The sequence below is a fragment of the Mycobacterium interjectum genome (assembly GCF_900078675.2).
In the GTDB taxonomy this organism is placed as follows: Bacteria; Actinomycetota; Actinomycetes; order Mycobacteriales; family Mycobacteriaceae; genus Mycobacterium; species Mycobacterium interjectum.
On the sequence record NZ_LT546237.1, the window covers coordinates 2118026 to 2175696 of the forward strand.

Below are 57671 nucleotides of genomic sequence, written 5' to 3' on the forward strand. Positions count from 1 at the left end.
GGTGGCTGAGTACCCGCCGATTTCTTGGGTGTAGAGGGCGATGGCCAGCGATCCCAGCGTCAACGCGCCGTAGACGAACGCGGTGACGAGGTTGGCGGCAGCGAAATTGCGAAAGGTAAAGAGCGACAACGGAAGCATCGGGCACCTGCTGCGGTGCTGCCAACCCACGAAGCCAGCCAGTGCGGCACTCCCGATCACCAATGGTGCGATGACCATCGGGTTGGTCCAGCCGTAGCGTTGCGATTCGATCAGCGCATATACGGTCGCGGCCAGCCCGACGGCCGATAGGGCCATCCCGACAGCATCGACGCGGGCGCCTTCGACCCGGCCCGACATCGGGCACAGCCAGAACGTCAGCGCGTACCCGACCGCCATGGGGACCGCCGACAACACGAAAATCCAACGCCAGCCTAGGAAATCGACACACATTCCGCCCAGCAGGGGGCCCAACGCGAAGGCGGTTCCCGTCCACCCGGTCCAGAGGCCGATCGCCGCGGACTGGTGCGCTTTGTCGAACACCGTGTTGATCAGCGCCAGCGAGCCCGGCACGAGAAACGCCGCACCCAGACCCTGGATGAGGCGCGCCGTGATCAGCATCGCTGGTGAGGTGGCAGCCGCCGCCAGCACCGAGCCCGCCCCGAAAGCCAACAGCCCGAACCGCATCACTGGAACGCGTCCGAACACATCCGAGATGGACCCGCCGGGGAGAATCGCGGCCGCCGTCGCCAGCAGGTAGCCGTCGATGATCCATTGCTGCAGCGCCAGGCCACCGCCGAGGTCATGCTCGATGGCCGGCAACGCCAGGTTGATCACGGTGGAGTCGAGGAACGCGACCATGGAGACCATCACCGCGACCACCATCGCGCGGCTGGTCGGTGCCGCGTCGCGCAGCGTCACTGCCGGCGTCGTTCGGCGCGTGACGATATCTGGGCGCCAGAGCCGTTGCGCGCGAAGCTGGTCAGCAGTGCGTCGGTGGGCGAGTCGACGATGGGGTAATCGCTCACGACCTCTTGCGTCCTTCCCCGTGGGCAACCGGGTCGGCGGTGAGCAACGAGATCGTCCACCACAACCAGCACCGCCGGGCTTCGTCGGTGAAGTCCTCAGGCAGGGTGCCGTCTCCGCGCAGCCCGGGTGTCCCGGAGACGAAAATCTGTGTGCCGCTGCCGGGTACGACGATAGCGTCAGCGTGCTTACCGATGGGATCGGCCACTCCCGCGCGGATCCGGGTTATGGTGGTCATCCCAAGACTCCTTGGTGGTGTGAGGGTTTTGCGGGGTGTGATCGCAAACTTCGTCAGGCGCCTTTCGTGATGACCACTCCATCGGCCTCCTGGCCAGCGACGACTCGTGCGAGGGCGGACGCGGCCTGAGCCAGACCGCAGGAACGCGGAGTCGGCATGCTCAACCGACGGGAGGCGAGTAGCGCGATCAGCCGCTCGAGTTGAGCGCCGTCGGAACGGACGTAAACCGCGGTCACGCTGATGCCGCGGGCGGATGGGGGTGGATCGGGGGTGATGGTGGCCAGCCGGCTGCCGTCGGCCAGGGCGGTCATCGCCGCCACAGCACCCCCGGGGGTGGCGTTGGCAACGGCGTCGATAGACCCCCTCGCCAACGCCGTTGCGTGTTGTGGCCACATCGGATCGCGGTAGTCGATCACTTCGCGGGCGCCATACCCACGGACCCGGTCGGCGCTGCGGGGACTTGCGGTGGCCAGCACATCGACCCCGCGCAGCGCGGCCAGCTGGACGACGAGCCCACCGGTGATTCCACCCGCGCCATGAACGAGCACCGTCTCACCAGCGTGAAGGGCCAACGCATCGGCGACCACCTGCTCGGCGGTCAACGCCGGCACCGGAAAGATCGCCGCGGTCTCCCACGAAATCCCGGGCGGCTTGTGGGCGAGCGATCCGACGGGCGCGATCAGCAGCGGCGCCCACGTGCCTTGGTCGCGCAGCGGCACCGGGTGGCACACCACCGCGTCGCCCACCCCGAATCCGCTCGAGCCGGCGCCAACGGCCTTGACGACCCCGGCGGCCTCGACGCCGAGCGCCAGCGGAGGCCTGATGCCGACGTCCCAGCCACCGTAGCGAATGATGTTGTCCCAGTTTCCTATCCCTGAACCACGAACATCGATGAGGACCTCGTCGGCCGCCAGCGGTCGCGGGTCGTCCACTTCGAACGTCTCCACTTTGCCGCCGAGCGTGCGGACCCCCGCAACCAGCATGGTCACAGTGACTCGACCGGCCAGTCGTAAGTCATTGTGGTTTCGTTTTTCCGTGATGGGGCATGGTCGGACTCCTCGGCAACCAGCAGATCCCAGACCTGATTGACCGTCGGATGTGGCGCGACGGCATGGCGCAAGAGATTGACTGGAACCTTCGCGACGATGGCCAAGGTGGCCGCCTGAACCAGTTCCGAGAACTCCGGGCCGACAAATGTCGCTCCGAGCAGTGTGTTGGTCTCGGCGTTGATGACCAATTTCGCCCACCCCTGGAAGCCATCCCTGAATAGGGCCAGGAACGAAAGTGTGCCGGGGTAACAAGCAGTTCGCGTTCTTACCGCAAACCCTGCTGCGCGGGCCTGCCTTTCCGTGCGCCCCGCACTGGCTACCTGAGGCTCAGTGAAGATGACCTGCGCAAGACTGCCGGCATCGCGGGCAGTCAACTCGTTCTCGGACAGTTCTCGCCCCGCGGCCCGGGCCGCGATGATGTCGGCCACGACACGGCCGTGGTAGGTGGAGATATGCGACAGGCGGGCGCGTCCGGTGGTATCGCCCAAGGCGTAGAGCCAGTCGCCCGCGACGCCGACCGCCTGGAGATGGTCGTCCACTGAAACGGACCCGCCGCCTGGCAAGCCAAGGGTTTCGAGTCCGATGTTGTCGGTGTTGGTGCATCGTCCTGCGGCTAGGACGATCTCGTCCACCTCGATGGTCTGGCGATGAAAAGTCGCGGTGACGGGCCCGCCCGGCACCGGGCGGGCGACCGCCGACAATTCTGTCTGAAAGTGAATCGCGACGCCTTTGCTTCGCAGTGACTGCGCGACGAGCTCGCGGGCTTCGGGTTCGCAATCACGAAGCAGGGTGTTACCGCGTACCAAAAGTGTTACCGCGGAGCCCAAACCGCTGAGGATGGTCGCGAACTCGACGCTGACCGGACCGCCACCCACCACCAGGGCGCGACGTGGCACTTGTGTCATGGTCGTCAATTCCCGGTTGGTCCACGGGCGTGCTTGTGCCAACCCCGGTATCTCCGGCACGTTGGGGTGAGTGCCGGTGGCCACGACGACCGCGTAGCGTGCCTCCAAGACGTCTTCGGTGTGATCGGCGTGCGCCACGCGCACCGTTCGTTCGCCGCTCAACCGGCCGAACCCATGAAACACTGCTACACCGGCTTGCCGCAGCGAGGCGCTTCGGTCTTGGTCCGAAAGGTGCTCGATGATCGCGTCGCGTTTCGCGAAGACGGCCGCAACGTCCAGTGCCCTGTCCGAAATAGTTTCTCGCACCCCAGGAACCGACTTCGCGAGATTGAACACCTCGATCGGGCGAAGCAGCGTTTTGCTCGGGTTGCAGCCCCAGTAATGGCACTCCCCACCGACCAGACGATTCTCAACGAGCGCTACCGAAAGGCCTACGGACGCAAGCTTCCGCACCGCGGCCACACCGCCCACCCCGCCGCCTACGACGACCACATCGAAGTCTCTGCCAACCTTCATCTACCCTCGCTTCCGACGATCGGTACGCCCAGCCGCGCTTGAATCGACTCACCCGATTGACGAAGCGCTGCGGCCGCTGCTAAATGATCGGCAACGTTGGCCGGTTGGAGCGCCATCGGCCGGCTTGCGACGGTTTCGAGTGTCCGAACTGGATAGGCCGCAAGTGGTATGCGGCGGCGATGTAGTGCCAAGTAACACGTAGGCCGCGGCTGCGCTCGATGCGGAGAAAACACTGTAGTTCAGCGGTGCTTCCACGCCGAGGGATACAGCCATCGCGGTTCCAAATATTATGAGCACCACGCAAGTCGCCGCACCGACGAGCTTTGGCCGCCATCCGGTCAGGAGCAAGACGCCCAGGGCCGATTCGGTGACGGTGGCAGCCCAAACAATGACGGTCAATAACCATCCAGAAGCAAACGGAACAAGCTGGTGGGTATAGTCGGCGAAGCCACCCATGCTCCCCCAGCTACCCTGCCCAAACGGCTTCCACCAACCGAATCGGTCGGCGACAGCGGACAGAAAGGCCGCCGCGAGTGACAGGCGTAGTGCGAAACGGACAATCCGGATCGGATCAGGGGTTGGCATGGACTCCTCCCGATGTCGAACGGTGCGAACGATTTTGCATCGCTGAGGCGCGACGGCTTAATTTCTCGCGTTGTCGTCCGTGGTGAGCGGGCCGTCTCCGGTGTCCAACAGGAAGACTGCGAGTAATTCAGCGGGTTGGGTGGCGCTGGCGTTTTCACTGATCGTGTGATGAGCACCCGGGGCTTCACGCCACGTCTCACCGGCGTGATACACGCGTGCAGGCTCACCTTCGACTTGGCTGCGGATCTCACCGGAGATCACGTACGCCATGATGAACGCCGATTTCGCGTGGTGGTGAGCTCCGCTTCTGGCTCCGGGTAAGTAGCTGACAGTGACTGCTTCAAGCGATTTGCCAGGAACATTGGTGGGTTGATTGAAAACCGTTCGGACAACTGGTTTTTGATCCGAACTCTCTGGCGTGGGCTCGGCGTGGGCGGCAGGCGCGAGCATCGCCGCAATGGCCAGCGCGGCAAGCGGTATCTTTACTGCCATCTCAGCTGCGTTCCTTTTTCAGTCTTCGGCTACGCGCAGGATTGTCTTGCCGGGGACGCGCTTGCCGGGAGCGAATGCGGCGGCAGCGTCGGCGAGTGGCAGCACGGCACCCACCATCGGTTTGATGCGTCCATCCCGTACTCGCGCGGCGAGGCCTGCGAGCTGGGTGCGATCGGCTTCCACAAGGAAGAAGATCGCCCGCCCGTCGCGCGGCTGGGTCTTTGGTGGCTCGGCAACCGTGACGAGCGTTCCGCCGGCCCGCACCAGAGCGGCCGAGCGGGCCAGGATGTCTCCGCCGATCACGTCGAACACCACGTCGACTTCGCCTGCATCCTCGAGCTTTTCGGTGTCCAAGTCGAGGAAGGTGTGGACGCCGAGCTCCCCCGCCCGGTCTCGATCGGCGGTCCGGCCGGTACCGATGACGCACGCACCGACCTCGCGGGCGAGCTGCACCGCGATCGACCCAACCCCACCCGCGGCGCCGTGGATCAGAACCGTTTGTCCGGCGGCGAGGCGGCCGTGGTCGAACAGGCCCTGCCAGGCGGCCAATCCAGAGATCGGCAGCGCCGCGGCCACAGTATGGTCGATATCCATTGGCAGCGGGGCGAGATTACGGGCTTCCACGGCGGTGTATTCCGCGAGCGAGCCGTTGCGGGCCCAGTCGGCGAGCCCGAACACCCGCTGGCCGACGCTCAAAAGGGTGGTGCCGTAGCCCAACTCAACCACGACGCCCGACAGCTCATGGCCGGGCACACTCGGCGTCCGGTCACGGCCCGCACGGTCGAGCCAAGTGTGCGGCCAGTCAAGCTCCCCGCGGGTAAAGCCCGCGGCGTGCACCCGCACGACGACGTCGTTGTCGGCCGCCTGGGGGTAGGGCAGGTCTGTCAACGACAGCCCAGCGACACCGGCGTCACGATCTGAAACAGTGATGGCTTGCATTACAGGTCCTTCCTGATGCGGTTTTACGTTGCCTGGTCAGCCGCGGGCTGCGGTTGTACGCTGACGAGCTCAAGGCCTAGATCACGGACCCGGTCGAGGAGTCCGTAAAGCTGTGACTGGTCGCGGATTTCACCGGTGAACACGCTTTCGGTCGCACCGGCCTCGAGGCGCATCCCTTCTAATGCGGACCCGAGCCGCTCGGTCAGGCGGCCTCGAATGCAGATCCGGTAAATTGTCGACTGCACTTCAGCCTCCGCTCGCCAGCTTCTGAATCAGCATTCACCGACGCGGGGTGAGTCTTCATCACCCGGCGAACTAATTCACCCGGGTGAGTGCAAAAGGATCACTCGGCGGATCGAAATGCGCGCTCTGATGGCAACGCCGGAAATCCATCTTCGAACCCGCAGGGTCCCTTTGTCATCCGGTCGCTTCGCGGATATAGCGGCCGATCTGGCGCAGTGAGCGGGTGGCTTCGGGGATCATCGGCGCGGCGATTTGGAATACGTGGATTTGGCCCGGCCATACCTGCACCTCGACCGGCACACCAGCAGTGGCCAGTCGTTGGGCAGCCAGCTGCGTATCGTGAAGCAGCACCTCGCAACCGGACACATGGATCAACATCGGCGGCAGGCCGGGTTCGATGTGATCGAGCGGCTCGTAGAGCGCGTCGGAATGCCCGTAGGCGTCGCGGTGTGCTGCGGCTCGGGTGATCAAGCCGTGAAAGGCGTCGAACGCTCTGGGAGGAAAAATCGCATCCCAGCCGACGTTGGGGTGGGTCGTTCTGTAGTGTACGGCCAGTTGCAGCAGCGGTGACATGGCCACCAGCGCGGCGGGTCGCTCACCGCACTCGAGCAGGCGTTGGGCCAGCGCTAGTGCCAGATAGCCACCGGCGGAATCGCCGGCCAGCACGATCTGATCGGGCTGATAGCCCTTTCGACGCAACCACGAGTAGCCGTCGTAGCAGTCGTCGATCGCGTCGCTGATCGAATGTTTGGGAATCTTGCGGTAGTTGGGCACCAGTACGGGGCTGTCGGCGAAACTGGACAGCAGGCTCACCAGTCGGCCGTGCGAGTAGGCGCCGCAGGTGAGGAACGCCCCGCCGTGCAGATACAACACAACCCGGCGGGTGCCGTCGGCTGGCAGCACTCCGGCGGCACGGACAAACTGCGCGGTGCAATGCGTCAGCGCGATGCCGACGCGCACCGTGCCTGCTATCGGCGAGAGGGCGCGGGCGGCGAACTCGACGGCGCCCCAGGGCCACGGCGCCGAGGGCAGGTAGCTGCCCACATTTAACGCGGGCCGGATCGTCATCCGTGCGCCCAACCAGGCGATGCGCGCGGCCATGCTCGGACCGTCCTGGATGACGTCGACGACCGCGCCCGCGCGGGGCACACATCGTCGGGCCTTCCGCGCCCCGGGCGCAGCAAGACCGGGGCACGATGAACCTGACACCGTGGCGGGTGTGCTCATGTCAGCGTTGAGACCGGCGCGAGGCTCATCGCGTGGGCCCTGCGTCGAGGACCGGCGCGCACGCCTGGCATGCGAGTCCCCCCTGCCGGTCGACGAATCTGGGTGAGTCGTTTGGTAGTTGGCGCGTACCCCGGCACGACGTGCACCGCTGTTCGGCGCCGGTCGTGACCTGGTCATCACGGCGCCGCCAGACAGCCGCGCGTCCCCGCGCCACCGCAAGGCGGCGCCGATTGTCGGCATCGGCGATCAGCCCCGCTGTGACCAGCGATCCCGCGCAGATGGCAGCGGAGACGCCGAATTCGGCGAGCTGACCATAAATCAACCTGAGGACCGCGTAATCCCCGGCTACGACAGCCAGAAACAGTAAGGCACTGCGCAGTCGGGTCATAATGCCAGCCCCTCGGGCCCGATCGGGCGCACCGCGAAGACGCTGCGCAGGTAGCCAGTGGGACGTCCGCAGGTGGCGCACGCCGGGCGGCTGCCGCATCGGGACGCCATCTGGCGTTTGTCGCCCACGTAAGTCGCCATCGCCCATTGCACAGTGGCCAGGCACCCTTGACAGAGCGTCTCGACGAGGTCGCCGTCTGGGCTTAGCCCCATCTGGTCGCATCCGTCGACGGCGTGTATCTCGGCGACCGCCACCGCTGGCGCGCCGCATGCTATGCCGCTGGACATCCCCTGGGCACTACAGATGGGCTGCAGCGCGTGAAGTTGATCCTCGATTGTCGGGACGGTGTCCACCGCGGCATCTCCTTTCCGATGCGCCCAGCGCCGGGCACAGGCGGCGGCCTCGCGCATTCGATGCAGCAGCCATGCTGCTCGCGCGCCGCCAGAGGCGCATTTAGCAGGTGATCGTTGAAATTGGCGAGGCTTCATCTGGTTTTCTCCAATTCGTGGCGATGACGTTCCGCGGCGGTCAACGCAGCCAGCCCGTCCACCGTTATCGCGACTCATTGCACGCTTTTGCGTCCCGAACACAGTGCCGGTACATGGTCGGCTCCAAGTACCGTCCGCTGCCGATGTGTTAAGCCAGCATTCATTGAGGTGGGATGAGGGGTCATCACCCGGGGAAATGATTCACCCGGGCGATTTGGCGAGTATCACGAGCAGCGACGATTGGCGCGGTACGTAACTGCCGCAAGAAGCGGGGCGTGGAGAGTCGGTTCAGATCAGAGTGCCGCAACGGGCGTACGGTTTGGCTCGCGAAGCGGTCAGCCGCTCATCGGGTTGCCGCAGTGCGGCGTGAGCGAAACCCCCCGCACTTTCGGCGTGGGAGCAAATGACGAGGGATGCGCCGCTTCGCGATGATGATTGTGGGCCAATGCTTTTGGGCCGACAAGCGTAGGGCCGTTAGGCGATGCCGTAGTCGTTTATCTTGCGGTAGATGGTCGCCCGCGACATTCCCAAGGCGCGAGCCGCCTCTTGCTTGTTGCCCCCGTTGTCTTGCAGGCTGCGGACAATCGCGTCGCGTTCGAGGGCTTCCATTTGGGTCAGCTTCCGCCGCGTGATGGAGCGACACTCCGGTGGCAACTTGTCGGCGCCGACAATGCCCGATCGTTGGCGGGCAACGGTTTCGGCCAGAACCCGCCGCAGCTGCGCGACGTTGCCCGGCCACGGCAGCCTGCTGAGTTGGCGCATCGCATCGGGAGCCAGTTCCACATCAGCGCCCCGGGTGATCTCGCGCAGCAACACCGGCACCAATTCGTTGAGGTCGTCAATCCTGTGTCGCAGCGCCGGCACTGTGACGGTATGCGTAAACAGCGGCAGCAGCTGCTTGATCGGTGCTGAAGGAGGCGCGGATCCTTTTGTCGCGGCGATCCAGCCCCGGCCTGCGCGCGTGGCCAGCATCGAGGTGATCGATTCAAGTGTGTCGTTATCGACGTCATCCACGTCGGCGATCACGACTGCGAAGTCCTCGTCGCCGGACTCAGCCGCCAGCTCGGCGACGAGACGCGTCGCGCTGGGGAACGTCTCGGCGCGCAGCACCCGAACAGTTCGGCCCGGTTTCACGTACTGCCCTACCGCCTGGGCCAGCCGCGCCCGACCGGATCCTTTCTCTCCCTCGATCATCACCCAGTGGCAGTCTCTACAGCACTGTTGCACCTGCTGGCAGCAGCGCAGCCAGGCGCCGTCGCGACCGGCAAGGCCAGGGATGTGAGTGCGCGCCGAACGGGCGATTTGAGAGCGCTGCGCGCTTGTCTGGGAGGAAAGATCAACGTGGAAAACGACATTGGTCCGGCCGCCGCGTAGCGTCGAGCGGTCGGCGGCAGTGATCTTGGCGATGTTCCCGCTTGGCAGCACAACCAGCGCAGTACCCGAGAGCGTGGAGCTGAGTAGATCCGAGGCGTGTTCCAGCAGCACGGTCTGATCGTTACCGTGAAGTGTCCGACGCAGATAGGGGTTCATCAACACCACGTCGCCACCGATAGCAAGGACTCCCGTCGAAGAGCGCCGTGCCTGCTGCAGATATGTCTCCAACAGCGCGGTCTCACCCTCATGAGCCACCACGCCCATGCGATCCTCAATTTGGTGAGCGGCGCTGGTAGCAAGAGCGAGCAACAGCGGATCGGATTCGACGGACAGACAACTCAGATTGACGACGCCGATTATTCTGCGCGTTATAGGGTCACGGATCGGCGACCCCGCGCATGCGAAACCGAACCACATCGCGACGTAGTGCTCACCGCCACGGATGAAAGCGGGCCGGCCAGTCTCCAGCGCAGTGCCAATGCCGTTGGTGCCCGCCGCCTCTTCAGCCAAGCTATAGCCCGGTGCAATGCTAGTCGTGTCGAACGCGTTGAGGACGGACACTTCTGGGGCGGTCCGTTCAACCACGACGCCATCGGTCGACGTCAGGAGAACGCCCACAGTGTGCGCAGCCAGGTCATCGGCGACCCGTTGCAGGACTGGCGCGGCTGCACGCACCAACCGCGAGCCCCTATCAGGTTCGCGCACATAGGGCAGCGTGACCCGGTCGGGATCTAGGTGCAGGAGCTGCGACCGACGCCAGGACTCCAGCACGCTTGGGGGCAAGGTCTCCGCCTCCAGGGAGCCCTCGCACAAGAACCGTTCCCTCACCCGGCGAACGTCGGTTTGGACGTCGGCCCGCAAGCTCATCGACGATGGACCTCGCTCCCCGACCCAGCGGTGCTGCAGCCGCCCTCGCAATACCTGCGTCTCAGATTGAGACGCGCAGCCAGCGCAGATTGAGACGTTCAGTATACGCCCGCGGCTGTGTCATGAATCACGTCAGCTAATACATCGGACGGATCGGACGAGTGACGGTGAGGCAGGCAACGGCACACGGTGTCGAACGCAAGGGCGGCTCCGCTGTCAGGCGATCCGACGCCGGCCATCCCGGCGCCAGCCGCCCGACGCGGCGCGACAACCACAACACGATCCAGCGATAGGCATGGAGAAATGACTATTTATCAGCTGACCGATCGCCTACACGGCCGTACCGTGCGCGTCCAAGTAGATGACATCGCGGCGACGGTCGCCTCATGGCTGGAAGAGCTGGGCGCCTGCAGTCCGTTAGTCGAGTTGCTCAGCCGAGCGGTGCGCGATGGTGACTGGGCTGCAACACACGGCATAGCCGACTATCTGTCAGTGGAAGTCCAGGTGGCAGCATGACGTCGGGAGCGGCTTCTGCCACTATGTTCCCTTGGATCATCCCCGCACACCCGGGCGCGTGAATGTGCCGGGTCGCACGCAGCAAATGGTCGAACGCGATTCACCGCAGACGGCGGGGAGGAACACGCCTAGACTGGCTACCAGCGCTAGCGGTGACGAGGACTGTGGACGACACAACGGGGAGCTCTTCCGCCCGCCTACTTCACGTCGGGGGGCGGCGGTACGCGTGAGCATCGCGAGGCCGTCCGGGAAGGTGCGCATACCGCCGATTCGTGGGCGGGCGGACGAGCTGAAGGTGGTCGGCGGGCTAGTCGAGGCGGTCGCTCAGGGGCGCGGGGGCGTACTGGTCATCGAGGGACCGCCGGGCATCGGCAAGAGCCGCTTGTTAACCGAGGTCCTGGCGCTCGCCGAGAAGGCCGATGTTCGGGCACTATTCGGCGAGGCGTTCGAGTACCAGCAGACGGTGCCGTTTTTCTCACTCTTCATGGCGACCCTGCGCGCGGATCCCCCCGTCGGCGATGCGGAGGCGTTGCGCCGGCTGGGCGGCTCGGCGGATCTCCGCTACTGGGTCGTGCACGATTTGGCCGACGCGATTTTCGCCGCGGCCGCGGAAACTCCGCTGATGATTGTGTTGGAGGACGTCCACTGGGCCGATAACGGCACGGCGCTGGCGCTGCGGTCGCTCGCCACAGTGCGCGCGGACGTTCCGGTGTTGTGGGTTTTGACCGTCCGCACCGGGGCTGGCGGGCCGGCGGTGCAGGAAACCTTGTCGGTGCTGCGCCGCGCGGACGCCACGTTCGTGCGATTGGCTGCCATGACGCCGGACGCCGTCGCCGACATGGTCTGCGACATGGTGCAGGTGAGGGCGGATGCGTCGCTGTTGGATCTTGCGGCCAAGACGCACGGAAATCCGTTTTTGGTCACCGAGCTGCTCGGGGGGCTGGGCGAGGAGGACCGGCTCAGTCTCTCCGGTGGCCGCGCGGTGGTCACCGGAGACGGGCTCCCACGGCGTTTGGGCAAAACGATGCACCATCGGCTGGACCTGCTGTCCAGCGACGCGTCAGAGGTGGTGCGGGTGGCCGCGGTATTGCCCGACCGGTTTTCGGCTGGCTTGTTGGCCGCGATGCTGGAACGATCGCCCGCGTCGTTGCTGTTCGCGCTCGAGGAGGCGGTGCGCGCGGATCTGCTTGTGGAAGATGGTGAGCAGCTGAGGTTTCGGCATGACTTGCTGCGTGAGGCCACCCGGGAGTCGTTGCCGCAGTCGCTGCGGCGGGCGATGGAGCGCCAATCGGCGTCGGTCATGCTGGGGTTGGGCGCGGCCCCGGCCGAGGTGGCCACCCAGCTCGCGCGGAGCGCAGAGCGCGGAGACAGGGAGGCGATCGACGCACTGCGCCAGGCCGCCCAATCGGTTGGCCACAACGACGCGAGCGCAGCCGCGGACTTGTGCAAGCGGGCATTAGAGCTATTGCCTGGCGATGGCGCTGAGCACGGGCCACTGGTCGCTGAAACGGTGGAGTTGCTCAACCGGGCCAGCCGCTACGGCGAAGCTGAAGAATTGGCCGTTGCGGCACTTTCGGAGGCGGCCTCGCCCGAAGAAGAGGCCGAGATCCGCCTCCGGCTCCCGACGCTCACTCAACACAGTGCCCAGCGGCGCGTGGAGGAGAATCGCCGAGCGCTTGAGTTGAGCGGCATCAGCGAGGTCACCCGGGCACGGCATTTGGCCCTATTGGCCTACAACCTGCTGTACGACCAACGCGGGAAGCACCGCGCCGCGGCCGACGAGGCTGCCGCGGCCGCGGCAGCGACCGGTGATCTCGAGGCGAGGATCGTGGCCGATGTCACCCTCGCATGTCTCGACTGTGCGGACGGGTATGCGGGTCGCGCCCTACTCCGCGTCGAAAAGGCTTGCGCGCTCGCCCGCGCGAGTGATCCGACGGCAGCCCATGGCTTGGTCGCAGCGCACCGCGCGAACCTACTAGCGGTGGTCGGCAGGTTGGACGACGCTGCGGCCCACATCGCCGACGGAACAGAGCAAGCCCGCCGGGAACGCAATGAGATGGCCCTTGATATCTGGGCCGATATCGACGCGTGGGTCCATCTCGCCGCGGGCCGGTTGTCCGCGGCTCGCGCCGTTGAATCCTCACCGCGCTCGCAGCGAACAGGTGCGACCGACCTGGATATGATCCGCATGGCGCTTCTGGCCGAAGTGGCGGTGCACACCGACGACCGAAACTTGCTGCTGCAGATGGTCGATGACGCGCGTAACGCATACCCCACCGGCGGATCGACGGTACGTCGGGCGGCGGCGCACACCCTCGCGCTGGCGGCGTGGCAGCGCGACGACGTCCATGACGCGATGCGCTGGCTCGGTGACATCACCCTGCTCGCGACACCACTCACGCCTGAGGTCTTAGATCTGGTGATCTTGGGTGCGCAGGTGGCCTCGTCCGCCGGTGATGCCGGCTTGCGCGCGCGTGTCCTGCAGGCCACCGAGGCGCTGGAGCGTGAGCTGCCACCGGTGCCGCTGTTCGCGGGAGTGGCCGGATACGCGCGCGGGATCCTCGAGCGTGACGCCCCGGCATTGGTGGCTGCCGCGGAGTTGCTTCGTTCGTCGTCGCGGCCGCTTCTTTACGCAAGTGCCGCCGAGGATGCCGGCGGCGAGCTGAGTCGCACACGGCGTGGCGCCGAGGCGCTCGACCAGCTGAACGCGGCATTCGATACCTACATCGAATGCGAAGCGATCGCCGATGCCCGCCGCGTCGGCCGTGTGCTGCGCCGGTTAGGTGTGGAGCGCCGCATCGTCACCCAGCCGCGGGCAAAAACGGGCTGGGACAGCCTCACCGACTCCGAACTCACCGTCATCAACCTCATCGCGCAAGGCGCAACCAACCGCGACGTCGCCGCCGAGTTGCATCTCTCCCCGCACACGGTGAAGACGCACGTCCACAACGCATTTGCCAAACTGGGCATTTCCTCCCGCACCCAGTTGGCGCAGCTGATGCGCGGCGCTGACTGACCGACACGTCAAGTACGCGGCGGCCCACCACTGCAATCACGCTCTAACCCCGGCTGCGCGCAATCCAATCCTGGGGTTGCTGCTGTTGCTCACTGAGCGAGAACAATCCATGCCGCCGGTTTCATGGCTGCGTTCGGCTCGGTCGTCGAATATGTTGCGGTGTTCGATTCTGCGGTCTCAGGCGATGACTCCGAAGCGTCGGCTGCTCCGGCCCCCCGCGTCGGCCTAGCGCTAAGCCCATCCGGCCCTAAACATCACTCCTCGGGCGATGGTCTTGGGCCGCCAGCACGACGACCGTGGTAGTCGACAACCAATCACGTTCTCACCAAAGCGACGGCAGAGGACCACACACCGCGCCGGTGAGCACGCAAAGGGAATGAGCGAGCAATGTTGAACGCGGCCTATGGAATTCTGGCGATGGTGCCTGTGACGTTCGGTGTCGCTGGGTACGCGATGGTGTCAAGATGACCGCCGGTCACGCCAGCCCTTTCGCCGGACCAGCAACTCCGCAAAGCCAGGTCGGCCGGAATCCTGTCCCCCGAAATGTTGTCTGGTAACAAGGCAATGACGCCACGGCCGCCATCACCGCGACGGAGACGTCGGCGAACGTCCGGCGCACGTCGACCGGTGGCCGGTAGCCGCATTGTTGCCACGACCGATGGCGTCTCACTGACTCCGTTGAAGCCGAGCGTCGTCGGCTATCTGACCGTTCGGCGGGCTGGGGCTGCGGTGATCGCGTCTCAGCCCACCGAATTCCAAGCAAGAACTCAACGTGACGGCCCCGCCGCAGCCGGCCGACCACATCAGCGCACTCGCTGACCCCATGGATCCCTCTGGATTCGCGCCGTTCCTTTCGCCGGCGACGTTCTTCTTAAACGAGAATCCTTGGCCAGCATTGACTTTGATCATGTCACTCACCGCAATCTTGCTGGCGACCTTCGCGGTCGGCCGGTGGCGGGATTCACGATCGGTCAACGACCGCGTTCGCCAAGCTCGACATCACGTCTGGCGCTCAACTGACCCAACTCATGCGCCGCGCTCGGATTAACCAGTCCGTCAAATATCAAGGCCACTAGGTATACACCGGTCCGGTCCTAAAGATCACCCGTTGGGCGATGGTGTCGGCGGTGCCGCGCTGCCAACGTAGTCATTGAGTTCTGGATCGGTGCGACCGCCGCCCCTCAACAACCGGCGCCGGAGAGCAACGGCACAGAGGAATCGAGAGAACAATGATGAGCACAGTGTTTGGAATGTTGATGATGACGCCGGTGGTGTTCGGCGTCAGTGGGTACGTCTTGGTGTCCCGACGACCATGAGAACGCCGGAGACGACGACGGGCCGCCCGGCCGGCGCCCCCCGGCGTCTCACTTTGAGACGCTCACTCACCTCATGTTGAGACGCTCGCTACGCGCGCGCCGCGGTGTGATGAGTCGCAGCAGCCAATACGTCGATGCAAAAAGAGGAGAATGCGGTGAGCGGGCACAGCGTGAGCGCGGATCATGAGAAAGCAATTGGGCTGATGGCGCTGGGACCCGCCAGCCGAAACGGGCAAGGACGGCGCGCACCTGAGGTCATTACGCAGAACGGATCTGATTCAATAGGGTCACCGCGATTGCCGGGCAGAACGAGCCCGGCCGACCCTGCAGAGAACGACTGGGATGCCAAGACGCCAGCGCCCACCCCCGAGTCGTCGACGCCGAGTTTTCCCGCTCTGCCGCTGGGTCCAACGGATTCGCGGAGGCCGGACATGACCGGCTCAGCCGGACGCAGCAACAGCGGCGTCGGAGAAGCCGCCGCGCGAGCAGTTCTGCTCGCCACCAAGCTGCACGTCCCGGCCATCGGGGCCCAACTCGTTCAGCGGACCGCCTTGCTCGACGCACTGTCGGCGGGCAGCCACTGCAAGCTGACCCTATTGAGTGCGCCGGCAGGCTGGGGCAAGACGACATTGCTGGCGCAGTGGGCCCGGGGTGCGGCCGAGGACCAGCGATTCGGCTGGCTGTCGCTTGATCCCTCCGACAACGACCCGGTGTGGTTTTGGATGTACGTGGTCGCCGCGCTGCAGAAGACCAATCCTGGGGCGGGGATTCGCGCGGTCGAACTCCTAACGATTGGCGCAGACCCACTGCAGGTCGTTCTACCGACCCTGCTCAATGAGCTGGACACGATCGTTAGCCCCACGGTGCTCATCCTCGATGACTATCACCTGGTGGTAAGTCGAGCGGTCCATGAGCAGCTTGCATTCTTTATCGGCCGGATGCCGTCGAGTCTTCACTTGGTATTGGCCACCCGATCGGATCCTTTGCTGCCGTTGGCTCGGCTACGGGCCAGCGGCGAGCTTGCCGAGATGCGCACCGACGATCTACGTTTCGGGGCTACTGAGGCGGACCACTTGCTGAATGATGTGCTCGGGCTGGACTTGGACCCCGCAGATATCCAACTGTTGCACCAACGCACCGAGGGGTGGGCTGCCGGCCTTTACCTTGCCGCACTCTCGCTTGCCGGGCGTGCTGATGCCGCCGGGTTCATCAGGACGTTCGCGGGCGATAACCGCCACATCGTCGACTACTTGATGGCCGAAGTGCTCGACGGTCAGCCACCGCACCTCCGCAGGTTCCTGCTACGTACCGCGATCTTGGGACGGCTCAGCGGTGCGCTGTGCGACGCGATGCTGCAAACGTCTGGTTCGGCGTCGGTCTTGGAGGAGATCGAACGCGAAAACCTTTTTGTGGCACCACTGGACATGTCGCGTCAGTGGTATCGGTATCACCAGCTGTTCGCAGAGTTGCTGCGCGCCGAGCTGCGTCGCACCGAGCCCGATCTGATGGCCGACCTGCACCGACGAGCCGCGGCCTGGTTCGAGACCGAGGGTCTCATCGATGAGGCGGTCCGCCACCTCGTCGCCGGCGGTGACATCGGGCGCAGTGCCAATCTGATCGCCGCGGACTGGGCCGACGAAATCAACGGGGGCGGCGTGTCGACCGTTTCCAGCTTGCTTGATCTGCTTCCCGAGGAGACCGTTCTACAGGATCCGCGGCTGAGCATGGCCCGCGCCTGGATCGCCCTGAGCGTCGGTCAACTCGACGACGCCGCCGAGTGGATCGAGGCAGTCGAGACCCGATCCGCGGGCGACGCCGCAGAGGGTGGCACCATCGGCGCTCAAGTCGTCGTGTTGCGCGCGGTTCACTCGTTCAAGACGGCTGAAGTCGCCGCGGCGCTCGAGACGGCTCGCCGGGCGATCACCCTCGATCTCGCCGAAGCGCCGCTGGGTCAATCCACCGCCTACTGCATCTACGGATCCGCGCTGTACTTTTCGGGCAGCACCCGCGAGGCGCAAGCCGCCTTCCGGCAGGCCGTAAAGCTGGCCGAGAAGGAGGGCGATCGTCGCGCCCGCAACTACGCGTTGGGCCACCTGGCGCTGATTTCAGCCGAACATGGCCAGCTCGCGGACGCCGAACGTCAGATCCGCCGGGCGTCCGGCAGCTCCCGGGACCTGGCTGATCCGGAACACCTCGTGGACGTGATGCTTGCGCTTGCCACGGCCGAACTCCTCCGTCAGCGCGGTGACGCGGCGGCGGCGGTGGCCGCCGCCGACATGGCCGTCGTGGCCGCGCGCCAAGGTGGAGCGATCCTCGAGGTGGCCAAGGCGCTGTCGGTCCGGGCGAAGATCGTCGAGCGTCTCGGCGACCACGAGACCGCCAAGGCCCTCCTCGAGGAGGTCGGCACCCTGCTGCGCGACTGCGCGGACGCCGGCCTCGCCGCGGCGCTGCTCCCTTCGGCCGAGCGGAACACAGTTGTAGCGACTTCGCGCCCGCAGGGGAGCGCGATCGGTGAGGACCTGACCCCCAAGGAGCTTGAGGTTCTTCGCCTGCTCGCCACCCGGTTATCGCGACGTGAAATCGGTCAGCGGTTATACGTTTCGCTCAATACCGTGAAGACTCACCAGCGCGCCGTGTACCGCAAGCTGGGCGTTGAGCACCGTGGGGCGGCAGTCAGCCGGGCGCGAGAACTCGGCTTGTTGTAATGCGCCTTCGCGCGCCACGCCGGTTGTGGCCGGTCACGAATCGTCGCATCTGAGAATGCTTCCCGTTAATCACCCGGGTGAGTCGCTGACCCGGGTGATGACAACTCACCCCGAGCATGGCCAGGATGTGCCTATGGCAACAACAGTTGACCACCCAGCAGACAGCGTCTCAACTCTGGCTTCGGCCGTCACAATCCTGCTGCGTGCAGTTGTGCTTCTGGCATCGTGGGCGATCGGACTATTGGTTGCGGCTTGGATCGTCCCCAGAGTTTCGCTGTCGGTACCGGGATTCATCGTCGCCGTCGCGATCTTCGCGGTAACGCAGGCGATCATGTCCTTATCCATCTTGAAGCTGCCCCATGGGTGTGCGTCGCTGCTCCTTGGGGGTACCGGCTTGGCACTGACGATCGTCGCGTTGATCATCGCGTCGGTATTGACGCACGGACTCAACATTGTCGGCATGGCATCCTGGCTGGCCACGACGCTTGTGGTGTGGCTTGTGACAACGATTGGGGCAATTGCGCTGCCCGAGCTGCGCATCCACGGCGGTGCCGGCGCGACCTGACCAGACCACATACACGCCTGTGCTGACGGATGTGCGTCGGTCGTTCGTGTCGACATTCTGCATCTCGCCCGGATCTGCGCACCGAGCGAAAGTTTTGACATCTCGTCCAACGACGGAAGGAGCGGTAATGGGAGACACGCACGACGATCCGACGGATCACTCCCGGACCACGCAACCGCACGCGGGTATCGCGATGAAGGACAACTTCTTCTGGCCGGGGTTGATCCTGCTGGTCGTTGCGACGGTCGCGCTGATCAGCGTGGCGGCAACCGCCGCCTACCGCCACTATGAATGGCTTTCCACCACGGTGCTCATCGCCCTTCTCGGCGCGGTCGCCGGAGCGCTGTGGCTCGTCACTGAGAATCGCCGCGTGACCCGCATCGATGCGCAGTGGGACGAAGCGCATCCAGGTAGTCGAACGCTTCCGCGCACTCGGTAATCACGGCCGAGCACGCCGTCGACGGTGATCTTCGGGAATGATTCTTGCGGGTGTGGGGCGTCCCTTGGGTCACAGGCGATTTCGCGCTCCTCGCCGACAGCCTCTTGCCGAGTTGAGGCTGCCGTAGTGGTGCGCCTGCGCCGACCCGATCTGTGTGCAAGATCCGTTTCGTCGTGGGCGTCTATCACCCGGGTGAATTCGGTGCGCGGATGAGGACAACTCACCCCTTGCGCACAGATGGTGGTCCTTGATCAGAGCCGCGACCGCAAACCGCCAGGGTCGGCGCCTCGAACAACTACGCCGCCAACGACGGCGAGGCGCAGCGGCCATGCGGTGAAACGACACACGCAGAACGGAGACCGCATGTCACAGAATGAGGCCACCATGTTGACCGATGGTCCAGGAAAGTCTCCAACGACCAGCATCGCGCCGCTGATCGCACGCTATGGTCTGGTCATCGTTCTGGCATGGTTCGGCGCCATGAAGTTCACTTCCTATGAATCCCATGGCATTTCACATTGGGTGGCCAATAGCCCATTGTTGAGTTGGTTCTACAACCTCATATCCATCGACGCCTTCGGTCGATTGAATGGATCAATAGAATTGATTACTGCAGCACTGCTGGCCGTCAAGCCGTGGTTCCCGAAGGCTTCCGTGGTGGGCGGCATATTCGCCTCGCTCTTCTTCGTGACCACGCTGAGTTTCATGGTCACGACCCCCGGCGTCGGCGAGGCGTCTGCTGGTGGATTTCCCGTTTTGTCCGCCGACGGGGAATTCTTGATGAAGGACATTGCGCTCATCGGCTTGGCGCTGTGGCTGCTGGCAGACGCGATCGACGCAACGCGCAGACCAGCGATGCTCGCCAAGATGGAGTTTCGGATGCAGCAGTCCGACGCGGTTTAGGTGGTCGGCGATGACTGAGGCTTATGTTTTGGGGGGTGTGCGAACCCCGTTCACCCGCTATGGCGGCACGCTGTCGGGTATTCGGGCCGATGACTTGCTGGGTATGACGATGAAGGGCGCCTGCGACCGGCTCGGTGTGCCGCTCGATGCCGTGGAAGACATCGTGGCGGGTTGCGTGAACCCTGCTCACGAAGGCATGGGCGACGTCGCCCGGTGGGCAGCGTTGGCTGCCGGATTTCCTGACACGGCGGCCGGATCCACGGTGAACAGATTCTGCGGATCGTCACTAAGCGCGGCGGTGACCATTAGCCACGCGATCAAGGCCGGCGACCTCGGACTGGGTATCGCCTGTGGAGTCGAGTCGATGTCTCGATCTGGGTGGGCACTGATGAAGGGCGACGGCGCCTTTAGTCCCCGCGGTCCGGTTCTCATGCTCGACACCATGTGGAGCGGCGCTGGAGGTCCGCCCAACCCGGTGTTGCTGGCCCGCAACGCTTACATCAGCATGATCGAGACCGCGCAGAATGTCGCGGACCGCTACGCACTGAATCGCGAGGAGATCGATGCCTTCGCGCTGCGGTCCCAGCAACACGCCAGGGCTGCCCGTGATCGAGGCCGGTTAGCCAAAGAGATTATGCCGGTGACGATCCCCGCGACGAAGAAGGTACCCGCCCGGGTGGCAGAACATGACGAGTTCATCCGCGATGACACCACCGCCGAGGCGCTGGCGGCCTTACCGGCCCAGCCCGGGACAACCCAGATGACGGCGGCCAACTCCTCACCTTTGAGTGATGGTGCCAGTGCGGTGGTCATCGCTTCCGGCGAGCGCGCCAGGGAACTCGAGGTCGAGCCGTTGGCCCGAGTGGTATCGAGCGCGGTCTATGGCATCGACCCTCTCATTATGGGCGTGGCTCCTGCATGGGCGATGCCGGCCGCGATCCGCCGGGCAGGACTTGCCCCCGAGCAGATCGACGTGTGGGAGGTGCACGAGGCGTTCAGCGCTCAGGCGCTTGGCGTGCTGCGGGAATTGCCAAACCAGCTGGGCGGTTTCGTGGTGCCCGATGACAAGCTGACGCCCAACGGTGGCGCGGTCGCGATCGGGCATCCCTTCGGGGCCACGGGAACTCGCTATTTGTTGACACTGGCGACCGAATTGCATGAACGAGGCGCCCGTTATGGCCTGATTGGGGTCTGCATCGGCTCGGGGCAGGCAGTGGCAGTAGTTTTGGAAAACGTTGGGACAGAATAGAAAAACGCCGTGTACACCGCGCGAACCGACGCCCCTCGGCGGTCTTCACCCGGGTGAATCGGTATCGGGGTGATGACATCTCACCCGGCTCGGAAGCACGCTGATAGTCGACACAACGTTGCAGGCCCTTGGCACGCGAGCGGCCGGCCCACGGGCAAGGCTGCCGTGGGCCGCCGATGGGGTGGCCGGGCACCGTGGAGAACCACAATCATGTCGAACGACCAAAGGGGCACTGACCGGTGAACCCGAGCACCGCACTGCTGCTTTGCGATAGACAGTTGCCGCGCCAGCGGCTCACAAGCCGCGTACCCGTTCGCGTCGATGCCGGGGCTCAAGCTCGATCGTTGCTCGAATTCGATCAGGCACCGATCTCGCTTGGCTTCTACCCGTTAGTCCGCGATCACCAGCGGCACGTCATCCTCACTGGTACGGGCGCATCGCACTTTGCGGCCCTACCGAGCTGGCGGCGGCTCGTTGCGGCCGGCAAGGCCGCGTCGTGGGTCGATACGGAAAATCTGTTAGAGAATCCGCAACTGGTCACCTCCGATTCGTTGCTGGTCGTCACGTCGCGGTCGGGCTCGGGCGGGCAGGTACGCGCTTTGGCCGATGGGCTCCGGACCATGAGACCAGCAGCGGTGCTGGCGATCACCGACGACCCGGCCAGTCCCCTCGCCGCGGTTGCTGACTGTGAAGTTCTGCTGCGTAGCCGGACATCGGGCAGCCCGAAGGGATTTCTGAACGCTCTGATAGTCCACGACTACGTCGCCTCGATGATTCTCAACGAAGACAATGACGATGTCTCTAGTACCGCGCCAATTGTCGCTACCACGACGTTGCCCGAGAAACTTCGCGAAGTAGCGACCCGTGTTGTGGCCCAGGAGGACTCGCGGCTAGCGTACGTCGGGCACGGCGAGCACGCTGCCGTCGCTTTATACGCGGCGCTGCTGACAAACGAGGCGACAGAGATCGCCGCCGAGGGCCTTGTCGTAGGAGAACGCCGAAGCGACCTCGTGCGGCGCGCAAACGCGAAGCTAACCGCTGTCTTTTTTGGTTCCCACCGCGGTCCTCACGCGGCTGTGGGCTCGCTGGCTGGTGACCTGTTGGCGGCGGGATCAAACGTGGTTGTCGGCGGTGGCGCCGATGTGCCCGGTTCGACCTATATCCGCTGTCACACCGGGCGCGTCGGTGCTGAAGTTGCTCGCAATGTCGTAGTCGTCGAGCACTTCGTGTCGGGTTTGGCCAAGACCAACGAGGAGGCACCGAGCGATGAGCACACCAGTCCCCCGCCACTATGACCTGGTGGTCGTGGGCGCCGGTTCGGGCGGATACGTCGCCGGCATCCGCGCGGCCCAGCTCGGCATGACCGTCGCCATCGTCGAAGAACGCTACTGGGGCGGAGTCTGCCTCAACACCGGATGCGTTCCGTCAAAAGCCTTGCTGCGCAACGCCGAGATCGCCTCCGTCCTCACCCATCAGGCAGACGAGTTCGGTATCTGCGGTGACATCAAGCTCGACTACGCGCGCGCCGTTTCACGCAGCCGTGAAGTCGCCGACGCGCGGGTCCGAGGTGTGCATTTCCTGATGCGCAAGAACAAGATCACCGAAATCGACGGCCGCGGCCGCTTCAGCGGCTCCCACACACTCGACGTACAGCTATGTGACGGCGGTATCACCAGCCTCCGCTTCGACAACGCCATCATCGCCACCGGGTCACGGGTGCGGATGCTGCCCGGCGTCACCCTCGGCGAAAACATCGTGACCTATGAGCAGCAGATCCTCGACGCAACAACACCCGAGTCCATCGTCATCATCGGCGCCGGCGGAATCGGCATGGAATTCGCGTACATCCTCAACAGCTACGGCGTCGACGTCCAAATTCTCGAATACGCCGATCGCGCACTCCCCAACGAAGACGTTGACGTCTCAAAGGAACTGACCCGTCAATACCGACGCCGCGGCATCCCAATCCAGACCAACACCCGGGTGGACTCGGTGACCGACCACGGCGACCACATCACCGTTACCCACGCTGATCGCGACGGCCACACCACCACAGTCGACGCCGCCCGTGCGTTCATCTGCATCGGATTTTGCCCCAACGTCGAAAATCTGGGCCTCGACATGGTGGGCGTGCACCTCACTGCAGGCGGGGCAATCGACATCGACGACTACATGCGCACTTCGGCTAGCCACATCTACGCGATCGGCGACGTGACCGCCAAAGTGCAACTCGCCCATGTCGCCTCGGCCCAGGGAGTCATCGCCGCCGAAACTATCGCCGGCTCCCCGACCATGCCCTTGGACTACCGCATGATGCCACGCGTTACCTTCTGCCAACCCCAAGTCGCCAGCTTCGGTTACACCGAAGACCAGGCGCGCGCCAGCGGCCGCGATATTCGTGTGGCCACGTTTCCCATGCAGGCCAGCGCCAAAGCGCACGGCCTGGGCGAACGGGCCGGCTTCATCAAAATCATCGCCGACGCTGCGCACGGCGAGCTGCTCGGAGCTCACCTCGTCGGGGCCGAAGTCAGCGAGCTACTCCCCGAACTGACCGCCGCCCAACTCTGGGACCTGACCGCCACGGAGCTCGCGCGCAACGTTCACACCCACCCCACGCTCGGCGAGGGACTACAAGAATGCTTCCACGCTCTGACCGGCCATGCCATCAACCTGTGACGCCGACAGCGAGCCGGGTTCGTGACGTCATCATCGTCGGGTCAGGACCCGCCGGCTACGCGGCGGCGATCTACGCGGCGCGAGCCGGGCTGGACACCCTTGTCATTGAAGGCAATCAGCCCGGCGGCGCCCTCTCGGCCGCCGGGCCGGTGGACAACTACCCCGGTGTCGGCCCGTTCGTTTCGGGTCCCGCGCTGGCCGACGCGATGCGGCGGCAAGCACGGCACTTCGGCGCCCAATTACGCCCCGGCTACGTCGACAGATTCGGTCTCGGGGGTCTGCTGCACGGATAGGTGACAGTTTCGGTGACGCGGCCTGATGGGCCGGTGTGGCCATGATTGCTTCGAATTCGATGGGCGTCAACCGGCCAAGACTCACTTGCCGGCGTCGGCGGTGGTAGGTGCGTTCGATCCAGGTGACAATCGCGATGCGCAGCTGCTCGCGGGTGTCCCAGCGGCGGCGGTCCAAGACATTCTTCTGCAGCAGGCTAAAGAACGACTCCATGGCCGCGTTGTCGCCGGCAGCCCCGACGCGGCCCATGGAGCCGACCATGTCATGGCGGCCCAGGGCGTGAACGAATTTCCGGCTTCGAAATTGACTGCCGCGGTCGCTGTGAACCACACAGCCGGCGACATCACCGCGGCGCGCCACCGCACTACTGAGGGCCTGGGTGGCTAGTCGGGACTTCATCCGCGAGTCGATGGAGTAGCCGACGATGCGGTTGGAGAACACGTCTTTGATCGCACAGACGTAGAGCTTGCCCTCGCCGGTGCGGTGTTCAGTAATATCGGCCAACCACAACCGATTCGGCGCATCAGCGGTGAAATCCCGGCCCACCAGATCGTCATGGACCGGTGGGCCAACCTTGCCGTTCTTGCCGCGCTTGCGTTTGCCGAACGCACTCCACCAACCGTTGTGCGAGCAGATCCGCCACGCGGTCCGCTCGGCCATCGGCAGGCCGGCGTCGCCGGCCTCGGCCACCAGGAACCGGTAGCCGAACTCCGGATCGTCGCGATGGGCATCGAACAAGGCGTTGGCCCGATGCGCCTCGACGTACTCGGCGTCGGTGACCGGATTGGCCAGCCATCGGTAGTAGGGCTGGCGGGCGAGCTTGAGGACCCGGCACGTCACCGCGACAGGGATCCCCTCGGCGGCGAGCTCTTTCACGAGCGGGTAAAGCCTTTTCCCGGCAGATTGGACTGCGACAGATAGGCCGCGGCTCGGCGCAGGACTTCGTTCTCCTGCTCCAACAGCTTGATTCGGCGGCGGGCATCCCGCAGCTCCGCCGATTCGCTGGTACTGGTGCCCGGCCTGACACCGTCATCGACGTCGGCTTGACGCATCCACTTCGACAGGGTCATCGGGTGCACCCCGAAGTCAGCGGCGATCTGCTCAAGGGTGATGCCGTCGTCACGGTTGCGGGCGACCCGAACGACGTCGTCACGAAACTCACGGGGATACGGCCTGGGCACAATGACATCCTTCCAGCCCACCCCACAGGGGCAAGCCATCTCAGGTGTCACCTACTCGTGCAGCAGACCCCGGCGACAAGCCCATAACGGTCAGCATGAGCGACACTCAGCACCACGGCCGGGCCCTGATCCTTGCCATGGGCTCGGCCCCCCGGACCCTCCACCTACCCGGCGAACGCGCGCTCCACGGCGTGAGCACCAGCGCGAAGCGCGACGGCGCACGGTTCACCGGACGTGACGTCGCCGTCATCGGCGGCGGCGACGGCGCCGTTGAAGAGGCGCTCTATCTTGCGCCGCTGGCCCGCCACGTCACCCTCATCCACCAACGCCCCCGACTGCGCGCATCGGCCATCGCCGTTGCGCGCCTGCGGGATCGTCCCAACGTCACGATCCTGACATCCACCGAGGTGCTGGCCTTACGCGGTAACCAATGTGTCAGCGGGGTCCGCATGCGCAACACGAGCCACCCCGGCGATTTCACCATCGCGGTCGCGGCCGTCTTCGTCGCTGTCGGCCAGACGCCGTGCTCAGAGCGCTTGGTCGGGCTCGTCGACCTCGATGCCGGTGGCCACATCCTGACCAAAGGCGACACGACACGTACCTCCGCGGAGGGCGTCTTCGCTGCCGGCGACCTGATCGACCGCCGCTACCGACAAGCAGTCACCGCCGCGGCCAGCGGCTGCGCGGCCGCACTCGATGCGCAGCGTTGGCTGAGCCAACCACACTGTGCTCTAACAGATCCCATTGCCACGAAAGGAAAGATGCCCTCATGACCCAGCCGCGGCCCATCACTGTGAGCGATGCCTCGTTCAGCACCGATGTCCTCTCAAGTCTCACACCGGTATTGGTTGATTTCTGGGCCCCGTGGTGCGGTCCGTGTCGCGCCGTCGCACCCATCCTTGAACGGCTCGCCAATGACCACGGAGATAGATTGACCGTGGCGAAGCTTGACGTGGACGCAAACCCGCTGACTGCTCGACGATTTCAGGTGGTGTCGGTCCCCACCATGATTGTCTTCAAGGACGGCATGCCAACCACCCGCCTGGTGGGTGCGCGTGCAAAGTCGACCCTGCTCAACGAGCTTCGCGAGTACCTCTAGACGAGCCGGTGTGTGTAACGGGTCGGGCGTTGACGCCTCATCCGAGGGGCTCAGCGTTCAGCGTTGCCCGACGACGTGGATGGCGTTTCGTTTCGGATCGTCGCGATCGATTCCGCGTCCTCCATGGTGACCTGGCAGGCGCCGTGAAGGACGGCTCGCACGTCGTTGGCGGGTATGGCGACGGCGCCCGAGTGGTCGGCGAAGATGTAGTCGCCGGCATGGATCCCCACCCCCGCCAGGACCACCGAGCGGTTGGCCTCGAAGGGGGTGACAACGTCACCACCCCAGCGCGTTGCTTCCCCTCGGCAATAGATGGCTAGGTCGGATTGCCCGAGTTCAGCGAAGTCACGAAGTCGACCGTCCGTGAGGATGCCTGCAAGCCGGTGGTTTTGGGCACGCGACAACTTCGTTCCGCCGCCAAGCGAGGTGTCGGTGTATCCGTTACTGGCCAAGACGAGGACACATCCTTCAGCGCCGTCGGCGATGGCCTCATAGAAGAGCCGCTTGAAGTTGTAGCGTTCGGGCGGCAGCGCGGTTCGGCAGGTCGGGAAGTAGGAGATGGTCACGGCCGGCCCAAAAAGCAGGCGGCCGGGCGTGGGACTCACCAGATCGAGCAGATCGCTGCGATGTCGATGCAGTCGTCCCATCGCGTCCACGACGTCCGCGGTACGGACCCGACGAGCGAGCTCAACGAGTGAATTCCTTGCCGGCCCCGGATCGCGGCCACCGTCGTGGGGCGGCATTTGCCCACCGGTGAATGGCTTACCTCCGGCCCCGTGTGTCACTGGCACTTCCTTCCCACCAGCGCATCCGGGGCGGCGGCGGTGGGACCCGCGACCCTCCCATCCTCTAACAGGATGGAGATCGCGCCTTTGGCTTCGAGGATCGCGACGTGGATACGATCGGCGCTTTCGTGTCCGTGCTGTCGTAGCACAGCCTCGAGATCGGCAGTGGTTAGTCCGCATCGACGAAGGTTGCGTCGGTCGACGTGTCCGTTGCGGATCAGCACTATCAGAGGCGGATCGATAAAACGTCGAATCCCCGGAACAAAGCGCAATCTCGCTAGTACCGCGTGGGCGGTGAGGAGGCAAATGAGCGCCGCGGTCGCGTTGAGCCACGACGTATCGCTGGCGGTAGCAGCCCGGCCGACGATGGCTCCGGCGGCGACCGCAGCGATCCAATCGAACGGCGCGAATTCGGCGAGGGTGCGGCGCTCCATGAAACGAAACAGGATCGCGGCCGTGAGGAACAGCGCCGAGGTTTTGATGGCAGCATCGACGGCACCGGGCGGATTACCGATCAGGACATCAAAGATTCGGTCCATGCGTGCCTGTCCTTAACGGTCGATGTGCTTTCTGAGCGGAGATTTCGATCGCGCGGCGCGCGGCGTCGAACGAGGCTGGACGGCCACCAGCTGTGCAGTGATCGGTTGCCGGTGGCGGTGGTCGGCCATGACGCCGTTGGCGAAGACATCACTGAGCCGGGATCGGGACACGCCAGGACTGGGCGCCGCGGAGGTCGAGCCACACGTCGGTGGGCGTTTGGACCAGCCGGGCCAGGACGTCCCCGCAGCCAGCGCACCGCACGACGATGCCGGGCCCGCGAAGATAGACATGACTCTCGGCGAAGGCTTCGGCACGACCACATCCGGCGCAGGTCAGCATCGCGGTGGTGACATCGAATCCCAGCACCTCCGAGAAGGCACCGCCGGCGGCGTTGCCGTCGACGTGCGTTGGTTCGGTCATCATTCCCCGCTTCTTAGTAACTGGCTCGGTCCGAACCGCTCGGTCCGGATGGCTGAGGCCTGATAGCCCTGCTCGACCAGCGTGCTGGTCACCGATTCCACAAATCCTGTTGGGCCGCAAACGTAGACGCGCGAACCGTCGGTGGGCACCCACTCCGTCGGCGCGAGGTCAGCGGCGCGGACCCGGCCGGGCGGCCGGGTGGTCTGCGGCGCGGCCACGCGGGTGTAGACCAGCGCGACCTGCAGCCAGTCACATGCACGCTCGAGCCAAGCCAGCTCTTGGGCGTAGTACACGTCAGCGGGACTGCGAACCGAGTAGACAAGCCGAAAGTGCGCAGAGCCGCCTCTGGCCCGCTGACGCAACATGGCCATCAAAGGGACGATGCCCGACNGCCAAGCCAGCTCTTGGGCGTAGTACACGTCAGCGGGACTGCGAACCGAGTAGACAAGCCGAAAGTGCGCAGAGCCGCCTCTGGCCCGCTGACGCAACATGGCCATCAAAGGGACGATGCCCGACCCGCCGCCGACGAGCAGAACCCGGGCCTCCTCGTCCGGCCGCCAGACAAACCAGCCGCCGATAGGTCCGCGGAGTTCGATCTCGTCCCCGGCAGCAAGTCCGGTGAGGTAGGGCGAGACTTCCCCGTCGACAATCTGCTGCACCGTGAGCTCAATGCGCTCGCCGTCGGCCGGTCTGCTCAGTGAATAGCTGCGTTGCGCGCTGTACCCGTCCTCAGCGGTCAGCTTGAGATCAATGTGCTGGCCCGCCTTGTGGCCGCCCCAGCCCGGTACGGTCAGCCCGATCGTCTGCGCAGTCTCGGTTTCGGGTTCCGAGTGCACCACGCGCGCGACCGTCCAGCGCAACACCGCGTTCATATGGACTCCCTCGCCGTCGTCAATCTCCGGCGTAGCGTTGTTCTCGCCACGGATCCCCGTAATTGTGGTAGCCCAATCGTTCCCAAAAACCCGGTGAGTCGCTGCCTCGCAGCTCGATCGATCTCACCCACTTCGCGGACTTCCAGAAATACAGGTGCGGCACCAGCAGCCGTGCCGGCCCGCCGTGCACCGGGCTAAGCGGGGCGCCCTGGTAGCCGTGGACGATCCATGCCCTTCCTCCGCGAAGATCGCGCAGCGGGAGGTTGGTGCTGTAACCGCCGTAGGAACGGATCAGTGCGAATTCGGCGGCGGTGTCGGTTGATTCGAAAAGTGAATCCAGGGAGACGCCTTCCCACTCGGTATCCAGCTTGGACCACGTGGTGACGCAGTGGATGTCCACGGTGAGCCGCTCACTGGGCAGGAGCTTGAACTGGGCCCAGCTCCACGAGTGTTCGGCGCCCAGCTCGTCGCGAATGGTGAATCGCCAGTCATCAAGATCGATCCGCGGAGTCGGTCCCGCTTGCAGGACAGGGAAGTCCGCGGTCAGGTGTTGTCCGGGCGGCAGCTCGCGGGCCGACTCACCGCTTCGTCTGCGAAAGCCTTTGTTGACGATACTCATCGGTGTTCACCACGCTGTTCGTAAAATATCATTCTGCCCCTGCCGCCTTCGTTAGCTGGACGACTTCGCCGGCCGCTAATTGGGCGTCGGCACCGCGAACGAATCCCATTGACAACACGGTGCGTGGGAAGAAGACGTCGGTGAGATACGCGAGTGCGACGGCCCAGCGATTGACGAGCCGGGGAATCGCGTAGAGGTGGTAGCCGCGGGCGACAAGTTTGGCGGGATAGCCCGATAGGTGCACGCCTAGGGGGTTGGCGACGGCGTAGCGCGGACCCAAGTCGACGACCATACCCTTGTCGCTGTGGCGGTAGTCCTTCCGCTCGCCGTAGCCGAGACTCGCGGCGACGTTGCGGGCCAACGTCTTACCCTGTCGGGTCGCGTGCTGGGCGGTGGGTGGGGCGATTTTGCCGGGCTGGGTTAGGTCCGGGATGGCGGCGGCGTCGCCCGCGGCAAATACGTCGGGGTGACCTGGCACCTGCAAATCGGTCTGCACCTTCAGTCGGCCCCGCTCGGTTTCCAAGCCCAGCGTGGCGATCAGCGGTGACGGGGCCACGCCAGCCACCCACGCTACCGTGTAAGCGTCGACGCGCGAACCATCGTTAAGCACAACATGATCGGCGTGGACCTCCGCCACGGTCGTGCGCAACCGCACGTCGATTCCGCGGGAGCGCAGCACGCGCATCGCCGCGTCGCCGAGCTTCTGGCCGAGCTCGGGCATGACGCGGTCGGCCAAGTCCAGCAGAACGAACCGCACCGAAGCCCGATCGAAGCCGATCTGTTTCGCCGCTGCGTCGGCGAGAGCGCGCAGTTGCGCCGTCAATTCGGAACCGGAATACGACGCACCGACAACCACAATCGTGCGCCGCGCGGCCGCGCGCGCCTCGTTTTCGTCGACGTGAGCCAGTTCCAACTGCTCGATGACATGATCACGCAGATACAGCGCTTCGGCCGTCGACTTCATCCCGTGCGCGTAGGTGGCCAAACCGGGCGTATCGAACAGCCGCGTCACCGAGCCTGGCGTCAAGACCAGCCGATCCCACGACAGCGTCCGCACTCGGCCCTCCGGATCGGTGAAGGAGAGCAAATGCCGATCGAAGTCAACGGTATCGACGCAGCCGCGTACCGCCCGCACGCCCTTGAGCGTGCCGGCCAGCGGAATACAGACAAACCGCGGGTCGACCAGCCCGCCGGCCACGTCAGCCAGCAACGGAGTGTACTGCATGTAATCGACCGGCGAAACAATGGTCACCCTCACATCCGAGGCGTCCGCCCTGGTTAACCGTCGGGCCAGGCCGCGTGCGCACTCGAAAGCGGCGAACCCGCTGCCGACGATCACAACCGAGGTGACCGGCGCCGGCTTCTCCGCTGGACGGTGAAGTGGGACCGCGTTCATATCGCTTCTCCTGTTTGGTATTTGGTGACCACGACGTATTGGACCGCGGCGTCGTAGACAGCTGTGGAGATCTCCCGCACGAGCATCGCCCGACCCTGATCCATCTGTCACCACCCGTGAGCACGATTCACCCGGGTGATAACGCTCGCGCTGCGACCGGCTGCATCGCATGGGCTGCCCGGGCGCACTGAATGACGCACGCTTCGGGGAACCTTCGGCGAAAGCGACTCATTGGATCACGGGTCGCAGTTGCGCCGCACCGAAGGACACACTGAAGCGCTCGCGCCACAGGATTACGCTGCTGAGTGCGTCGCTGTCGGCGCCATTGGGCACGGCGCAGACAGCGTTACCCCGGTTGGCGCGTAGGCGGCCGAGGTCTATGTGGTTGCTGCGGCCCACCTTTCGCCATGGGAACTTGGCATGGTCGACCGGTGTATCGCTGAGCCATACGCGCAGTCGGGGTCCGAAAGTGGTATGTCGATTTTCCAGCCGCAGAATCTGTGCCCCGTCAACTTGGGTTGCCAGGCGCGCAGCACCGCTGGTTCGGTGGATGTGGCCGGTGAATTCTCCACACCTGGTGGTCTGCGCTCCAGGCGGCAGCCTTTCATCGGCGATGGTCCTGATCAACAACTTCCACGGCTGCAGCCACCACAGGGCCGCAGGCAGTCCGACGATGGCAATCGCTTGTCGAGCGACACGATGCGGCATCAACCACCACCGTGCATCAGTTCAGATCATCGCGGGCTATCAGCCGGCGGGCCGCCTCGGTGATCGAGCCGGACAGCGACGGATAGATCGCAAGCGTCTGCGCCAAATCGTCGACGGTGATCCGGTTTTGAACAGCCATCGCGATCGGAAGTATCAATTCCGAAGCGATCGGCGCGACCACCACGCCACCGATTACGACGCCGCTGTCCTGCCGGCAAAATAGTTTGATGAAGCCCTGCCGCAGTTCGGACATTTTCGCCCGCGCATTGGTTTTCAAAGGCAACATGACAACGCGGGCCTGAATCGAGCCGTCCTCGATCGCGGTCTGCGGGACGCCGACCGCCGCGACCTCGGGGTGGGTGAACACCGTCGCCGCGACGGTGCGCAACCGCAGCGGATTAACGGCTTCACCGAGCGCGTGATACATCGCGATGCGGCCCTGCATCGCGGCAACCGAGGCTAAGGGCAGAAGACCAGTACAGTCCCCCGCGGCGTAAATGCCCGCGACGGGTGTCCGCGATACCCGGTCGACGACAACGTAGTTGCCCGGCCCGGGTTCGATACCCACCCGCTGTAGACCTAGCCGATCGGTGTTGGGCACTGACCCAAGTGTCATCAACGCGTGGCTGCCCTCGACGGTGCGGCCGTCGGCCATTGTCACTAGCACCCCGTCGTCGGTGCGCCTGACGGATTGTGCCCGGGCCTGTTTGATCAGTTTGACGCCGCGTTGGGCGAACGATTCCTCGAGCACCCGCGCGGCGTCGGCGTCCTCGTGCGGCAATACTCGGTCGCGGCTGGCTACCAGCGTCACCGCCACACCCAGTTCTGTGTAGGCGTTGGCGAATTCGGTGCCGGTCACCCCGCAACCCACCACGATGAGGTGGTCGGGCAGCGAGTCCAGGTCATAGAGCTGGCGCCAGGTCAGGATGCGCCGGCCGTCGGGGCGCGCCGACGGCAGGATCCTGGCGCTGGCGCCGGTGGCGATCAATACCACATCGGCATCGCGGATCGTGGTGCTGCCGTCGCGCGCGGTCACCTCGACGCGGTGACGCGCCAGACCGGGAGACGCGTCGACGAGCTCACCGCGTCCCGCGATCAACTCGACACCCAGGCTCAGCAGCTGGGCGGTGATATCCACCGATTGCTCGGCAGCGAGCGTCTTGATCCGCTGGTGGATTTCTGCCAAACAGATCTCGGCGTCGTCGATGTGGATGTCGAAACCCAGGCGGGTTGCCCGCCGCAGTTCAGTGCGCAGCCCTGTGGAGGCGATAAAGGTCTTCGATGGCACGCAGTCGCACAGCACCGCGGCGCCGCCGACCCCGTCGGAATCGACGACGGTCACGCGGGCGACGGCGGGACCTCGTGCAGCCGCAACCAATGCTGCCTCGTACCCGGCGGGCCCGCCGCCGAGGATCACAATGCGGGTCACCACAGCACAAATTCACCGAGTGGACGGACGGTAGGTCATGCTAGACGCCATCCCTCGGCATCGCCGGTGTCTTCATCGACGACGATATGCATGGCGGCTTCCTCGGCCGAGGCCGCGCCGCCGTCGATACCGACGTCGCGGGCTCGGTAATCCGTACTCAGGTCCGTCGCGTCCAAGGCGAAGGCGACGAGCCGACCCGCGCGCATGTCGCCGACCTGATTGTCGATTAGCTCACCGTCGCTGTCGGGGGTGTCACCGATTCCATCGCCGTCCCAGCGATCGGTCACGTCGGGCACCTCGCGGGCCAGCCGCCGCGCCAGACTTTCATGGGTCCGCGCTTCCCTCGCGGTGAGACCCCACGCCCGCAGTTCACGCGGGCGTTCCGGGGGCGAATAGCCCTCGTCGAGGTCGATGCCGGTCTGTTCTGAGTCCAGGCTTTCTTCGGGTTCAAGAAGATGGGCCTGCACGTCATCGAATTCAGAAATCCCCATCAGCGTGGTCTCCATTCCGCATTTTCAGGGGTCACGCCGGCGCGGCGAAGTCTCGAAAGAGGTTGACATCATGCAGCCTTGGGCGGCCCACACCGGGTGCTTGGTTGTCTCAACCCAGCGCCTCGACGAGGTCGCGGCAGGCGCGTTCACAGCGACGGCATACCTCGGCGCACACGCGGCAATGCTCGTGTTTCGGCGCGTGCTTGTCGCACTCGTCTGCGCTTGTCTTACAGGCGGTGGCGCACGTTTGGAGCACCGTCCTGGTCAAGTTGGCGTCGTAGTCCGTGTGCCGGGACAAGACGCGGCCGGTTGTCGCGCAGACATCCGCGCAGTCAAGGCAAGTGCGTATGCATTTGACTAGGTGATCGACGTCGTCTTCACTGAGGCAGGCGTCCGCACACGCTGTGCAGGCTTGGTCGCATTCGAAACAGGCGTCGATACATTCGACCAGCTTGGCTCTATCGATCCGGCCTAAATCTCGTGGATAGGTCTCCAGCATTCTCTTGGCGGCGCTCACCATTTCCTCCTTGCTCAGGGCAATGTTGTCTCTTCTGAACTAGCCTTGTCCGCGCATGGTTCCGCTGGGGTGCGTGAGTCTCCTGCTGCGCTTCTACGCAACAGAACACGGCTGTGCGGGTGTCGACGTCAAGAGCATGCCGCGGCGGGGGGTGAACTGTCGTCGCCCACCTTCGTCATTCACCCGGGTGACAGTTCGACCTGTGGACGGCGGTCGATCGCGGGGGCCGAGGCGAAACGAGCCCACCGGCGCACCACTACAGCGGTAGCCACAGCACCTGACTTGCCGACTTGATCTAGTAGGCGGCAGGCACTCATCCGGATGAATTGCCTCGGCGGGTGATGACCACTCACCCCGCGGCGGTGGATGCTGGCACCAGATTAGCGAGCGGAGGAGCTGTGGAGGCGAAGAAATACCGTACCAGCGGTAATGACTGCATCGGGCCGGGATCGGCCCCGGAAGAAACGCCGGGCTGGACTCCGCTCTCGCATGAGATGCGCGTGACTTCCGCGAGCGGTACCCAGACTCGGTGCGCGCCTGCGCTTTTCGCGACGGCAGGAACATAGCGTGAGTCGCGTGCGCACAGAATGTACAAGGGCGCCAGAGGGCATGTCGAGCGCCCAATTCGAAGGCGCCGTCATACCGCTCCTTGAGCCTCTCTATCGGCAAGCTCTCCGGATGACGTCGAATCGAGCGGACGCGGAGGATCTATTACAAGAAACCGTGCTCAACGCTTATGCCGGTCTCCGGGCATTCGAGCCGGGAACCAACCTGAACGCATGGCTGCGGCGGATCATGATCAACACTTATATCAACACTTATCGCAGGCAAAAGCGCCGTCCCGCACAACACCCGAGTGGTGAGATCACCGATCGACAGCTGGTGACCAGTGCCGCACGAACCGCCGGTGGCCTCCGGTCAGCCGAGGACCAGGCGCTCGAAGTGCTGCCCAACCCCTACCTCAAGGCGGCAATGATGGCCTTGCCCAAGCAGTTTCGCATCGTCGTATATTTTGCCGACATTGCTGGATACTCGTACAAGGAGATCGCCGCCATGACGGACACTCGGCAGGGAACCGTCGGTTCGAGGCTCAACCGCGGGCGAAAACAATTGCGCGATTTACTGTTCGACTCGCCAGTTGGCCATGCGGCCAGGAGGCGTGATGAATAAAGCGAGAATTCGGCGCACGCGCAAGGTTTCCCCGTCATCGCCCAGGAGCGTCACCCTGACCGTACCGCCACCGGAACAACTTGCTTTCTACGCCGGCGTCGGTGCATTGGCCGTAGTTGGGATCATGGAATGGCCAGTCGTCGCCGTGTTGGTCGTGGGTCACGCGCTTGCCAACGCGCAGCACAACAAGGTTCTTCAATCACTCGGTGAGGCATTGGAAGAGGCTTAGCAGCTTATGCACGAGCCCGTTCTGGACCCCGCCAGCACAGCCGCAATGTTATGACGACAATCTCATGGTCGCTGGATTAAGAAGGCGACCGCGCCGGCAATCAACCCGAATAGCAGGTGCAGCCCGAGCGCGATCGGGACAGGGTTCAACTTCGCGACCTCACGGGCGGCCGGATGAATCGAGCCGATGCCAACATAATTGATGAGCCAGAGCCCCGCCCCGACCACCAGACCAGTTGCCAGGTACGCGTGGGTGAAATCCTGCGCGAGAAGAACGATGACGATGCCGAATGCGGCGGAGAGCACGACGTGCAGGGCCACGCCGACCAGGGTGGCCACTCCAAACGACCTTGCGTCTGCGTGCCTTTGGCCAAGAATGAGCCCGCCGATACTGTTGGGCAGCCTCCACAGACCCCGCCCACTCACCGCGCCGTAGGCCATGCCAAGCGCGGCTATGGCGAGTCCGCCGGTAATGCCGCCAATGACGCCAGCAACGTACCCGTTCATAGTCCCTCCCATTTGTTAAATCGAGTCTCCGCCTCAATCGTGAACATTCCAGCCGCAGTCATCGCGTGTTCGCTCGTGCGCGCACGACGTGCGCCTCGGCGCGCATCCGTTTAATCATGTGCGGATAGTGCAGTTCGAAGGCGGGCCGCTCGGAGCGGATGCGGGGCAGCTCGGTGAAGTTATGCCGCGGGGGTGGGCTGCTAGTGGCCCACTCCAGGGAGTTGCCATGGCCCCATGGATCGTCGACGGTGACTGGTTCGCCGTAGCGCCAGCTACGGAACACGTTCCACACGAACGGCAGGATCGAAACCCCGAGGACGAACGCCCCGACCGTCGAGATGACGTTGAGCGCGGTGAATCCGTCGGTGGGCAAGTAGTCGGCGTACCGGCGTGGCATCCCCTTGTCGCCGAGCCAGTGTTGCACCAAAAATGTTGTGTGAAACCCGATCAGCGTCAGCCAGAAGTGCAACTTGCCCAGCCGTTCGTCGAGTAACCGCCCGGTCATCTTGGGAAACCAGAAATACACGCCGGCGTAAGTAGCGAACACGATGGTGCCAAACAGCACGTAGTGGAAGTGAGCGACCACAAAGTAGGTGTCGGTGACGTGGAAGTCGATCGGCGGGCTGGCGAGCAGCACGCCCGATAGGCCACCAAGCAGAAAAGTCACCAAAAAGCCCACGACGAAAAGCATGGGGGTCTCGAAGGTCAACTGGCCCTTCCACATGGTGCCGATCCAATTGATGAATTTGATGCCGGTAGGGACAGCGATCAAATAGGTCGCGAACGAGAAAAACGGCAGCAGCACCGCGCCGGTGGCATAGAGATGATGAGCCCACACCGCGATCGACAGCGCCCCGATGCTGATGGTGGCGTAGATCATGGTGAGGTAGCCAAACAACGGTTTGCGGGCAAACACGGGGATGACTTCGGTGATAATGCCGAAGAACGGCAGCGAGATGATGTAGACCTCGGGATGCCCGAAGAACCAGAACATGTGCTGCCACAGCAGGACTCCCCCGCTTGCGGGATCAAACGCGTGCGCGCCCAGGTGGCGGTCGGCGGCCAGACCGAACAACGCCGAAGTCAGCAGCGGAAACGCGACGAGCACCATGATGCTGGTCACCAGGATGTTCCAGGTGAAGATCGGCATCCGAAACATCGTCATGCCCGGGGCCCGCAGGCACACCACGGTGGTGATCATGTTGACCCCGCCGAGAATGGTGCCCAGGCCGCCAACGATGAGCCCTAGGATCCAGAGGTCTCCCCCAGGGCCCGGGGAATGGATGGCTTTGGACAGCGGGGTGTAGGCGGTCCACCCGAAGCCCGCCGGGCCGCCGGGGGTGACGAAGCCCGCTAGGGCGATCAGCGCACCAAAGACAAACAGCCAGAATGACAATGCGTTGAGCCGAGGGAAGGCAACATCGGGGGCGCCGATCTGCAGGGGCAGCACCAGGTTCGCGAAGCCGAACACGATCGGGGTCGCATAAAGCAGCAGCATGACCGTACCGTGCATGGTGAACAGTTGGTTGTATTGCTCGTTGGATAGAAACTGCAGCCCGGGTGCGGCCAACTCGGCACGCATCAGCAGCGCCATGAGCCCGCCGACGAGAAAGAACGCAAAGCACGCGACAACATACATCACCCCGATCACCTTGTGATCGGTCGTGGTGATCAGCCGGTAGATCAGGCTGCCCTTGGGACCGGTACGCTCCGGGAATGGCCGGGCGGCCCGAAGCCCTCCCAACGGCGGCGCCGAAGTGGACATGAGATGGGTCTCCTAGATCGGCGACAGTTCAAGCGCCACAGAGTCTCTAGTGTTGGAGTGCCCGCGACCAGGACGCCGCGAACTTGGACACCCCGTCATGTTCGAGCACAGCGAACACGTTGGGCAGATCGATACCGACCGCGGTCAGCCGATCGAACACTTCCTGTGCGTGCGCCGCCTTGCCGATCACGGTTTCGCCGGCGATGACGCCGTGGTCGGCCAGGGCCTCCAGTGTCGACTCAGGAATGGTGCTGACGGCGTTCGGTGCGACGAGTTCGGTGACGTACATCGTGTCGGGGTAGGCGGTGTTCTTCACTCCGGTAGAGGCCCAGAGCGGGCGTTGCACGCGAGCACCCGCGGCGCGCAGTGCCGTGTAGCGTGGTTCGGCTTCGAAGACCTGCTGGTAGGCCGCGTAGGCCAACCGGGCGTTGGCAACTCCCGCCTGCCCCCGCAAGCAGAGCGCCCGGTCGGTGCCGATCGACTCGAGCCGCTTGTCGACTTCGGTGTCTACGCGAGACACGAACAGCGATGCCACCGAATGGATTTGAGATATATCAGCGCCCGCGTGCTGGGCGGCTTCGATACCGGCCAGGTAGGCGTTCATCACCTCTCGGTGCCGCTGTACGGAGAAGATCAGCGTCACATTGACCGAGACACCTTTGGCCAGCGTCGCGGTGATCGCGGGCAGCCCAGCGGCTGTCGCCGGTATTTTGATCAACACATTGGGCCGGTCGACGACCTTGGCCAACTCGACGGCCTGCGTGACTGTCGCGTCGGTGTTGTGCGCCAACGACGGATCGACCTCGATGGACACTCTTCCGTCGACGCCGCCGGAGGCCTCCCACTGCGGGCGTAGCACATCGCACGCCGCCCGAACGTCGTCGGTGATCGCCGTGCGGACGGCGGTGTCGATGTCCGTACCGCGGGCCGTCAGCTCGGCGATCTGGCCATCGTAGGCGCGGCCGTGTGAAAGCGCGCGCTCAAAGGTGGACGGGTTAGTGGTAACGCCGACAACGCTTCTCGTGTCGATCAATTGCCGCAGCTTGCCGGAATGCAGCAGGGTGCGCGACAAGTCATCCAGCCAGACCGACACCCCCGCCGCCGCTAGCGCTGCCAGATTCGGGTTCTGAGTCATCCCGTCACCGCCTCTCGCGCCGGTTTCCGGGCCGCGGCAAGACCCAAGCTGCAGCGCATGCGGCGCCATAGAGCACCAACGGCGCGTAGGCGCTCAACAGCACCTGGCAATCGGGCGGAGTCATCGGATTCTCGACGTGTGTTGCCGAGCCGATGTAGCTATTGAGTGGGCTCGGCATGTTCCGCCGTCGCTGCCTCCGCGCCGGCCCCATCAGCGCGATTGGGTAACGTCCATTCGGGGCGGATGTAGTGGCAGGTGTAGCCGGATGGGTAGCGTTGCAGGTAGTTCTGGTGCTCAGGTTCCGCTTCCCAAAACTCGTCGGCCTGGTTGACCTCGGTGACGACCGTCCCGGGCCATCGCCCTGAATTCTCGATGTCGGCGATGGTCTGCATGGCGATTTGCTTTTGCTCGTTGTCGAGATAGAAGATCGCCGACCGGTAACTTGTTCCGACATCGTTGCCCTGGCGGTTCTTGGTGGTCGGGTCGTGGATCTGGAAGAAGAATTCCAGCAGCGCCCGGTAATTGGTCTCGCCTGGGTCGTAGGTGATTTCGATTGCCTCGGCGTGGCCGGGGTGATTGTGGTAGGTGGGATGCGTGTTGCTGCCGCCGGTGTAGCCGACCCGGGTGGACACCACACCGGGCTGCCGGCGGAACAGGTCCTCCATGCCCCAAAAGCACCCGCCGGCGAGAACGGCGATCTTGTGGTCGGTCATGATTTCTGCCCGCTCACGCTCTGGCCTTGCTCGGAGACGTCTTTCGTGAACAAGCGCAGGTATTGCCCGTAACCCTGGGCTTCCAGGTCATCGCGGTGGATGAAGCGCAGCGACGCCGAGTTGATGCAGTAGCGCAACCCGCCGGCTTCTCTGGGGCCGTCCGGGAACACGTGCCCCAGATGGCTATCGGCATGGGCTGATCGCACCTCCACCCGCTCCATGAAGTGGCTGCGGTCACGCCGCTCAACAAGGTTGTCCGCGTTGATGGGCTGGGTGAAGCTTGGCCAGCCACTTCCGCTGTCGAATTTGTCCACCGATGCGAAAAGTGGTTCGCCAGAAACGATGTCGACGTAGATGCCGGGTTCATGGTTGTCGCAATATTCGCCGGTGAACGGAAGCTCCGTGCCGCTCTCCTGGGTGACGTGGTATTGCTCGGGACTGAGCGCCTCGACCGCGGCGGGGTCCTTGCTGTATTGGTGTGACACCTGGTCTCCTTTGTTCGCGCAGGCTTTATGGTGATGCGCTTGGGGTTTCGGTAGGTCTTGCGTCGCTCTTGAGTTAGTTGCGGCCGGCCATGATGCCGCCGTCGACGTTGAGAATCGCGCCGGTGACCCAACTTGCCTGATCCGACAGCAGGTACGTCACGGCGTTGGCGATGTCGGCAGGGGTGCCGACTCGTCCCAGCGGATGAAGCGGGGCGAAAGTGGCCAGCGTGGCGTCGATCTCGTCCTTCGGAATGAAGCCCTCGTACAGCGGGGTCTTGACGACGGCCGGCGCCACCGCGTTGACGCGGATCTTGTGTCCGGCAAGCTCGATGGCCAGGTTATGGGTGAGCGCATGCAGGCCGGCCTTTTGCATCGAATACACAGACGAGGGGGTCAGACCGATCGCCTGGTGTGCCCACATGCTGCCGATATTGACAATGGAGCCGCCCTCCCCACGGGCGATCATGCCCGCGACGACGGTCTGCGTCAGGAAGAACAACGCATAGTTGAGCTCCATGTACGAGTCGTAGGTCAGCGCGTCGTACTCGAGAAATGGCTTGGGGACGAAGAATCCGGCCGCGTTGACCAACAGCGTCGCGTCGCTGTGGTCCTCGGAAAGCGTGCGCTGCACATCGTCGACCGCGGCGCGATCGGTCAACTCCGCAGCGATCCCCCAGGCTTGGCCACCTCCGGCGGTCAATTCGTTGACGGTGTCATCGACACGGTCTTTCGACCGGCCGACGATCACCGCGCTACCGCCGTGGCGCACGACATCAACGGCGACCTGCCGGCCCATACCGGCGCTGCCTCCGACGACGACGACCTTCTTGGAATCGAAGTGCATGGTGGGACCCTTCTGTTAGTCATTCTGGACGGCTCCTGCTGGGCGATTACCGCCGTTGCCCGGCACGAAGAGTTGTAGCGTTGGCGACGACATCCGGCACCCGGTATGTCGACGTTGAACTGGCCTCGAGTCTGCTGCCCGGCCGGGTGAGCCGTCATCACCCCAGCGTTGTTTCACCCGGGTGAGTTCTAGCCGGGGCGGGCGCCGGCTTCGCGACGTCAACCCCAGGCAGGGGCATTCAGCAAAGATAAGAGCCCCGCCCCTCGCTGAGTTATGAACGCGCACTCAGAAATTCGGCGCAGTGGCAACTTTCGAGCGTGTATGCTTGGCATGGCTGTGGGTTGCAATACCCAGTACGCGCCTAGGAAGGCGACCGCGATTGTCGTTTACCTGGCTGGCGGCCATCAGTTACTCGATACCGCGATTGCGTACAGCCTTGCCGCGACGGTGAAGGAGCGTCAACCATGTACGGCCCAGATGAAGAAGTAGTGCTGATCACCGAGGCCACGGCTTTGCCGGGCAGAGGAGACGACCTGCGACGTGCCTTTGTTAAATTAATCCCTCAGTCGCTGGCCGAAGGAGCCATCAGCACCTTTCGGCTTCACGAAGACCGCGATCGGCCTGGACATTTCACGCTTTACCAGCGGTTCCGCAACCAGCACGGTGTCGACCTTCACGTCCAAACCGATCATTTCGCGCTGAGCATGGAAGCCTTGGCCCAGTTCGCCGAGGACGGAAAGTCACAGACCACCTTCTACCGCGTGCTGAGTCGCTAGGCCCTTGCGACTCGAGCAGACGTTCCCGAAGTGATCGCGGGGGCTAGGGCGATTCGGGCGCCGGTGCACAGGCCGGCTCGGGCAGATCCAAATCTGCTTTGCTAAGTCGGTAGATCTCAAGGGTCAGGTTGTAGTACTTGTCGGTCTCCCCGACCCATTCCATGCCCACCCGCCGCGCCGTAGCCACTCCGCGACGATTGCCTGGCCGCACCACGGCGAACACCTCGCTGACACCGATGTTCGTGAATGCTTGGTGCGCCACCGCATGACCGGCTTCCGCGCCGTAGCCGTGACCCCACATCGTCGGTGCGACCTGCCATCCGATCTCGAGGTCAGTGCAGCCGGGCGGAAGTGGAAGCAGTGCCACTCCCCCGATCAGGTCGCCAGAGTTTCTATCGGTGATCGCCCATCGGCCCAGGGGTAATCCGGTTGGGTCGCTCTGGGCGATCCATTCGCCTAGGAGTTGGCGCATGTGCGCGTGGTCGGTGATCAAGGGCAGCGCCGGACACAGCCAACGCGAAACCTCCGGCGCTCCGTATATCCCGTAGGCGGCGCGGTCGTCGTCGAGTTGCCATGGGCGCAACAGGAGCCGGGTCGTCAGGATGCGTCGCGTGTCAGGATCCCATTCGACGTGGCGATGCTCGACCATGTCGCCTCCCAGGGGCTGGTGATGCGCGTACTGGGCCAAGTTGCCCAATTGTAGACGACCTGGAGAAGTAAGGGGTGCCGGCATTATGGTCTGGGGCCGCACACCCCTGTGTGTGGCGACATCGCGGCGTCCCTGCAGCTTCAAGGCCGTTGGCCCATCGATCCAGGATGGTAAGCCCCTCTCATCATTCAGGTTTGACGATGCACGGGCCCGGAACGCCAATGCGCCAGCGCTATCTAACGGCGTGAAAATTGTTGTCACAGAACTTGATTCAGTTGCGCCGTTTACATGCGAACCGCGTGCGCACGGTGGCTACCAAGACTAACGCTCAGCAGGGCTCAACTGGCCGGCCGCATCGGTAGAGTGTCAAGAAACCGCCAGGAGATGGAGCATGCGATCAGTTGCGTTGGCCGCCGCCATTGCAGTGGCCTTCGGCTTCCTCGCGCCGTCAGATCCGCCGGGGCCGCCCACCAGGCTTGCCGATCACACCATCCCTTTGGATCCCGCTGCCGACCCCGGCGACGGCTCCCTGCCAACCGGAGGGCAACTCACGCCGTTCGACGTCCAATACTCCGCAATCGCGCGCCTCGACCCGGCGTTGTTGAAAGCGATTCAGGGCGCCGCCACCGCGGCCGCCTTGGACGGCATAACCATGACCATCACCTCGGGCTGGCGGTCGCCGGAGTTTCAGCAGCGGCTGCTGGACAACGCCGTGTGAACCTACGGCAGCCTCGCCGCGGCGCGGCGATACGTGCAAACCCCGGAGATGTCCAAGCACGTCACCGGCGAGGCGGTCGACGTCGGGGGTGCGGGCGCCGACGAATGGCTCATCTCCCACGGGTCCCGCTTCGGGCTGTGTCGGATTTACGCCAACGAGCTGTGGCACTTCGAGTTGGCGACGGACTCGACGGGCAACTGCCCGCCACTTCTTCCCAACGCGGCCGGCTAACGGGCGGTTCGGGCGACGCTGCAGGCAAGAGGGCACTGCCGACGCTGGCGAGGATCAGGCTTTCGACCGGCACTACGGTTTCCTAACAGGTTGATTGCGATTGATGCACAGCGGTTTTGGGCCCACACATTGAGGCAGTATGTGCCCAGGACAAAGTGCCGGCATCAAGAGGCGGGGAACAGCCCCGCACGTCCGTGCGCAAAAGTGGGAGAACCATGAAATCCATGAAATCCATTGCCGTCAGCGCGGCTGCACTGGCCGTCGTTGGCGGTGGCGCCGCCGGGCTGGCATCCAGCGCATCGGGCATTGCGCCCGCGGGCCTGCCCCGTGTGCAACTGGCCTCGGTCGGCGCTCCGCTGCCACAGGACCCGCCGCAACCCGCGTCGACACTGCCCCTGCCAACCCCTGACCAGCTAACCGACATCCTCAACAACCTCTCCAATCCGGGCGTGTCATACAGGACCAAAGATGGTCTCGTCGAAGGCGGCATCGGTTCGGGCGAGGGCCATGAGATGGATCACGAGCTGAGAGTGGCCTACCGGAACGGTCAGCTCCCGTTGTCGTTTGGCGTCTCCAACATCCAACAGAACGGTCCCACTACGGTCATGTCCGACGTGGCGGTCTCTGGGCCCAAGCTGACGGCGCCGGTGACGAAACCCCTCATGTTCGTCAATCAAAACGGAAACTGGTTGTTGTCAAGCCCTTCCGCGACCATGCTGGTGCAGGCCGTCGCCGGGCACTGACTCCGGCGTTCCGCGCGAGCAGCCGAACGGGCGGCCAGTGCAGTGATTGCCGATTGTCCCGAATCGCTCTCGGCGAGCCCTCGCTACACCGTGGATGTGATCAAGGCCGATGTTAAGTAGTTGCGCCGCGATTGGTTACGGGCATCGGGTCGGACGGCGTGTTCATGCTAGGACGGCTGGCAGAGTTTCCCAGCCGCGGACTGTCGATGTCGTGGTCATGCGGGCCCCAGCCATATCGATGTTCCACTCCGGAAAGCGGTTGAGCACCTCGTCGAGCGCCACGCGTCCCTCCATCCGGGCCAATGATGCTCCCAGGCAGTAGTGCACGCCCACACCAAAGCCAACATGGGCTCCGGCTTTGCGGTGAATGTCGAAGACGTCGCCATCGGGTGGGAATTGCCGATGGTCACGGTTCGCAGCACCGGCGAGCAACATCATGATGCTGCCGGCCGGCACCGGTTGTCCGTAGTACTGCAGATCGCGTGTGACGGTGCGCGCGATGTGTGGCGCGGGAGGTTCGAAACGCAGCAGCTCCTCGATTGTGCCGGCAATCAGGCTGCGATCGGCGACCAGATCCCGCCGCTGCGCGGGATGCTCGGCTAAAACCTTGCCCGCCCATCCGATTAGCCGGGTCGTCGTCTCGGCGCCGCCCGCAGCCACCAGCGTGATGCAAATCAGTATTTCCTCACGGGTCAATCCCCGTATCGTGCCATCGAGGTCGGTGAATTCGACGCTGAGCAAGTCGGTGACGATGTCGTCGGAGGGATGTTCAGCGCGCCAATCGAGGTACTCGGCGAATAACTGTCCTGTTTCCAGCCCCGAGGACGCGGCTTTCATTTCCCCGCCGGCCTCGGTGTTGACGTGACCTTCGGCGAGGTCGATGACCTCCTGCCGCATCTCATCGGGAATTCCCAGCAGCCTGCACACGACTCTCACCGGCATCTCGGCACCCAAATTGGCGATGAAGTCGAATCCCCCGGCACCAATAAACGGATCTAGACTCTCGGCGCAGAATTGCCGTGCGGTGGCCTCGACCTCGCGCATCTTGCGTGGCGTGAACATGCGAGAAAGGCTCCGGCGATAGATGTCGTGAAGGGGCGGGTCCTCCATGAGGAACAGTCCGGGCGGAATCGGCATGTCAGCCTTGATCAACTCGAGGATGTTGCCCCGGGCAGAGCTGAACGTCTCATGGTCATTCAGCGCCGCATGCACGTCGTCGAATCGGCTCAGCGCGTAAAAGTTGTGTTGTTCGTTGTAGGACAGCGGCGCTTCCTCGCGGAGCCGTCGAAACAGCGGATACGGGTCGGCGTTGAGTTCGACGTCGTAGGGGTCGTAGAACAACTCACTCGCAGTCTTGACACCCATGAATCTGCAACTCCCTCCATCGGGTAGCTCAGGACAGCACGCCCGACAGCGACGTCATCCGTTGATAGAGGATCGCTGGACCGAGCCATCGCGCAACAAAGCGGCGTAGTGCGATTTGGTCGCGCTGCCGCTGCCCGGGATCGGTGAGGAAAGACTGCACAGTGCGCAGGGTCATTTCGGCAAGCTCACCGAGGGCGGCGTCGTCGAAGCCGTGCAGCTGCCAATCGACATCGAGGCGGTGAAAAGCCGACAAACAAAATGCAATCGCTGTGTCGGAAGTCAGCGACGTGACCGCTTGGCCCTCCCGCCGTTCCGTCAGCAAACTCTCCAGCTGCGGGTCACCGCTGAGGTTTTCGAGTCCGAAGGAAACGCATTCGACGACGGCGGTGACAGGGTCGTTGAGTCCTCGGACATGTTCTGCGAGCTGGTCGAGGAATCCGTCGACCGCACGCATCCCACTGGCGATCAGCAACGCGTCGGCATTAGGAAAGTACCGGTACACCGTCTGGCGAGTGACCCCGAGTTTCCGGGCGACGTCGGCCAGGCGTATCGCCGGTCCGTTTTCGGCGACCACCTCGTCGACCGCATCCAGAATGCGGGCGATCGCCTCTTCGTCCGAGGCGGGCGTCGCTCCCGCCCAACCGCGACTACGCATCCGCTCCCACAAGCCTTTCGGCGTCGAACTCGATCGTCAGTGTCGTCGGGCCGGACATTCCCAGCAAGGACTTCCACGGGGCCGGACCGACGCGATGGGGTGCAGCGAGACGCCGGGTGAGGATGGCCAGGGCATCTGCCAGTTCCCGGCGTGCCAGGTTCGCTCCCAGGCAGTAGTGCGCGCCGCCGCCGAAGGTCAGTATGACGGGCAGGTCCTGGCGCGCGATGTCGAAGCGGTCAGCATCGTCGTAGATCGCTGGATCACGATTGGCCGCAAAGGTATTCACGAGTACGAAGGTTCCTGCCGGGAACATGTAACCGGCGAATTCGACATCCTCCATGGCAGCGCGCGGTGCGAGACAGACCGCCGGTGAATGGCGCATGCTCTCCTCAACCGTCTGCATCGCAAGCTCTGGTTGGTCGCCCAGCTTCGCCCACTGATCCGGATGGTCGCAGAGCACCTGCACCGACGCGGCCAGCTGATTCCGTGTCGTGTCCGTTCCCGCCATCAAGAAGCCGGCCACCAGCATGCGGAGTTCGTCGAGATTGAGCCGGTCGCCGTCGCTCTCCGCGCGGATGAGATCCGAGAGCAGGTCATCGGTCAGGTGGTTTCGGCGGGCGTCGACCATGTCATCGACATACGCATCGAGTTCGCTCCACGCGCTCAAGATCGCGGCCTCATCGAAATTGGCGTCAGTCTGAAAACTGAAGGCTTTGAACACTTCGTCGGTCCATTGGGAGAACAGCTGCCAGTCCGCGCGAGGCGCACCGATCAGCGCGCACATGATGGGAGTCGGATACGGCCGCGCGATGTCGGCCACGATGTCACAACGTCCGGCGTCGATCACTTGGTCGATCAGGCCATTCACCACCTCGTTGATGGTGTCCTGAAGACGCGCCGTCGCACGGGGCGTGAACGTTCGTGAAACCAGTTTGCGTAAGCGGGTATGCGGCGGTCCGTCGAGTCCGAGGAGGCTGCTCATCAGTTTGTCGTACAACGGGCCTGAGGTGATGCCCTGTGCTGCCAGCGTGATGCCCGGTGGCATCCTGAACCTGTTGTCGCGCAAAATTTCTCGAGCCAGCTCGTAGGACAGGATTTCCGGGCCGACGGGCCCGATGGCGATGGGCGCGCGCGATTGCGCCTCCCGGACGTCCTCGAGGATGTCCTGCGGAGCGGCGTCGAGGCTGTAGTTGAACGTCGGGAGTCCGGCGTCGAAGACGTTCGGGGCGGTGCTGTTCACGTTCATCGATGTCTCAACTTCCGCTGGGCCTAGATATGCGTCGGTATACGGACATTTATACCAAGAGTGTATGACCAGCGTCTTAAGTCGGTCAATGCGACGGGATAAATTCCCTGTTCAAGAGCCAAATGGCCTGCCATGATCATACGTTCTAGTGTCTCAACGTCCGCTCGATGTTTGGCAGGACCCAGCCTCATGCAGTGGTCATACTCGCCGAATAAGCGCGGACCGAAACATGTTTGCCTGCGCCATCCGCACGTGGAGCGTCGGCCCGCCCGTTGCGCAACACCCACTCGGGTGTTGCGTGGCCACGCGCGGCGCGATCGCCGGTGTGCACAGTAGCGATGAGACGCCGAACTTCCTCATGTTTGCGCCTCCGTGGGCATGCGGTGTTCAGATTGCGCCAGTCGAACGAAGGCGCTCAATTCCGGCCGCGTCGTAGCCTGCGATGGCGGTGAGTAACTCTTCCGTATGCTGCCCGACTTGCGGCGCTGCTGGCGGTGCAAAACCTTCGTCGGATTTGGTCTTGATGCACGTTCCAATCAATCGCTGCGACGTACCGTCCGGCTGGGCCTGCTCGTAGACGAGTCGGCGAGCCTTCGCGTGGTCGTCGTCGAACAGGTCTGCTCCCAAAAATGCCGGGGCTCCTGCGATATCGGTCGCAATGAAGAAGTCGGTCCATTCCTTGCGTGTGCGGCTCGCAAAAATTGCGGTTAACTCCTCGCGCAGCCGGGACTCTGCCTCGAGATCCGTGCCCGGCTTCTGGCGTCCCGGTTCGTAAAGATCCATCCTGTCGAGTGACTCGCAGAATCTCAGCCAGAACTTGTCCTCCAAGGCGTTGAACACCACGTAGTTGCCGTCGCCGGTTCGGTAGTACTGGTAGCGAAGCGAAGCGCGGATTCCCTCGCCGAAGGTCGGTTGACCGTTCGCCAGCGCGGTGAGGTGTTGAAAGTTCCAATTGATCGCCGCGTCGACCTGTGCTACTTCGACGTACTGCGGCTGGCCGTCGCGCCCGGCGGCGTGCAGCGCGGCGAGTACGCCCATCGCTGCGTACAGCGGTCCCGCTAGTACCCCAGTCGTCCCTGCCGCCGCCCCCGAAAGGCGTGGCGTTCCGTCCGTTTCGATGATCGGCGGACTCAAGCCGGCGAAACAGTCGAAGGACAGCCCGTGTGTGGCTAACCGGGTATAGGGCCCATAACTGCCCATGCCGTTGAGCACGCAGTAGACAACGGTGGGGTTGACCGCGACGATGTCGTCGTAGCTGAAGCCGAGCCGCTGCGCGGTTCCGTAACGCAGACCGTCGATCACCACCGCCGCCGTCGCGGCCAGGCGGCGAAACGCATCTTGACCCTCGTTCGTTTTCAGGTTTATCGACACACTCTTCTTGCCGCGATTCCAGTGCGAGTCCTGCAACTCCCCGCCCGAAACCGCCGAACCGCGAAACCCACCGCCGCCGGGTGGTTCGACCTTAATTACGTCTGCGCCCAGGTCTGCCAGGTGGCCACCCAGTGCATCCGCGGAGAACAATGACACCTCGAGAACCCGGACGTCCCTGAGAAGTTCCATCACGTGACCTTTCCGCGCTACATCATGGTGATTGATTTCAGCTCGGTGTATTCCTCGAAGCCCCAACGCCCCTGCTCTCGGCCAAGTCCACTTTGCTTGAAGCCGCCGAACGGCCCCCCGCCGTTGAACATGCCGCGCGCCGGCAAGGACCAGCCGGGACCCTGCCCGCCACCGGGATTGGTTCCTAGGTCGACACCGGGTGCGACAGTCTGCACCATGATGGTGCCTGTTCTGACCTGTCTGGCGACGTTGAATCCCCTTGCGGAGTTGCGGGTCATCACCAGACCCGCCAGACCGTAGATGGAGTCGTTCGCGATGCGGATGGCTTCGTCTTCGGAGCGATAGGTCGTCACCGCCAGCACGGGTCCGAACACCTCTTCCTGGCATAAGCGCATGTCGCTGCGGCAGTCAACAAATGCCGTCGGTTCGTAGTAGAAGCCGCGTTCGAGATGTTCGGGACGTTTCCCGCCGACCACCAGCCGCGCGCCATCCTGCAGGCCCGACTGAACGAAGGACTCAACTCGCTGACGCTGCTGATCCCTGATAAGCGGACCGACGACAGTGGCGGGATCACGCGGATCCCCGACCGTGATCATCGGAGCCATGGCTTTGAGGCCCTCGACATACGCTTCGAGCAGGTGCTCGGGCAACAGCAGTCGCGACGTGACGGTGCATGCCTGTCCGGCATGCATCAGCACCTGACCGAACCCTATTCCTGCAACGTCACTTTCGGTCACATCGTCCAGAACGATGTGCGCGCTCTTGCCGCCGAGTTCCAGTTGTGCGCGTTTCATCGTGGCCGCCGACAGTTCGCGGATGCGTCGACCGGTCGCCGTCGAACCGGTGAATCCGATCATGTCGACGCCGCGGTGCGTACACAGCTCCTCCCCCACGTCCGCGCCGCCCACGACCACGTTGAACACTCCGGGCGGGAGGCCCGCTTCCTGACCAACCTTGGCCAGCTCCAAGGCGTTCATCGGGGTCCACGGGTGGGGCTTGAGTACCACCGTGCAGCCGACGGCCAAGGCGGCCAGGCACTTCTGAATGTTGATCGAGAAGGGAAAGTTGAACGGCGTGATGACTCCGACCACCCCGACCGGCTCGCGGACCACCGTCACGCCACCCAGGCCGGTCGGCGAAACCACGGGCCCGCCCGGTGTCTCCACCCACGTCACATCGTGTTCGACGAAGTCGCCGTAGTAGTGGGCCGCCTCGATAGCACCCCCAACCTGAATCAGGTCGGTGATGAAGCCGGTCGAGCCGATCTCGGCGACGATCAGCTCTCGAAGTTCCGCTTTGCGCTCATCGAGGATCTCTGCGAACCGCTTGATGATCCTCGCCCGCTCCCGCACCGGCATCCACGGCCAAGGCCCTTCGTCGAAAGCCCGCCGGGCGGCCTCGATCGCCATGGCCGCCTGCTTTGGTCCACCGTCGACGACTCGGCCGATCAACTCCTCATTGGACGGATCGATAACGTCGATGGTGCCCAGAGCGTTGTCGCTCAACCACTTACCGTCGATGAGGCTCTGGTACTCCCGCATCAAACGAATTCCGTCGGGCTGACTACTTCGGCGACGGATACGGGGCGGGCTCAAAGTCGAACACCCGACGGGCATTACCCTGCAGCACTTTGTACTTGTCGAGGTCGGACCGGCCGTCGAGTGCCTTGTGAGCGGCCTGAAGGGAGTTGGGCCAGAGGCTGTCGGTGTGCGGGTAATCGGTTTCGATCATCACATTGTCGACGCCGATCTGGTCGAGATTAGCCGCCCCGAAGTCGTCTTCGATGAAGCAGCCGTACATGTGGTCGCGGAAGAGCTGGCGCGGCGACTCCGGGAAAATGTCGGGATCGGTGGGCACGGGGGTCAAACGCATCGTCGCCGGGTCAACCGCCCAGTTGTTGGCGCGCAGGTATTGGTAGTCGGCGGCCACATGTTCGGCACGCTCGATGAGGTAGGGAATCCAGCCGATGCCGCCCTCGGCCAGCACGATCTTCAAATCGGGGTACTTTTGCAGCTTCCCCGAGAACAGCCAGTCCGTGGTTGAGTTCGCCAGATTGAGGTTGATGTTGACCGCCTGAACCCCGAAAGGCGCGTCGGGCGACGTGGTCGGGCTGACCGAGGACGACCCGATGTGTGTGCACAGCGGCATCTTCGTCTCGTTCGCCACCGCGAAGAAATCATCCCATGCTCCCGAGTGAATGGACGGAAATCCCAGCGGGTGCATGTTCTCTGAGAAGGCGATTGCTTTGGCGCCCTTGCCCGCGCACCGTAGCGTCTCCTCGACGGCCAGTCGGGTATCCCACAGCGGAACGATGACCATCGGGATGTAGCGACCGGGCGCGGACGCGCACCACTCATCGATGACGAAGTCGTTGTAGGCCTGCACGCACTTGAGACCGAGGTCGCGGTCACCGAGGTGGGCGAACATCTGACCGCAGAACCGGGGGAAGAACGGAAAGTTCAGCCCAGCGATCACATGATCCTCGTCCATGTCGGGGATGCGCGCCACCGGGTCGAAGTAGGCACGGGGCATCTCGTCGTAATTCACTGGCAGCGGGGAATACTCAGCCGGCCTTTGGTGAGCCGCGACCAGGATGCCCATCACCGACGCGCGGGCTTGGTCGTAGATCCACGTGTCGACGCCGTCGATCCGCTCGACGTGTGGCACCCGATCGCGATCGGCGGCCGATGCGCGGTCGACCCATAAGGTCGGTGGCTCGATGATGTGGTCATCAACCGAGATCATCCATTGCAGATCTTGCTTGTCCACAAGTTCCTCCCTGACTTCGCTATTGCGTTGGCTGCGAGATGATATGGGCGATGGCCCGCCGGCTCCTCATCGGCAGACGCGGGCGCCCGGCGTGAAGACAACGGGCAGGGCGCGGTAGCCCCGGGTGACCGAGTTCCCGTGGAAATCGACTTTCGCCCCCGGAGGGATGGCGTAGTCCGGTATCCGCTTCAGGGTCTGCTCCACGCCTACCCGAAACTCGAGTCGCGCGAGGTTGGAGCCCAGACAGCGATGGACGCCGGCGCCAAACCCGAGGTGGCGGTTGGTCTGTCGGTCGAGGATGCACTTGTTCGGCTCGTCGAACTCGCGCGCGTCTCGGTTGGCGGCCGCATAGTTCACGACGACCGTCTCACCGGGACAGAACTTCTGGCCGCTCAGTTCCACCTCTTCCGCGACTGAACGATGCAATCCGTGGACCGAACCTGCGAAACGGATGAATTCCTCTATCGCCGTGGGCATCAGGTGGGCGTCACGGACGAGGCGGTCGCGCTCTGAAGCGTGGGTGCCCAGATAAAAGAAGGCGAACGACATTGCACTTGAGGTCGTTTCGAGCCCGGCCTGAACCAGCAGCATGACATTCGCGACAACGTCGTCGAAGCTCAACTTTTCGCCGTCGATCTCCGCGGCTAGCAAGACATCGATCAGGTCGTCACGCGGTGGTTCACCACGACGCTTGTCGATCTCCTCGCGCACGCGGAGGTACAGATTCGTCATCGAACCGTTTCGGATCTCTTCGCTCTCACCATTGATCGCGAGGTCGGCAGTCTCGATGTAGAGCGGAACGTCCTCGACGGGCATGCCGAGTAGGTACCGGAAGAACACGATCCCGGGTTGCTGCCATGCGACGTCGGCGAGATCGCCGCGGCCCAATTCGATGAAGTTGTCGATCAATCCATCGGTAACCGCGCGCACCTGGGGCTCCAAGTCCTTCATGCGACCAGGAGAGAAATAGGGGTTGAGAACCTTGCGAAGCTGTTGCTGCCGTGGCGGATCCAAGGTGATCACGATGTCGCCGAAGGACATCGGGTTGCCCTCAAGTCCCATGGGCTTGCTGGAGAAGCTGCGCCAATCACGCAAGATCTCATAACAGTCGTCGTAGCGGGTGGCGACCCACGCGCCGCCCGGGGTCGGGCCCAGGAACGGGACATCCTGGTGGCTGAACGGGCCGTTCTCCCGCATCACCGCGTACACCTCGTAGAGGAATTCTTGGTCGTTGAAATCCTGATGACGAAGATCGAGGTTCCGGGCGTGTTCCTCCGGTGATTTGCTCACCATGGGTGGTCCTTTCCGCCCCGGACGCGGGCATGCCGACCTCGGGACGACGCCAGCGGTCAGCCCCAAAAGACAGCCCCGGACGAGGGGCCGTCCACATTGCTTTGGCAGCACAGTAAATCGCCGGCTGCGTGTAGTCAAGTCGCACTCGATAACTATCTGAGGGATGTGGCGGCGTTGGGGCGGCACGCGTGCAAGCTTCCCCTCAGTCCAAGGGTGCTCGCTAAAGTATGTGTGATGACGACAGGCGCGCGACGGCGAGTTCGCGACAAGGACGGCAAACAACGAGCCCTCCTTGAAGCGGCTGCTGAGGTCTTTGCCGAAGCGGGATACGCGGCCGCGGCGACGAAGGAGATCGCCCGTCGAGCCGACTGCTCGGAGGCAATGCTGTTCCACTACTTCGGGGACAAGCAAGGCATCTTCGAGCAGGTTGCTTCACGACAGATCGCGGACCTCGTCAGTGAGGCCGAAGAGCAAGTCGTGGCGGCCCTGCCTGCGCGCCTCGAGGACTATATCGAGCAGCTTTTCTTTGCGAGGCTAAGGATCGATGACCGGGACAGCGGTGTCCCCGGCTGGGACATTTCCGGTCGGGCGTTGTCAGATCCGGACTTCTCGCTGCGCGTGCTGCAACCCAATCACGCACGCCGTACGGCCGTTATCGCCGAAGGCGTTCGCCACTACCAAGCCGAGGGGCAGATCAGGGCCGACGTCGACGCCGACCTGTTCGCCGAGCTGCTGGCTAACTTCATCATCTTCACAACGAGCCTGGGACCACGCTGGTTTGGGACGGGCGAGTCGGATATCCGCGCGCAGATCGAACTGGGTTCGCAGATCCTCGCCAAGGGCGTAAGCACATCAACGACGAAGCCGCCCGCCAAGCGAGGCCGGCGGGTCCAACGCGCCCCGAAGGTGCGCGCGGCCGACTGAAAGCTCCGACTAACTCGCCCGCGGCCATCGTTATCGAGTCACACTTGACACGCGAGCTTTCCCGTCGCTAGCGTCGTTGCCAGCCAGGCGATCGGCACGAGCGCGAGGACGGGAAGTGGCGTGTGTGCACTCATCGGTGCGAGTAACTCACTTCCGCAGGCGCTAACGCGGAAATTCGCACGGCGATGAACGCTCTGCGTGGGGTCCGTGTCGTCGAGTGGGCGACGGAGATCGCCGGTCCGTACTGCACCAAGCTGTTCGCCGACCTCGGAGCAGAGGTCATCAAGATCGAAGCCCCAGACGGGGATCCGTTCCGTCGCAGAATGTTTGGCGATCGAAACGACGCCGGCGCGCTGTTCAAATTCTTGAACGCCGGCAAGCGTTCAGTCGTCGGCACTTCGCTGGCCGACCTGGAGCCGCTGATCGCTTCCGCCGATGTGTTCGTCGATTCTCTCGGCCCAGGGGTACTCGACCGCGAGGCCCTCCTACGGCGCGCGCCAAACCTGGTGATCGTGGCGTTGTCTCCGTACGGGTTGACCGGGCCGTACCGGGAGCGACCCTCGACCGAATTCACGATCCAGGCCGAGAGCGGAACTCTGGCGTTGCGAGGTCGTCCGGACCAACCGCCCGTTCAAGCGGGTGGTCGAGTCTTCGAATGGGTCATGGCCAGTTATGCCGCCGTCGGGGCGCTTGGCGCATTGCGACGGGTTCAACTCGGCGGCGCTGGTGAAATCATCGACTGCTCGTTGCTGGAGACTTGTCACCTCAGCGCCAGCGGATTCGCCGACCTCTACCACGAGTTGGCCGGGCGTTCCCCTTTGACCGTGCCGGCCCGACAGGTTGAAATCCCTTCCATCGAACCGACCGCGGACGGATGGGTGGGCTTCAACACCAATACCCGCCAGCAATTCGAGTCGTTCCTGGCAATGATCGGCCAACTGGATCTGCTCGACGATGACCCGGCGTGGGCCCTCGCCACGACGCGGTGGGAACGGCGGGACGAGTGGAATCAGATTGTGCGGGAATGGACGACGAAACGTTCCACGGAAGAAATCGTCGCGTTGGCCTCCGATCTGCGGATCCCCGTCTCACCGGTCAACAATGGCCAGACCGTGTTGGACCACCCTCAGTTCGCGGCGCGCGGTGTGTGGGGCACTTATGCCGAGAGCAGCTTCACCCACCCGTTGGCGCCCTACCGGATCAATGGCCGACGACCCGCCCCAACAGCCGGTGCTCCTTTGCTCGGCGAAATGGCAAAAGTGCCCGCCCACAGCACGATTGCGACCACCGCGGACCGTGCACCGCAGCTTCCGCTGGAAGGCATACGAATTCTCGACGCGACAGCGTGGTGGGCGGGCCCCTCCTCCACCCATATTCTCGCCGCTCTAGGCGCCGAAGTCATTCACCTGGAGTCGACGGACCACCCTGACGGCGCACGGATGGCGGCCGCGGCGTTCGCCGGTCAGCCTGACTGGTGGGAGCGGTCGGGCATGTACCTGGCGACCAACACGAACAAGCGTGGACTCACCCTCGACCTGTCCTGTCCGGAAGGGCGGGAGCTGTTCTCCCGGCTCGTCAAGTGCTCCGACATCCTCGTTGAGAACTTCTCGCCGCGCGTCTTCGACAATTTCGGCATCACGTGGGACGCCGTCAGTGAGCTCAATTCGCGAATAGTCATGGTGCGAATGCCCGCGTTCGGGCTCGACGGACCATGGCGCAACAACGTGGGCTTCGCGCAGACGATGGAACAGATGACCGGCATGGCGTGGGTGACCGGCCATGAATACGACCAGCCACGAATCCCCCGCGGCCCCTGCGACCCACTGGCGGGCATGCATTCCGCATTCGCCATGCTCGCCGGCCTCCGGCAACGGGATCAAACGAGCCGCGGATCGTTCATCGAAGTCTCGATGGTTGAGGCCGCACTTAACGCGGCCGCCGAGCAGGTGGTCGAATTCACCGCCGACGGGAACCTGATATCGCGACTGGGAAATCGCAGCCGCGACGCCGCCCCGCAAGGGCTCTATCAATGCGCGGGGACCGAGCGGTGGCTGGCCATTTCGGTCGCCACGGACGAGCAGTGGCGACGGCTGAAGTCGGCTCTGGGCAAACCGGATTGGGCGGATGACCCCGCGTTGGACACTCACGAAGGACGTATGGGGTCACATGATCTGATCGATAAACACGTGGAGCAATGGGCTCGACAACACGACTCCTCGACAGCCGCGCAGTTGCTCGTCGACCACGGCGTCCCCGCCGCGGACTTGGCCGACGCCAGGGTCGGTTCGATGCATCCCCAGCTGGCTGCCCGAGGCTTCTTCGAAGGTCTCGATCACCCCGTCGTCGGGAGACATCACGTGCCGGGGCTTCCCTTCAAGTACCGCAGCGTTGACAAGTGGTATCGGTCAGCGGCACCGACCTTGGGGCAGCACAACGGGAGCATCCTCGGTGAGCTCCTCGGCCTCGACGCCTCGTCGATCGTGGCGCTGACGGAGCAGGGCGTCATCGGGACCCGACCGGGCGGATTGGACTGACCGGTGCAGCTTCGCGTCGACGCAGAAATGTGCCAGGGCCACAGCCGTTGTTACGCAGCGTATCCCGAATTGTTCGACATCGACGACGAGGGGACCGCCTTCGTCACCGTGGAAAATATTCCGCCCGGATGGGAAGAACGGGCGCATAACGCAATCGCGAACTGCCCCGAGCGTGCCATACACATCGTAAAGGAGTCGCCATGAAGACCAAGGGCGCAGTTCTGTGGGGGCTGAACGAGAAGTGGTCGGTCGAAGAGATCGAACTCGATCCGCCGCAGGAAGGCGAGCTGCTCGTCGAGTTCGAAGCCACCGGCCTATGCCATTCCGACCATCACATCCGCACCGGGGACATGTTCGGGGTGAGCTTTCCCTTGATAGGTGGACACGAAGGGGCGGGCGTCGTTCACGAGGTGGGCCCGGGGGTGCGCGATGTGGCGGTGGGAGACCACGTGGTCACATCCTTCCTGCCGGCGTGCGGTCGCTGCCGCTGGTGCGCCACGGGCCGTCAAAACCTCTGTGATTACGGGGCGATCATCCTCGCGGGAGTTCAGGCCGACGGCACCTTCCGGCGCCGAGCCAGAGGGCGGGGCATCGGAGCCCTCTCCGGCGTCGGCAGTTTCGCGCAATGGGGCGTGTTGTCGGAAGCCTCAGTGGTCAAGATCGACGACGATGTGCCGTTGTCGCGCGCATGTCTTCTCGGCTGCGGAGTGACCACCGGTTGGGGTTCGGCCGTCAATACCGCCAACGTCAGTCCTGGCGACGTAGTCGTTGTGGTTGGCTGCGGCGGGATCGGCAGCGGCGCCATTCAGGGCGCGCGCCTGGCAGGGGCGGAGCAAATTGTGGTGGTCGATATTGAGCCGAGCAAGCGCGACAAGGCGTTTCAGTTCGGGGCCACCCACTTTGCCACTTCGATGGAGGAAGCAACCCAGTTAGTCGGCGAGATTACGCGTGGAGTCATGGCCGACTCGGCCATCCTCACGCCAGGAGTGCTCGAGGGCGCGATGATCAACGACGCGCTCAACGCGGTGCGAAAGGGTGGTGCCGTGGTGGCCACCGCCCTGGCATCGATGTCCGACGTGACGCCGACGCTGCCGCTGACGTTGTTCACTCTGTTCCAGAAGCGTCTGTTGGGCAGCCTGTACGGCGAAGCCAACCCGCGGGCCGACATCCCTCGCCTTATCAGCCTGTATCGCAGCGGCAAGCTGTTGCTGGACGAGACCGTCACCACCGAGTACAAGCTCAACGACATCAACGAGGCCTACGACGACATGCTCGCCGGCCGCAACATCCGCGGGGTGATCATCCACGAGCACTG

At 64.0% G+C, this 57671-nt stretch carries 53 protein-coding genes and 2 pseudogenes (1 of these 55 cut by a window edge); 21 read left to right on the plus strand and 34 right to left on the minus strand.

Annotated features, from left to right (window positions below):
- From BN4348_RS44590 to BN4348_RS44645, 9 genes are all read right to left on the minus strand, one after another.
- Positions 1 to 897: MFS transporter (locus tag BN4348_RS44590; RefSeq protein WP_235852747.1), on the minus strand; the 897-nt coding region annotated here is incomplete at its 3' end.
- 103 nt (positions 898 to 1000) lie between these two features.
- Positions 1001 to 1240, minus strand: coding sequence for a hypothetical protein (locus BN4348_RS44595; RefSeq protein ID WP_235852748.1), 240 nt, complete (start codon positions 1238 to 1240; stop codon positions 1001 to 1003).
- Positions 1241 to 1293: 53 nt separating this feature from the next.
- On the minus strand, positions 1294 to 2223 hold the full coding sequence (locus tag BN4348_RS44600) for an NADP-dependent oxidoreductase (protein WP_235852749.1): 930 nt from the start codon (positions 2221 to 2223) through the stop codon (positions 1294 to 1296).
- Between the two features lie 2 nt (positions 2224 to 2225).
- Positions 2226 to 3710, minus strand: coding sequence for a dihydrolipoyl dehydrogenase family protein (locus BN4348_RS44605; RefSeq protein ID WP_066913865.1), 1485 nt, complete (start codon positions 3708 to 3710; stop codon positions 2226 to 2228).
- A gap of 48 nt (positions 3711 to 3758) precedes the next feature.
- On the minus strand, positions 3759 to 4295 hold the full coding sequence (locus BN4348_RS61560; protein ID WP_235852750.1) for a hypothetical protein: 537 nt from the start codon (positions 4293 to 4295) through the stop codon (positions 3759 to 3761).
- Positions 4296 to 4352: 57 nt separating this feature from the next.
- On the minus strand, positions 4353 to 4787 hold the full coding sequence (locus tag BN4348_RS44615) for a cupin domain-containing protein (protein ID WP_066913868.1): 435 nt from the start codon (positions 4785 to 4787) through the stop codon (positions 4353 to 4355).
- 18 nt (positions 4788 to 4805) lie between these two features.
- The gene (locus BN4348_RS44620) at positions 4806 to 5726 is read right to left on the minus strand and encodes an NADP-dependent oxidoreductase (protein ID WP_066913870.1); all 921 of its coding nucleotides are present in this window, start codon (positions 5724 to 5726) and stop codon (positions 4806 to 4808) included.
- Between the two features lie 417 nt (positions 5727 to 6143).
- Positions 6144 to 7196 carry an alpha/beta hydrolase gene (locus tag BN4348_RS44630; RefSeq protein ID WP_066913874.1) on the minus strand — a complete coding sequence of 351 codons (1053 nt, stop codon included), beginning with the start codon at positions 7194 to 7196 and terminating at the stop codon, positions 6144 to 6146.
- A 1350-nt stretch (positions 7197 to 8546) separates the two neighbouring features.
- The gene (locus tag BN4348_RS44645) at positions 8547 to 10274 is read right to left on the minus strand and encodes a sigma-54-dependent Fis family transcriptional regulator (protein ID WP_328589015.1); all 1728 of its coding nucleotides are present in this window, start codon (positions 10272 to 10274) and stop codon (positions 8547 to 8549) included.
- A 342-nt stretch (positions 10275 to 10616) separates the two neighbouring features.
- On the opposite strand from BN4348_RS44645, the gene BN4348_RS44650 reads away from it, so the two are divergent.
- From BN4348_RS44650 to BN4348_RS62180, 10 genes are all read left to right on the plus strand, one after another.
- Complete coding sequence (locus BN4348_RS44650) at positions 10617 to 10829, plus strand: hypothetical protein (RefSeq protein ID WP_084454234.1); 213 nt, start codon at positions 10617 to 10619, stop codon at positions 10827 to 10829.
- Positions 10830 to 11124: 295 nt separating this feature from the next.
- A complete protein-coding gene (locus BN4348_RS44655; RefSeq protein WP_235852891.1) occupies positions 11125 to 13845 on the plus strand; it encodes a helix-turn-helix transcriptional regulator in 2721 nt (906 codons plus the stop codon).
- A 1747-nt stretch (positions 13846 to 15592) separates the two neighbouring features.
- Complete coding sequence (locus BN4348_RS44660) at positions 15593 to 17866, plus strand: LuxR C-terminal-related transcriptional regulator (RefSeq protein WP_066913884.1); 2274 nt, start codon at positions 15593 to 15595, stop codon at positions 17864 to 17866.
- A 133-nt stretch (positions 17867 to 17999) separates the two neighbouring features.
- Positions 18000 to 18431: a hypothetical protein gene (locus tag BN4348_RS44665; RefSeq protein ID WP_084454242.1), complete on the plus strand. Its 432-nt coding sequence runs from the start codon at positions 18000 to 18002 to the stop codon at positions 18429 to 18431.
- Between the two features lie 127 nt (positions 18432 to 18558).
- A complete protein-coding gene (gene usfY / locus BN4348_RS44670; RefSeq protein WP_211145726.1) occupies positions 18559 to 18870 on the plus strand; it encodes a protein UsfY in 312 nt (103 codons plus the stop codon).
- A gap of 363 nt (positions 18871 to 19233) precedes the next feature.
- A complete protein-coding gene (locus tag BN4348_RS44675) occupies positions 19234 to 19773 on the plus strand; it encodes a YkgB family protein (protein WP_066913887.1) in 540 nt (179 codons plus the stop codon).
- Between the two features lie 10 nt (positions 19774 to 19783).
- Positions 19784 to 21022 carry a thiolase family protein gene (locus tag BN4348_RS44680; RefSeq protein ID WP_066913888.1) on the plus strand — a complete coding sequence of 413 codons (1239 nt, stop codon included), beginning with the start codon at positions 19784 to 19786 and terminating at the stop codon, positions 21020 to 21022.
- A gap of 344 nt (positions 21023 to 21366) precedes the next feature.
- Positions 21367 to 22317 carry an SIS domain-containing protein gene (locus BN4348_RS44685; RefSeq protein ID WP_066913890.1) on the plus strand — a complete coding sequence of 317 codons (951 nt, stop codon included), beginning with the start codon at positions 21367 to 21369 and terminating at the stop codon, positions 22315 to 22317.
- Positions 22289 to 23698 carry a dihydrolipoyl dehydrogenase gene (gene lpdA, locus BN4348_RS44690; protein ID WP_066913892.1) on the plus strand — a complete coding sequence of 470 codons (1410 nt, stop codon included), beginning with the start codon at positions 22289 to 22291 and terminating at the stop codon, positions 23696 to 23698. The genes BN4348_RS44685 and lpdA overlap by 29 nt, the downstream gene beginning before the upstream one ends.
- Positions 23659 to 23991 carry an FAD-dependent oxidoreductase gene (locus BN4348_RS62180; RefSeq protein WP_142308713.1) on the plus strand — a complete coding sequence of 111 codons (333 nt, stop codon included), beginning with the start codon at positions 23659 to 23661 and terminating at the stop codon, positions 23989 to 23991. Before lpdA ends, BN4348_RS62180 begins: the two co-directional genes overlap by 40 nt.
- A gap of 16 nt (positions 23992 to 24007) precedes the next feature.
- On the opposite strand, the pseudogene BN4348_RS44700 reads toward BN4348_RS62180, so the two are convergent.
- Positions 24008 to 25170, minus strand: a pseudogene (locus tag BN4348_RS44700) (IS3 family transposase); the annotation flags it as partial.
- Positions 25171 to 25214: 44 nt separating this feature from the next.
- On the opposite strand from BN4348_RS44700, the gene BN4348_RS44705 reads away from it, so the two are divergent.
- Together BN4348_RS44705 and trxA are read left to right on the plus strand one after the other, a co-directional pair.
- Complete coding sequence (locus tag BN4348_RS44705; protein ID WP_264034752.1) at positions 25215 to 25943, plus strand: NAD(P)/FAD-dependent oxidoreductase; 729 nt, start codon at positions 25215 to 25217, stop codon at positions 25941 to 25943.
- The gene (trxA, locus tag BN4348_RS44710) at positions 25940 to 26269 is read left to right on the plus strand and encodes a thioredoxin (protein WP_066913896.1); all 330 of its coding nucleotides are present in this window, start codon (positions 25940 to 25942) and stop codon (positions 26267 to 26269) included. The genes BN4348_RS44705 and trxA overlap by 4 nt, the downstream gene beginning before the upstream one ends.
- Positions 26270 to 26319: 50 nt before the next feature.
- Here trxA and BN4348_RS44715 read toward each other — a convergent pair whose 3' ends face one another.
- From BN4348_RS44715 to BN4348_RS44760, 10 genes are all read right to left on the minus strand, one after another.
- On the minus strand, positions 26320 to 26925 hold the full coding sequence (locus tag BN4348_RS44715) for an RraA family protein (RefSeq protein WP_264034751.1): 606 nt from the start codon (positions 26923 to 26925) through the stop codon (positions 26320 to 26322).
- 125 nt (positions 26926 to 27050) lie between these two features.
- Complete coding sequence (locus tag BN4348_RS44720) at positions 27051 to 27593, minus strand: DUF421 domain-containing protein (protein ID WP_084454236.1); 543 nt, start codon at positions 27591 to 27593, stop codon at positions 27051 to 27053.
- Between the two features lie 148 nt (positions 27594 to 27741).
- Positions 27742 to 28017, minus strand: a complete 276-nt coding sequence (locus BN4348_RS44725) for a DUF6510 family protein (RefSeq protein WP_066913900.1) — start codon at positions 28015 to 28017, stop codon at positions 27742 to 27744.
- Positions 28014 to 28886: an FAD-binding oxidoreductase gene (locus BN4348_RS44730; RefSeq protein ID WP_066913904.1), complete on the minus strand. Its 873-nt coding sequence runs from the start codon at positions 28884 to 28886 to the stop codon at positions 28014 to 28016. The genes BN4348_RS44725 and BN4348_RS44730 overlap by 4 nt, the downstream gene beginning before the upstream one ends.
- Before the next feature lie 19 nt (positions 28887 to 28905).
- The gene (locus BN4348_RS44735; protein WP_066913907.1) at positions 28906 to 29505 is read right to left on the minus strand and encodes a sulfite oxidase-like oxidoreductase; all 600 of its coding nucleotides are present in this window, start codon (positions 29503 to 29505) and stop codon (positions 28906 to 28908) included.
- Positions 29506 to 29533: 28 nt separating this feature from the next.
- Positions 29534 to 30901 (minus strand): NAD(P)/FAD-dependent oxidoreductase, encoded by a 1368-nt coding sequence (locus tag BN4348_RS44740; RefSeq protein WP_066913908.1) that lies wholly within the window; start codon positions 30899 to 30901, stop codon positions 29534 to 29536.
- Between the two features lie 228 nt (positions 30902 to 31129).
- Positions 31130 to 31609, minus strand: coding sequence for a DM13 domain-containing protein (locus BN4348_RS44745; protein ID WP_084454237.1), 480 nt, complete (start codon positions 31607 to 31609; stop codon positions 31130 to 31132).
- Positions 31610 to 31625: 16 nt separating this feature from the next.
- Complete coding sequence (locus BN4348_RS44750) at positions 31626 to 33041, minus strand: NAD(P)H-quinone dehydrogenase (RefSeq protein ID WP_066913909.1); 1416 nt, start codon at positions 33039 to 33041, stop codon at positions 31626 to 31628.
- A 32-nt stretch (positions 33042 to 33073) separates the two neighbouring features.
- Complete coding sequence (locus tag BN4348_RS44755; protein ID WP_066913911.1) at positions 33074 to 33544, minus strand: DUF5709 domain-containing protein; 471 nt, start codon at positions 33542 to 33544, stop codon at positions 33074 to 33076.
- A 94-nt stretch (positions 33545 to 33638) separates the two neighbouring features.
- Positions 33639 to 34028 carry a four-helix bundle copper-binding protein gene (locus BN4348_RS44760; protein ID WP_211145809.1) on the minus strand — a complete coding sequence of 130 codons (390 nt, stop codon included), beginning with the start codon at positions 34026 to 34028 and terminating at the stop codon, positions 33639 to 33641.
- A gap of 627 nt (positions 34029 to 34655) precedes the next feature.
- Here BN4348_RS44760 and BN4348_RS44765 point away from each other — a divergent pair.
- On the plus strand, positions 34656 to 35216 hold the full coding sequence (locus tag BN4348_RS44765; protein WP_066913912.1) for a sigma-70 family RNA polymerase sigma factor: 561 nt from the start codon (positions 34656 to 34658) through the stop codon (positions 35214 to 35216).
- A complete protein-coding gene (locus BN4348_RS60055) occupies positions 35209 to 35445 on the plus strand; it encodes a hypothetical protein (RefSeq protein ID WP_084454238.1) in 237 nt (78 codons plus the stop codon). The genes BN4348_RS44765 and BN4348_RS60055 overlap by 8 nt, the downstream gene beginning before the upstream one ends.
- A gap of 62 nt (positions 35446 to 35507) precedes the next feature.
- On the opposite strand, the gene BN4348_RS59570 is transcribed toward BN4348_RS60055, so the two are convergent.
- The 6 genes from BN4348_RS59570 to BN4348_RS44795 all read right to left on the minus strand — a co-directional run bounded on the left by BN4348_RS59570 (position 35508) and on the right by BN4348_RS44795 (position 40893).
- Entirely contained in the window at positions 35508 to 35783 is a 276-nt protein-coding gene (locus BN4348_RS59570; RefSeq protein WP_142308714.1) for a hypothetical protein, read from the minus strand.
- Between the two features lie 226 nt (positions 35784 to 36009).
- Positions 36010 to 37716: an aa3-type cytochrome oxidase subunit I gene (ctaD, locus tag BN4348_RS44775; protein ID WP_066913917.1), complete on the minus strand. Its 1707-nt coding sequence runs from the start codon at positions 37714 to 37716 to the stop codon at positions 36010 to 36012.
- A 46-nt stretch (positions 37717 to 37762) separates the two neighbouring features.
- Positions 37763 to 38851 carry a transaldolase gene (tal, locus tag BN4348_RS44780; protein ID WP_066913919.1) on the minus strand — a complete coding sequence of 363 codons (1089 nt, stop codon included), beginning with the start codon at positions 38849 to 38851 and terminating at the stop codon, positions 37763 to 37765.
- 158 nt (positions 38852 to 39009) lie between these two features.
- Positions 39010 to 39564 (minus strand): peptide-methionine (S)-S-oxide reductase MsrA, encoded by a 555-nt coding sequence (msrA, locus tag BN4348_RS44785; protein ID WP_066913921.1) that lies wholly within the window; start codon positions 39562 to 39564, stop codon positions 39010 to 39012.
- The gene (gene msrB, locus BN4348_RS44790; protein ID WP_066913922.1) at positions 39561 to 40049 is read right to left on the minus strand and encodes a peptide-methionine (R)-S-oxide reductase MsrB; all 489 of its coding nucleotides are present in this window, start codon (positions 40047 to 40049) and stop codon (positions 39561 to 39563) included. Before msrB ends, msrA begins: the two co-directional genes overlap by 4 nt.
- A 73-nt stretch (positions 40050 to 40122) precedes the next feature.
- A complete protein-coding gene (locus tag BN4348_RS44795; protein WP_066913924.1) occupies positions 40123 to 40893 on the minus strand; it encodes an SDR family NAD(P)-dependent oxidoreductase in 771 nt (256 codons plus the stop codon).
- A 464-nt stretch (positions 40894 to 41357) separates the two neighbouring features.
- On the opposite strand from BN4348_RS44795, the gene BN4348_RS44800 reads away from it, so the two are divergent.
- A complete protein-coding gene (locus tag BN4348_RS44800) occupies positions 41358 to 41669 on the plus strand; it encodes a putative quinol monooxygenase (RefSeq protein WP_084454239.1) in 312 nt (103 codons plus the stop codon).
- A gap of 43 nt (positions 41670 to 41712) precedes the next feature.
- On the opposite strand, the gene BN4348_RS44805 is transcribed toward BN4348_RS44800, so the two are convergent.
- Entirely contained in the window at positions 41713 to 42357 is a 645-nt protein-coding gene (locus BN4348_RS44805) for a GNAT family N-acetyltransferase (RefSeq protein WP_235852752.1), read from the minus strand.
- A gap of 352 nt (positions 42358 to 42709) precedes the next feature.
- On the opposite strand from BN4348_RS44805, the pseudogene BN4348_RS44810 reads away from it, so the two are divergent.
- A pseudogene (locus BN4348_RS44810) lies at positions 42710 to 43267 on the plus strand (M15 family metallopeptidase).
- Between the two features lie 215 nt (positions 43268 to 43482).
- Entirely contained in the window at positions 43483 to 44010 is a 528-nt protein-coding gene (locus BN4348_RS44815; RefSeq protein ID WP_066913928.1) for a hypothetical protein, read from the plus strand.
- Between the two features lie 162 nt (positions 44011 to 44172).
- On the opposite strand, the gene BN4348_RS44820 is transcribed toward BN4348_RS44815, so the two are convergent.
- The 7 genes from BN4348_RS44820 to BN4348_RS44850 all read right to left on the minus strand — a co-directional run bounded on the left by BN4348_RS44820 (position 44173) and on the right by BN4348_RS44850 (position 52898).
- Complete coding sequence (locus tag BN4348_RS44820; protein WP_066913930.1) at positions 44173 to 45375, minus strand: cytochrome P450; 1203 nt, start codon at positions 45373 to 45375, stop codon at positions 44173 to 44175.
- Between the two features lie 28 nt (positions 45376 to 45403).
- A complete protein-coding gene (locus BN4348_RS44825; RefSeq protein ID WP_066913932.1) occupies positions 45404 to 46030 on the minus strand; it encodes a TetR/AcrR family transcriptional regulator in 627 nt (208 codons plus the stop codon).
- Positions 46023 to 47276, minus strand: coding sequence for a cytochrome P450 (locus BN4348_RS44830; RefSeq protein ID WP_066913933.1), 1254 nt, complete (start codon positions 47274 to 47276; stop codon positions 46023 to 46025). The genes BN4348_RS44825 and BN4348_RS44830 overlap by 8 nt, the downstream gene beginning before the upstream one ends.
- 387 nt (positions 47277 to 47663) lie before the next feature.
- Positions 47664 to 48836 carry a CaiB/BaiF CoA transferase family protein gene (locus BN4348_RS44835; protein ID WP_066913934.1) on the minus strand — a complete coding sequence of 391 codons (1173 nt, stop codon included), beginning with the start codon at positions 48834 to 48836 and terminating at the stop codon, positions 47664 to 47666.
- Positions 48837 to 48853: 17 nt separating this feature from the next.
- A complete protein-coding gene (locus BN4348_RS44840; protein WP_066913936.1) occupies positions 48854 to 50377 on the minus strand; it encodes an aldehyde dehydrogenase family protein in 1524 nt (507 codons plus the stop codon).
- Between the two features lie 22 nt (positions 50378 to 50399).
- The gene (locus BN4348_RS44845; protein ID WP_066913938.1) at positions 50400 to 51605 is read right to left on the minus strand and encodes an amidohydrolase family protein; all 1206 of its coding nucleotides are present in this window, start codon (positions 51603 to 51605) and stop codon (positions 50400 to 50402) included.
- Positions 51606 to 51671: 66 nt separating this feature from the next.
- On the minus strand, positions 51672 to 52898 hold the full coding sequence (locus BN4348_RS44850) for a cytochrome P450 (protein ID WP_211145727.1): 1227 nt from the start codon (positions 52896 to 52898) through the stop codon (positions 51672 to 51674).
- Positions 52899 to 53132: 234 nt separating this feature from the next.
- Between BN4348_RS44850 and BN4348_RS44855 the strand changes: the two genes are divergently transcribed.
- The 4 genes from BN4348_RS44855 to BN4348_RS44870 all read left to right on the plus strand — a co-directional run.
- Positions 53133 to 53822, plus strand: a complete 690-nt coding sequence (locus BN4348_RS44855; protein WP_066913940.1) for a TetR/AcrR family transcriptional regulator — start codon at positions 53133 to 53135, stop codon at positions 53820 to 53822.
- Positions 53823 to 54007: 185 nt separating this feature from the next.
- Complete coding sequence (locus BN4348_RS44860; RefSeq protein ID WP_066913942.1) at positions 54008 to 56356, plus strand: CaiB/BaiF CoA transferase family protein; 2349 nt, start codon at positions 54008 to 54010, stop codon at positions 56354 to 56356.
- Positions 56357 to 56359: 3 nt separating this feature from the next.
- Positions 56360 to 56560 (plus strand): ferredoxin, encoded by a 201-nt coding sequence (locus BN4348_RS44865; RefSeq protein ID WP_084454240.1) that lies wholly within the window; start codon positions 56360 to 56362, stop codon positions 56558 to 56560.
- Positions 56557 to 57671, plus strand: the 5' portion of a protein-coding gene (locus BN4348_RS44870) for an NDMA-dependent alcohol dehydrogenase (protein WP_066913944.1). It continues 1 nt past the right edge of the window; the window shows 1115 of its 1116 coding nt (coding positions 1-1115); it begins with the start codon at positions 56557 to 56559; its stop codon straddles the right edge of the window (only 2 of its three bases are visible, at positions 57670 to 57671). The genes BN4348_RS44865 and BN4348_RS44870 overlap by 4 nt, the downstream gene beginning before the upstream one ends.

Excerpts from the sequence above, each read along its gene's own strand:
- BN4348_RS44720 (WP_084454236.1), bottom strand. The coding sequence starts at position 27,593 with ATGGACCGAATCTTTGATGTCCTGATCGGTAATCCGCCCGGTGCCGTC.
- BN4348_RS60055 (WP_084454238.1), top strand. The coding sequence starts at position 35,209 with ATGAATAAAGCGAGAATTCGGCGCACGCGCAAGGTTTCCCCGTCATCG.
- BN4348_RS44615 (WP_066913868.1), bottom strand. The coding sequence starts at position 4,787 with ATGGCAGTAAAGATACCGCTTGCCGCGCTGGCCATTGCGGCGATGCTC.
- msrA (WP_066913921.1), bottom strand. The coding sequence starts at position 39,564 with ATGACCGACCACAAGATCGCCGTTCTCGCCGGCGGGTGCTTTTGGGGC.
- BN4348_RS44800 (WP_084454239.1), top strand. The coding sequence starts at position 41,358 with ATGTACGGCCCAGATGAAGAAGTAGTGCTGATCACCGAGGCCACGGCT.
- BN4348_RS44835 (WP_066913934.1), bottom strand. The coding sequence starts at position 48,836 with ATGGAACTTCTCAGGGACGTCCGGGTTCTCGAGGTGTCATTGTTCTCC.
- BN4348_RS44795 (WP_066913924.1), bottom strand. The coding sequence starts at position 40,893 with ATGCACTTCGATTCCAAGAAGGTCGTCGTCGTCGGAGGCAGCGCCGGT.
- BN4348_RS44650 (WP_084454234.1), top strand. The coding sequence starts at position 10,617 with ATGACTATTTATCAGCTGACCGATCGCCTACACGGCCGTACCGTGCGC.
- usfY (WP_211145726.1), top strand. The coding sequence starts at position 18,559 with ATGGGAGACACGCACGACGATCCGACGGATCACTCCCGGACCACGCAA.
- BN4348_RS44860 (WP_066913942.1), top strand. The coding sequence starts at position 54,008 with ATGAACGCTCTGCGTGGGGTCCGTGTCGTCGAGTGGGCGACGGAGATC.
- BN4348_RS44630 (WP_066913874.1), bottom strand. The coding sequence starts at position 7,196 with ATGAGCACACCCGCCACGGTGTCAGGTTCATCGTGCCCCGGTCTTGCT.
- BN4348_RS44760 (WP_211145809.1), bottom strand. The coding sequence starts at position 34,028 with ATGCTGGAGACCTATCCACGAGATTTAGGCCGGATCGATAGAGCCAAG.
- BN4348_RS62180 (WP_142308713.1), top strand. The coding sequence starts at position 23,659 with ATGCTTCCACGCTCTGACCGGCCATGCCATCAACCTGTGACGCCGACA.
- BN4348_RS44675 (WP_066913887.1), top strand. The coding sequence starts at position 19,234 with ATGTCACAGAATGAGGCCACCATGTTGACCGATGGTCCAGGAAAGTCT.
- BN4348_RS44740 (WP_066913908.1), bottom strand. The coding sequence starts at position 30,901 with ATGAACGCGGTCCCACTTCACCGTCCAGCGGAGAAGCCGGCGCCGGTC.
- tal (WP_066913919.1), bottom strand. The coding sequence starts at position 38,851 with ATGACTCAGAACCCGAATCTGGCAGCGCTAGCGGCGGCGGGGGTGTCG.
- BN4348_RS44660 (WP_066913884.1), top strand. The coding sequence starts at position 15,593 with ATGACCGGCTCAGCCGGACGCAGCAACAGCGGCGTCGGAGAAGCCGCC.
- BN4348_RS44735 (WP_066913907.1), bottom strand. The coding sequence starts at position 29,505 with ATGAGTATCGTCAACAAAGGCTTTCGCAGACGAAGCGGTGAGTCGGCC.
- BN4348_RS44725 (WP_066913900.1), bottom strand. The coding sequence starts at position 28,017 with ATGATGACCGAACCAACGCACGTCGACGGCAACGCCGCCGGCGGTGCC.
- BN4348_RS44815 (WP_066913928.1), top strand. The coding sequence starts at position 43,483 with ATGAAATCCATGAAATCCATTGCCGTCAGCGCGGCTGCACTGGCCGTC.
- BN4348_RS44620 (WP_066913870.1), bottom strand. The coding sequence starts at position 5,726 with ATGCAAGCCATCACTGTTTCAGATCGTGACGCCGGTGTCGCTGGGCTG.
- BN4348_RS44765 (WP_066913912.1), top strand. The coding sequence starts at position 34,656 with ATGTCGAGCGCCCAATTCGAAGGCGCCGTCATACCGCTCCTTGAGCCT.
- BN4348_RS44680 (WP_066913888.1), top strand. The coding sequence starts at position 19,784 with ATGACTGAGGCTTATGTTTTGGGGGGTGTGCGAACCCCGTTCACCCGC.
- BN4348_RS44595 (WP_235852748.1), bottom strand. The coding sequence starts at position 1,240 with ATGACCACCATAACCCGGATCCGCGCGGGAGTGGCCGATCCCATCGGT.
- BN4348_RS44840 (WP_066913936.1), bottom strand. The coding sequence starts at position 50,377 with ATGCGGGAGTACCAGAGCCTCATCGACGGTAAGTGGTTGAGCGACAAC.
- BN4348_RS44600 (WP_235852749.1), bottom strand. The coding sequence starts at position 2,223 with ATGCTGGTTGCGGGGGTCCGCACGCTCGGCGGCAAAGTGGAGACGTTC.
- ctaD (WP_066913917.1), bottom strand. The coding sequence starts at position 37,716 with ATGTCCACTTCGGCGCCGCCGTTGGGAGGGCTTCGGGCCGCCCGGCCA.
- trxA (WP_066913896.1), top strand. The coding sequence starts at position 25,940 with ATGACCCAGCCGCGGCCCATCACTGTGAGCGATGCCTCGTTCAGCACC.
- BN4348_RS44755 (WP_066913911.1), bottom strand. The coding sequence starts at position 33,544 with ATGGAGACCACGCTGATGGGGATTTCTGAATTCGATGACGTGCAGGCC.
- BN4348_RS44825 (WP_066913932.1), bottom strand. The coding sequence starts at position 46,030 with ATGCGTAGTCGCGGTTGGGCGGGAGCGACGCCCGCCTCGGACGAAGAG.
- BN4348_RS44665 (WP_084454242.1), top strand. The coding sequence starts at position 18,000 with ATGGCAACAACAGTTGACCACCCAGCAGACAGCGTCTCAACTCTGGCT.
- BN4348_RS61560 (WP_235852750.1), bottom strand. The coding sequence starts at position 4,295 with ATGCCAACCCCTGATCCGATCCGGATTGTCCGTTTCGCACTACGCCTG.
- BN4348_RS44820 (WP_066913930.1), bottom strand. The coding sequence starts at position 45,375 with ATGGGTGTCAAGACTGCGAGTGAGTTGTTCTACGACCCCTACGACGTC.
- BN4348_RS44855 (WP_066913940.1), top strand. The coding sequence starts at position 53,133 with ATGACGACAGGCGCGCGACGGCGAGTTCGCGACAAGGACGGCAAACAA.
- BN4348_RS44850 (WP_211145727.1), bottom strand. The coding sequence starts at position 52,898 with ATGGTGAGCAAATCACCGGAGGAACACGCCCGGAACCTCGATCTTCGT.
- lpdA (WP_066913892.1), top strand. The coding sequence starts at position 22,289 with ATGAGCACACCAGTCCCCCGCCACTATGACCTGGTGGTCGTGGGCGCC.
- BN4348_RS44605 (WP_066913865.1), bottom strand. The coding sequence starts at position 3,710 with ATGAAGGTTGGCAGAGACTTCGATGTGGTCGTCGTAGGCGGCGGGGTG.
- BN4348_RS44745 (WP_084454237.1), bottom strand. The coding sequence starts at position 31,609 with ATGCCGCATCGTGTCGCTCGACAAGCGATTGCCATCGTCGGACTGCCT.
- BN4348_RS44830 (WP_066913933.1), bottom strand. The coding sequence starts at position 47,276 with ATGAACGTGAACAGCACCGCCCCGAACGTCTTCGACGCCGGACTCCCG.